Raw genomic sequence first — 57,671 nt, forward strand, 5'->3', positions numbered from 1 at the left:
CGAACACATACTCAACACACGAGGGAGAAAATCTCTGGGCTATCGCTCCCCCAATGAGGTATTTTTAACACACTTACAGGCGGCATAAGCCCCCTGGGTTTTGTTGCGTTTCGAGTGGGAATGGGGCCCCGGCTCCGATGGCGTGCTGGCGGTGATTGAGTTAGAGCCGAATGCGGATGTTGATGCTTTGCCAGATGGGATATTTGCCCAGGTGGCGGTGTATTCCGACCACTTTACCCATGTTTCCGTAATGCGTAAGGTGCTGCTGCGCATGACAAGCTGGATGCACTATCTCTATCTTGATCATTGATCGTAACAACGCGGCCGGATGAATGGATAGCGATAGTCCAATTTATGACGCTGATCTGGCGCATCATCTCGTAGAAAGACGATGGGCTTTGGGGAAGTCATTGTATCGACAAAGGCGTAAACTGATTTCCGGTAGACAAACGTGTATTTTTTGCCCCTGGGAGGCCTGATGCTTGATTCCTTTTACTGGATTAATGAACCTGAACAATGGCAGTGCGATCACGGTAAGTTAAGCGTTGTCACAAATGACAAAACCGACTTCTGGCAAAAAACCTGGTACGGGTTTGAGCGTTTTTCAGGGCACATCTTCGCCACCGACGTCAGTGAAGATTTCACTTTTCAGGTAAAGGTCTGCGCGGACTTCACCACGCTGTATGACCAGGCCGGGATCATGTTCATGACCGATGACCAGCACTGGCTTAAAGCCGGTATTGAGTTTAACGACGGTGCCCCCGCAATAGGCAGTGTGCTGACGCTGGAGAACTCAGACTGGGCAACCGGCACCTTTGCGGGGGATCCACGTGAGTTCTGGCTTCGCTTGACCCGCAAAGGCAACAGCCTGCGATTACAGTACTCAATGGAGGGTCATCACTGGCCGCTGCTACGCTTATGTTACTTTCCGCAAGGCGCAGCGAAAATCGGTGTGATGTGCTGCACGCCTGAACGTCGTGGGTTATCGGTGGATTTCCTGAATATCACGCTGACTCCACCGGTGGATAAAGCCTTGCATGACCTAAGCTAATCGTTCGAGTCTATGCGATTCAGTATGCTGGATCGCCTTCACTGCCCGCGCGACAACATTAACGATGATGTATCAAGGATCACACTTTTCAGTGCCAGCTTATTCCCATACATATAATGTGTGTTACTATTCCCGCCGTAAAACCCTTTCAACTCATACCGAGGCTTTGATGCTGGAGAATGTAATCATCCGATAATCAGCTGCCCGACCTTTCCAGGCCGGACTGATTATCAATGCGCCGAAATCGAATGCGGACACCGCTGGGTGTTTGCACGTTTTGCACATGATGATTAACAGGTTTTTCAGCATGAATTTATCCCGTCAGGAACAACGTACCTTACACGTTCTCGCCAAAGGTGGACGTATTGCGCACGTCCGAGATGCCTCCGGCCGCGTCACTTCCGTTGAATGTTACAGCCGCGAAGGGCTGTTGCTCAGCGACTGCACGCTAGCCGTATTCAAAAAACTCAAAACCAAAAAGCTGATCAAGTCCGTCAATGGTCAGCCATATCGCATCAATACCAGCGGGCTGAACAATGTTCGCGCCCAGTTGGACAACCGCTAAGGAGAGTGTCATGGATATCCCACGTATTTTCACTATCAGCGAAAGTGCTCACCGCATCCATAATCCGTTCACACCCGAGAAGTACGCGACTCTCGGCGCGGTGTTACGTATGGAACCAGGTACGCGAGTGCTCGACCTCGGCAGCGGTTCGGGGGAGATGCTCTGCCCCTGGGCACGCGATTACAACATCACCGGTACGGGTATCGACATGAGCCCGTTATTCAGTGCACAAGCCAGGCTGCGAGCAGAGGAGCTCGGTGTAGCCGAACGCGTTGAGTTTATCCATAACGACGCTGCCGGTTACGTAGCCGATCAAAAATGTGAAGTAGCGGCCTGCGTCGGTGCTACCTGGATAGCCGGAGGTGTCGCCGGGACTATCGAACTGCTGAGTAAAAGCCTCAAGCCTGGCGGGATCATCCTTATCGGTGAACCTTATTGGCGTCTGTTGCCACCGACGGAAGAGATCGCCAAAGAGTGTGGCGCTACTGCCCTTGCCGACTTTCTCCCCCTGGCAGAGCTTGTCACCTCTTTTGACACGCTCGGTTACGACGTCGTAGAAATGGTGTTGGCAGATCAGGAAGGTTGGGACAGGTACGTAGCGGCCATGTGGCTGACGATGCGCCGATGGTTGGAGGCAAACCCCGATGATGAGCTCGCAGAGGAAGTTCGGACGCAGTTGACGAGCGCGCCTAAACGCCACGTGGCGTACACGCGTGAATACCTTGGCTGGGGAGTTTTTGCGTTGATGGCTCGATGATCAAAAGCTGCGAGTGAGCCAATAGCCAGAAACAATAAGGGCGCAGTATCTACACACTGCGCCCTTTAGCATCATTTAAACCTGAACCTAGCTGCGCACCAAATCGTCGCCGTAGCCAATCCACTTATAGGTGGTCAGCGCATCCAGCCCCATCGGGCCGCGGGCGTGCAGTTTCTGGGTACTGACCGCAACTTCTGCGCCCAAACCAAACTGGCCGCCGTCGGTAAAGCGGGTGCTGGCGTTGACGTATACCGCAGAAGAATCCACCGCACGGACAAAATACTCGGCGTTGCTCAGCGAGCGCGTCAAAATGGCATCGGAATGGCTGGTGCCGTGGGTGCGAATATGATCGATGGCCTGATCGATATCATCCACCAGCGTCACGTTCAAATCCAACGATAGCCATTCGTCATCGTAATCTTCTGTGGCCACTGCAACCACCTTCGCTGGCCCTTCCTGCAACAACGACATGGCGTTATCGCTGGCGTGCAACGTTACCCCAACGGCGGCCATACGCGCGCTCAACGCAGGCAGGAAACTGTTAGCGATAGTCCGATTAACCAGCAGGGTTTCGACCGAGTTACAGGCGCTTGGCCGCTGTATCTTGGCGTTTTCGATGACCGTCAGCGCCTTGTCGTAGTCTACGCTGTCGTCTACATAGATATGGCACACGCCGATACCGCCGGTGATCACCGGAATGGTCGATTGCTCGCGGCACAGCTTATGCAGCCCGGCACCGCCGCGTGGGATCAGCATGTCTACATAGCGATCCATTCGCAGCAGTTCATTCACCAGTTCACGATCCGGGCTTTCGATCGCCTGCACCGCCGCCGCTGGCAGGCCGCACTGTTCCAGCGCCTGCTGGATCACTTTCACCGTCGCCTGATTGGTGTGGTGAGTTTCTTTACCGCCGCGCAAGATCACCGCATTACCGGTTTTCAAGCACAGGCTGGCGACGTCAATGGTGACGTTGGGGCGCGCTTCATAGATCACGCCAATCACCCCGAGCGGCACACGACGGCGCTCCAGCTTCAGGCCGCTGTCCAGCAGATTGCCGTCCAGCACATGGCCAACCGGATCGCTCAGGCGGCAGACCTGGCGCACATCGTTGGCGATCGCCGCCAGACGCGCTGGAGTCAACAACAGACGATCCAACAGGGCTTCAGTCATCCCGGTGGCACGCGCCTGCGCCATATCCTGCTCATTCGCCTGTAGAATTTCCTCGCTGCGGGCTTCCAACATGTCGGCCATCACCGCCAACACCTGGTTCTTTTTCGCCGTGCTCAGTACCGCCAACTGCCAGGAAGCCTGTTTGGCGGCTTTCCCCATCTGCTCGAGCATGTTCACTCCTTAACTTACGATCATATCGTCGCGATGCACGGCCACCGGGCCATATTCATAGCCCAGGATCTCGCTGATTTGCTGCGAGTGGTGCCCGGCAATCATGCGCATGGCATCGCTGTTATAACGGCTGACGCCATGAGCCAGATCGCGCCCCGCCAGATTGCGGATGCGGATCACCTCACCACGTGAGAAATCACCTTTAACATCGCGGATACCCTTCGGCAGCAGTGAACTGCCACGGGCCATCATGGCTTCTACCGCCCCATCGTCAACGGTGATCTCGCCCGCAGGCGGCGCACCGAAGATCCAGCGTTTGCGGTTCTCCAATGGGGTTTCCAGCGCATGGAAGCGTGTGCCCACCGGGTTGCCTTCAATCACATCTGCCACTACGCCCGGCTTGCTGCCAGCAGCGATAATCACATCAATGCCAGCACGGCAGGCCACATCGGCGGCCTGTAGCTTGGTACCCATGCCGCCGGTACCCAAACCGGAAACGCTGTCGCCCGCAATGGCTCTCAGCGCATCGTCAACGCCATGCACTTCACGGATCAACTCGGCTTGCGGGTTATTACGCGGGTCAGCGGTATATAAGCCCTGCTGATCGGTCAGCAGCAGCAGTTTATCCGCCCCGGCCAAAATGGCAGCCAGTGCAGACAGGTTATCGTTGTCGCCGACTTTGATTTCTGCGGTGGCAACCGCGTCGTTCTCATTAATCACCGGGACAATGCGGTTGTCCAGCAGCGCGGTCATGGTGTCACGCGCGTTGAGGAAGCGCTCGCGGTCTTCCAGATCGGCACGTGTCAGCAGCATCTGCCCGATATGAATGCCATAGATCGAGAAAAGTTGTTCCCACAGCTGGATCAGCCGGCTTTGCCCCACCGCCGCCAGCAACTGCTTGGAAGCGATGGTAGCGGGCAATTCGGGGTAGCCCAGGTGTTCACGCCCGGCAGCAATCGCCCCGGAAGTAACAATAACAATGCGGTGGCCCGCTGCATGTTGCTGGGCGCATTGGCGCACCAGTTCGACAATATGGGCACGGTTCAGACGCAGCGAACCGCCGGTCAACACGCTGGTACCCAATTTCACAACCAATGTCTGGCTGCCGTTCATAATAGTTCTGCCGTTGGAGTTAAAAGGAATGCAAAGGACGTTGTAACAGGAGAGACGCGTTATGCCAACAGGCACAACGCGATTTCGGCGTAAATTTGCGGGGGAATTGATTTAGGCGGAGAGTTTTATCGGCTGTTCAATGAAATCATCGGCGGGTTCAAGCTTCAGCTCCATGGTGGCAAGCAGTTCACCCAGGCGACGATGGAACACGCGCAGCGTGGTTTCCAGCTTCTCTTTCACTTCAGCGTCTTTAATCTTTTCCTCGTTCCAACGCCCTTCCTTGTCAAACAGACCAAAGTGGTAGCTATAGGTGAAACGGGAATTATCGGCCTGCAGTTCGATCCACCAGCCCCAGAACTCGCGTTTTTCCGGTACTGGCTTGACGTTGACGCAGACCGCCAGGCAGTCAAAGAAAAAGCGGTCGTTCTCACATTGCCCTTCGCGCAGGTACGGCCCCAGGCTGGCAAAGCGTTTCATTAGTCGGCTTTTAGGGTGGCCACTCGGTAGCGTCATTTTTCAACCTCCACAATGTAGTCCACCCTTTTTAACAAACTGTTAAAAATTAGCAACTAGTTAGCGCATTTTATCTCTTAGCCAATCACAAATTTGCAGTAAGGATTGATGGAAACTCTGATAAACCGGCGTACGCGGGATGGCGATCAGTTTGCCGCTCAGCGAAGAAGACGCGATCAGCTGCGACTCTTCTTTGGGGCTAAGCGGATCCTCATCCCAATAGGCGGCCAGCATCGGCGTTGGGCAGCGGCGGCCCAACAGCCCCTGGGTTTTCAGGGAATAACGGTTCAACTCGGTTTTCAGCACGCTGTCAGAAGCGTTGGCCATACCCATGCGGCTAGCCAGCACGTCCATATACATATCCGGCACGTGGTCCTGGCATTTCAACTCACAGAGCAGGCTATGCACCACCGGCCCAACGCAGGCCACACCGCGCAAACGCTGCGACTCCAGATAGGCCAGGCGTACCGCCACGTTGGCACCAAAGCGGAAGCCGAAGGCGCTGACACGCGTATGGTCAACCCAAGGCACGGAAGGCAGTTGAGCCAACACCTGCTGATGCAGGAAGCTGGAGTCTTGCGTCAGCTTCCACTTATAGGATGAACCGATGGACGGCATATCGATAGTCAGCATCGCAATGCCGTGCGGCGCCAGATAATCACGGAACAGGCGGTGGTAATCGGTCTGCAAGGTATCCAGGCTACCGCACATCAGTACCGTTGGATACGGCGCCTGGCCGTTATCTGGCATATGCAGGAAGCCGGTGATGGAACTGCCGCCCTCAATGGCGAACTCCAGCTCTTTTAGCTGGTACGGCAGCAGCAATGCGGCTTCTTCATAGGCGCGATTGGAGAGCACCTCTGCCTGTTCGGCCAGCTCATCCCCTTTCAGATGCGGATAACCGGCAATGCTGTAGAGATTGGCGGCATTGAGCCAATACTGCCCGCCGACCAGCGGATCTTGTTGCTCTAATGCCCGCTGCTGCCACAGCATCCCCTGGCGCACCCATTCGTAGATCCAGTTGCCGTTTCGGTAACCGACCACGGTATCCAGCAGGTGATCGTCGCTATGCTCTGCGTTAGAGGCCGCAATGCGCGCCAACACTTCGCTGATCTCCAACGGATCGGTGCCGCGCCAGGTCCACAGCAGATGGTTGAGCATGCGATACCAGTTGCCGTCGGTGTCCCCCTCCAAGGCGGAGTGCATATCAGCACCTACCGCATGATGGGCACGGGTGACTAACGTCGAGGTTTCGACATGTTTAAATGAAGGTTTGAACAGTACTTCGGAAAGGTTGGCCTGTGCCATGGTAACAACAGCCTCCTGAGACTTACATCAAGGCTTGAATAGCCGGGATATCTAGGTGCTAGTGTACCTAACTCTGGAGGTAGAAGGCGGGGAATTTACCGAATTTGACGAAACCGCTGGATAAACAACAACGCCCGGTATTGCCGGGCGTTTGAAGCAGAAGCTGATTAACGGCCGCCGATTGGTGGCACGAAGGTCACCGCCATATCCCAAGGCTGCTCGATCCAGGTGTCCTGCGGGATATCAACCACGTAATCGTCAACCAGCGGGCGGCCAGCAGGCTTGGCGAAGATGGTCACGAAATGGGCTTTCGGGTACATGTCGCGGATCGCTTTGGCGGTGCCGCCGGTATCCACTAAATCGTCAACTACGATAAAGCCTTCACCATCGCCCTCGGCGCGCTTGAGCACCTTCATTTCGCGTTGGTTGTCATGGTCATAGCTGGAGATGCAGACGGTATCCACATAACGGATGCTCAACTCACGTGCCAGCAGTGAAGCAGGCACCAGGCCGCCACGGCTTACGGCAATGATGCCTTTCCATTGATCGGCAGGCAGCAGGCGGTGAGCCAGTTTGCGCGCTTGCATTTGCAACATATCCCAGGTAACAACGTATTTTTCGCTCATAGAATGGTGTCCCAGCCAGCAATGATGTGGCTTACTCAGTAGTTCAGGGGGAAAAAAGGTTGCGCGAGATTATAGAGACTGCGCGCCACGAATACCAGTTGAACCGAGGCGTTGATGCGTTTTTCCTGTGAATATCTTTGTGTCGAGCCGCCTGGCTTATCTGCGCAACCGCCCATAAAACGGGGAGTCCAAGCCGATAAACAGCGTTATACGGGGCGCGCACAGCCGCGAATAAAATGATATTCTCAGGCTCACGTGCCTGAAGCACAGATAGCTACTCACCCTAACCGCACAGCATTCACTCCTTGCTGAAAATGCTGTCACAGGAGACTTATAGTGTCTGAATTGTCTCAACTTTCGCCACAGCCGCTGTGGGATATTTTTGCCAAGATTTGCTCAATCCCACACCCTTCTTACCATGAAGAAGCGCTAGCGCAGCACATCCTCGACTGGGCCAAAGAAAAGAACCTGCATGCCGAGCGCGACCAGGTCGGCAATATTCTGCTGCGCAAGCCTGCCACCAAAGGCATGGAAAACCGCAAGCCGGTAGCGCTGCAAGCGCATCTGGATATGGTGCCGCAGAAGAACAACGATACGGTTCACGATTTCACCAAAGACCCGATCCAGCCTTATATCGACGGCGAATGGATCAAGGCTCGTGGTACCACGCTGGGTGCCGATAACGGCATCGGTATGGCGTCTGCGCTGGCGGTGCTGGCCGATGACAGCGTAGAGCATGGCCCACTGGAAGTCCTGCTGACCATGACGGAAGAAGCCGGTATGGACGGTGCCTTTGGCCTGCAGCCAAACTGGTTACAAGCCGACATCCTGATCAACACCGACTCCGAAGAAGAAGGCGAAATCTACATGGGCTGCGCCGGGGGGATTGATTTCATCACCACCCTGCCGCTGCAACGTGAAGCACTGCCAGCCGGTTACCAAACGCTGAAGCTGACCCTGAAAGGGTTGAAAGGCGGCCACTCCGGTGCCGATATCCATCACGGTCTGGGCAACGCCAACAAGCTGCTGGCCCGTTTCCTGTTTGCCCATACGCCTGAGCTGAACCTGCGTCTGCTGGAGCTGAACGGCGGTACGCTGCGTAATGCCATCCCACGTGAAGCCTCTGCCGTAGTAGCCGTTCCGGCTGCCAAAGCGGATGCGCTGAAAGCCCTGAGCCAGCAATTCCTGGCTACGCTGCAAAACGAACTGTCTGCCAAAGAGAAGAATATTACCGTTCTGCTCGAGCCAGCCACCACCGCTTTGCAGGCACTCACCACAGACTGTCAGAGCCGCTTGGTGGCACTGCTCAACGGCACCCCTAACGGCGTGATCCGCATGAGCGACGAAGTGAAAGGCGTGGTAGAAACTTCGCTGAACGTTGGCGTGGTGACCACCAGCGAGCATGAAGCCGAAATCATTTGCCTGATCCGCTCCCTGATCGACAGCGGTAAAGACTATGTGGTGGATATGCTGACCGCCTTGGGCCAACTGGCCAACGCCAAAGTGGCCCCGAAAGGCGGCTATCCGGGCTGGCAGCCAGATGCCAAATCTCCGGTGATGCAACTGGTACGCGAAACCTACCAGAAGCTGTTCAACAAGACGCCAAACATCATGGTGATCCACGCCGGGCTGGAGTGTGGTTTGTTCAAGAAGCCTTACCCACAGATGGATATGGTGTCGATTGGGCCGACCATCACCGGGCCGCACTCGCCGGATGAGCAGGTGCATATCGCCAGCGTTGGCCAATACTGGACGCTGCTGACCGCCTTGCTGAAAGCGATTCCTGAGCGCGGATAAGATATTGGGCCCAGTTTAACGCTGGGCCCAATAACTCAGTTGAAAAAACTATCGGCCCTACCTGTCAGGATTGCGTTTCCTTGTTAGCCAGATTGCCGCTAATTTCATTCATCTGCGACTGTATCAGCGCTGCGCTAACCGGTGGCAGCAGGAAAGCAAACAGGATTATCAGCCAGGTCTTATACCTTGCTTGTTGCCCATGGCTTTCAATTATCGCCCGAAGAGTATCGTTTAGCGTGGAGAAAATTGCTGGCGTGACAATAGGCACAACAAAAGCCGACCACCCAGCCCCTCTAGGGGTTAGTAGTGTCGCAGATTGGCTATAGTTTCTGATTTCCGCATGTATTTTTACCAACCAATAAATATTGTAAAACGGCACAAAATACAGCAGGAAGGTAATTCCAGGTTCGCGGTATGTCGGCGCAAGAGGAGCAGCCTGCCGTACCGGTGGCGCCACATTAAATAACTGTGGTTTCATCGGCATCAACAACAATGTGCCAATAATCGCCGGTGTCGCTAATACTGCAAAAAAGTATGTTGGATTGCCAAGCAACAGATCCATATCAAAAACCCATCCTGCCAGAGGCGCAATGGATAAATTATTCAACAACTTCAATGTTGCCATCAACCCAAATGCCAAGACATAAGTTTCTGTACTGCCGACTGCACCAGCAATAAATGCAGGGATGATCAGTATGATAGCCCCTATCCCCAGCCCTATCAGCATCTCTCCGGCCATCAGCGCAACAACGTTTTCCACATTGAAACAGAATAATGCTATACCCAGTAAATAGAAGGCACTAAACAGGTACAGTAAATAGTAGCTTTTCATCCGGCTGGCTATCCAGGCCAGAATCACACCAAATAAAAAACCGGCCTGTTGGAATGAAAATGCGACGCCAATCGTTGAATAGGACAAACCTGAACTTTGCTTCATATAAAGCGCCGAATATATGCTCAAGATATATTGACTCGAAGCAATAAAAACAAAATAAAAAACCAGCCCCCAAAATCGATAGCTACTGTGTAAATCGGCCCACGTCCATTTTGTTGCGGACGCCTGGTGATTCTTTTCCATTGTTCCTGCTTCCCTGTAAGGATATAACCCAAAAAAATAAGCGTTGATTGTACCTAGGCTAGTGCTTTAAACATACTCGTTTTTTACCTCACCACGTCAGTACCAACTGCCGCTCCAACTGAGGATCGAGCAGCGTTACGTGTAGGCCAACCAGGCGCACACCTCGCCCTTCCCGCCGCTCCTGCCATGCCTGGCGGGCCACGTTAAGCAAATCCTCAATATTGAGCACCGGCCAAACGTGCTCCTGGGTGGTTTGCTGGAAATCCTGGAACTTCAGCTTCACTCCCTGGCGGGCGATATGCAGATCTGGTTTGACCTTGCGCAGCCGCATTTCCAGCTCGGGGTAGAGCTTTTCAACGATCAACGCCTCGCAATCTTCCCACTCATGAATATCGGCCACCAACGTTCGCTCAACCCCTACCGATTTGCGTAAACGATCGGGAGACACCTCACGCTCATCGATACCCTGGCAGCGTTCCCACAGCACCCGGCCAAACTTGCCGAAGCGCTTTAACAAATCGGCCAGATTATAGTTCTGCACATCGGCGCAGGTGATTAGCCCCACCTCTTCCAACCGTTTGGCGGTGACCTTGCCCACGCCGGGGATTTTACTTAGCGGCAGCTGCTGCAAGAAAGCGGGTACCTGCGCCGGTGTGATGACATATTGGCCGTTTGGCTTGTTCAACTCGGAGGCTATCTTGGCGAGGAATTTGATCGGGGCAATGCCTGCCGAGGCGGTCAGGTTCAATTCAGCAGCAATTTCCTGGCGGATCTGTTGGGCAATCAGGGTGGCGGAGCCGTTGCATTGGGTGCTGTTGGTCACGTCCAGATAGGCTTCATCCAGAGAGAGCGGTTCTATCAGCGGGGTATAGCGGGCAAAGATTTCACGGATATGCAGCGAGGCTTCTTTATAGGCCGCCATGCGGCCCGGTAATAGCGTCAAGTGCGGGCACAGCTTGAGCGCCGTGGCGGTGGGCATAGCGCTATGCACGCCATAACGGCGCGCCGGGTAGTTGGCGGTGCTGATCACACCACGCCGATCGGCGCTGGCACCGATAGCCAGCGGGATATCGCGCAGGCTGGGGTTGTCGCGCATTTCTACCGCTGCGAAGAAGCAGTCCATATCGACATGAATGATTTTACGCATCGCGCCTCCAATAACACTGTATAAGTATACAGTCAATTATTAAAAGCTCAATATGGAGAGTGTAGACTAGTGACGCCCCTCACCCTAACCCTCTCCCACAGGGAGAGGGGACTGAACGTGCCACAAATTAGTTCCGGCACCTGACCGCAACTCCGGACTAGCCACCCTCTCCCCAAACAAGTGTTCATGAGGTACTCGGTATGCACATTGGGAGAGGGGACCGAACGTGCCACAAATTAGCTCCCGCACCTGACCGCAACTCCGCACTAGCCCCCTCTCCCCAAACAAGTGTTCATGAGGTACTCGGTATGTACATTGGGAGAGGGGACTGAACGTGCCACAAATTAGCTCCCGCACCTGACCGCAACTCCGCACTAGCCCCCCTCCCCCCAAACAAGTGTTCATGAGGTACTCGGTATGTACATTGGGAGAGGGTTGGGGTGAGGGGCTGTGCAGCGCCCCTACATGGAAAACCAGTGTGGCTAGAGAATTCGGTGTTTTTCCAGCATCTCGCGGCGTTGCGCTTCCTTCGCCATACGCTTTTTGCGCGCATCGCAAGGCTCCGGGCAGTCGCAGACCTTCTCCACCCCCAGCGCGGTAATGCCGCCACAGCTGCCCTGCAAGGTTTTGCGCTTGAACACATAGCCCAACGACATTCCGCCAACTACCAGCAGAAACAGCACAAAGGATGCAGCGAACATCGTCAACATAACGTCTACCCTTTCTTCAGATAGGGTTTGAACGCGTCGGAATAGCGCTCCTCAAACCCCTTGGCGGTTTTCACGATCATAAACACCGGGATCCCCAGCAGGTTGGCCAGTGCCATACCCCGCTCCGGCCCCATCACGTTTAACCCGGTAGAAAGCCCGTCCGCCGTCATACACAGCGGGCTGATCACCGTGATCGACACTAAGTTGTGGCGGATCGGTTTACCGGTGAGCGGGTCGATAGTATGAGAATAGCGCACTCCGTCCTGCTCGAAGTAGTTTCGGTAATCCCCGGAGGTCGCCATCGCCATCTCACCCGGTTCGATCACCAGTTGCGCCTGCTGCTCCCCCCCGGCGGTTGGCCGTTCGATAGCAATGCGCCAAGGCTTCTTCTCGCCGTTATGGCCACGGGTACGGACTTCCCCGCCAATATCAACCATGTAGTTTTTGACGTGCTGCGATTGCAGGTACTGGGCAATCACATCAACGCCGTAGCCTTTGGCAATGGAAGAGAGGTCGACATACAGTTCAGGAATGCGCTTGACCAGCGCATTACCTTCCACCGCCAGCTTGTCGATCCCCGTCCAGTTGCGGCGCTGTTCCAACTCGGTGGCGCTCGGCACTTTATCCGACCGCCCTTCCGGGCCAAAACCCCACAGGTTCACCAGCGGCCCGACTGTCACGTCCAGCGCGCCGTCGGTCACACGGTTGATGCGCAGCGCTTCCAGCACCACTTCCGTGGTGGCAGCAGAAACCGGGAAAGGCTTGTCTACTTCCCGGCTGGCGTTAAAGCGGCTCAGCTCGGAATCAGGTTGATAGGTCGACATCTGATCGTTAACCTGCACCAGCCGTTTGTCGATCTCCGCTTGCAGCGTTGCCACCGGGGGCGTTCCGTCCCCAGGGAGATAACTGATCGAGTACGACGTCCCCATGGTTTTGCCACGCAGGTTTTCCTGCTGCGGTTTACAACCGGTCAGCAATACTGCGGTGGCCAGGGCAACCACCATCATCCAAGCCTTCATTCCATCGCCGCCTACAGCTCGCATTTAACCACCAAAGTCATCGAGCATGATGTTTTCATCTTCCACGCCCAAGTCCTTCAGCATCTTGATCACCGCCGCGTTCATCATCGGCGGCCCACACATATAGAATTCACAATCTTCCGGCGCTGGATGGTTACGCAGATAATTTTCCAGCAGGACATTATGAATAAAGCCGGTGTAGCCCGTCCAGTTATCCTCTGGCTGTGGATCGGAGAGCGCCACATGCCAGGTGAAGTTTTCATTCTCTTCTTGCAGGTGGTTGAAGTCGTCCTCATAGAACATCTCACGCAAGGAACGCGCACCGTACCAGAAGGTGATCTTGCGCTTCGACTTCAGGCGCTTCAACTGATCGAAGATGTGTGAACGCATCGGCGCCATACCGGCCCCGCCGCCGATAAAGACCATCTCGGCGTCGGTGTCTTTGGCAAAGAACTCGCCAAACGGCCCGGAGATGGTCACTTTATCCCCCGCCTTCAGCGACCAGATATAGGAAGACATAATGCCCGGCGGCACGTCCGGGTTGCTCGGCGGTGGCGTAGCGATACGCACGTTGAGCATGATGATGCCTTTCTCATCGGGATAGTTGGCCATTGAATAGGCGCGCACCGTCGGCTCTTTGACTACCGAACGGTAACGGAACAGATTGAATTTATCCCAGTCGCCACGGTATTCCTGCGGCACGTCGAAATCGGCATAGCTGACTTCATGCTCGGGCGCTTCGATCTGGATAAAGCCGCCAGCGCGGAAAGGTACATCTTCCCCATCCGGAATGCGCAGTTTCAGCTCTTTGATAAAGGTGGCTTTGTTATCGTTGGAGATCACCTCGCAGTCCCATTTCTTCACGCCGAAGATCTCTTCCGGCAGCTCGATTTTCAGGTTCTGCTTCACGTTAACCTGGCACGCCAGGCGGCAGCCCTCTTTGGCTTCACGCTTGCTGATATGGGAAAGTTCGGTTGGCAGAATATCGCCGCCGCCCTCTTTGATCACCACCCGGCACTGGCCGCAGGAGCCGCCGCCGCCACAGGCCGAGGAAACAAAAATCCCCTGGCTGGACAGCATGTTCAGCAGCTTGTACCCCGCTGGGGCGGTAAAACTCTTGTCTTGATCGCCGTTAACCTCAACGGCAATGTCACCGGTGTTCACCAACTTGGATTTGGCAAACAGGATCAGTAACGCCAGCACCATCACGATGCAGGTAAACATCACCACGCCTAAAATAATTTCCATAAATGCTTCCTGCCTTTACAACTGGACGCCGGAGAACGACATAAAGCCCAATGCCATCAATCCGGTGGTAATAAAGGTAATGCCCAGGCCACGCAACCCGGCTGGCACATCGGCATACTTCAGTTTTTCACGGATCCCCGCCATGGCAACAATCGCCAACATCCAGCCAGTGCCGGAGCCAAAGCCGTACACCACGGATTCCATAAAGTTGTAATCACGCTGGACCATGAACGACACGCCGCCGAAAATGGCACAGTTCACCGTGATCAACGGCAGGAAGATCCCCAAGGCGTTGTAGAGCGCCGGGAAGAAGCGATCGAGGATCATCTCCAGGATCTGCACCAGCGCCGCAATCACGCCGATAAAGGTAATGAAGTTGAGGAAGCTCAGATCGACGCCTTCCACCAGCGCCCCATCACGCAGGATCAGGTTATAAACCAGGTTGTTGACGGGTACCGAGATGCCAAGGACCAGCGTCACGGCAATCCCCAAGCCAAACGAGGTGGAGACCTTCTTCGACACCGCCAGGAAGGTACACATCCCCAGGAAGAACGCCAGCGCCATGTTCTCAACGAACACCGCACGCACAAACAGGCTGATATAGTGAGCCATCGGCGGTTACTCCTTTTCTATCTGCGCTGGCTTGAGGGAACGCAGTCCCCAAATCAGCAGCCCGATGATAAAGAACGCACTCGGCGCCAGCAGGAACAGGCCGTTGGGCTGATACCAGCCGCCGTTCTGCACCGTTTCCAGCACCGTAATGCCAAACAGCTTGCCCGAGCCCACCAGCTCACGCAGGAAGCCCACCAGGATCAGGATCACGCCGTAGCCCAGCCCGTTGCCGATACCGTCCATAAAGCTCTCAATCGGTGGCGACTTCATGGCGTACGCCTCGGCGCGGCCCATCACGATACAGTTGGTGATGATCAGCCCGACGAACACCGAAAGCTGTTTGGAGATTTCAAACGCATAGGCACGCAGCAACTGATCGACCACGATCACCAGCGAGGCGATGATCGTCATCTGCACGATGATGCGCACGCTGTTGGGGATATGGTGGCGGATCAGCGAAATAAAGAAGCTGGAAAACGCGGTGACCAGGGTGACCGCAATCGTCATCACCACCGCCGTTTCCAGCTTGGTGGTCACCGCCAGCGCCGAACAGACGCCAAGCACCTGCAGCGCGATCGGGTTATTGTCAAACAGCGGCCCCAGCAGGACCCGTTTAACCTCTTTGGAATCAGCCATTTTTCAGCGCTCCTTCACGAACTTTCCGCAGGAATGGGCCAAAGCCGTGCTCGCCCAACCAGAAATCAAACGTATGCTGTACGCCGTTAGCGGTCAGCGTCGCGCCGGACAGGCCATCCACACCGTGGATATCCCCTTGCCGCGCTCCGCCCTTCACAATGCGGATTGCCGGGTTGCCGTTGTCATCAAACAGCTGCTTGCCAATCCACTGTGCACGCCAGTTGGCGTTCTGGATCTCGCCGCCCAGCCCCGGGGTTTCACCATGCTGATAGAAACTCAGCCCGCGCACCGTATTGCCATCAGCATCCAGCGCGACAAAGGCGTACATCATCGACCATAGGCCAGTGCCGTAAACCGGCAACACAATCTTGTCCACCGCTCCGCTTTCGTCGCGCACCAGGTAGATTTCCGCCTGATTGCTACGGCGGCGGATACCGGCCAGATCCTGCTCGGCGGTCAACGCCCGGCTCTTGGCATCGCTGCGTAGCGCGGCGGCCAGATCGAAGGTGCCCGCATCGCCAGGCACAAACTCTCCGCTGTCCAGATCCAGCAAACGCGGTTCGATGCGCTTGCTAAAGGTGGCTTTTACCTGTTCGCCAGTCATCCCCGGTTGCAGTAAACCGGCTACGTCCAGGATATTGCGCTGCTTATCCAGCAACCGCTGTTCCTGCTGTCTGGATTGCAACCCAACGGCGGAACCCGCGACCACCACAGAACACACCAGACACAGCAGCAGCACTACCAGCAGCGTTTTGCCAATGCTGTCATTTTTAGATTCATTCGCCACGTGCTTTTCTCCGCTTGATGTTAGCCTGCACCACCAGGTAATCGAACAGCGGTGCGAACAGGTTGGCGAACAGGATCGCCAGCATCATGCCTTCCGGATAGGCCGGGTTGACCACCCGTATCAGCACGCACATCACGCCGATCAGGATGCCGTACCACCACTTCCCTTTGTTGGTAAACGAGGCGGAAACCGGGTCGGTAGCCATAAACACCATACCGAAGGCAAAACCGCCCAGTACCAGATGCCAGTACCAAGGCATGGCAAACATCGGGTTGGTGGTTGAGCCAATGGCATTGAACAGATACGCCGTGGCGATCATGCCAATCATCACGCCAGCCACGATGCGCCAGGAAGCGACACGGCCAAACAGGATAATCGCCCCGCCGATCAGGATCATCAGGGTTGAGACTTCCCCGATCGAACCAGGGATGTTACCGATAAAGGCGTCCATCCAACTGATGGATTGTCCGGTGGTGACGTTGGTCAGGCTGTGAGCTCCGCCAGCGCTCCATTGCGCCAACGGTGTCGCACCGGAAAAGCCGTCTGCCGCGGTCCACACCAGATCGCCAGAAATCTGCGCCGGATAGGCAAAGAACAGGAAGGCACGCCCCGCTAAAGCCGGGTTGAGGAAGTTACGCCCGGTGCCGCCGAAGATCTCCTTGGCGACTACCACACCAAAGCTGATGCCCAGCGCGGCCTGCCATAACGGCAGGGTTGGCGGCACAATCAGGGCAAACAGAATGGAGGTGACGAAGAAGCCTTCGTTGATCTCATGTTTGCGTACCATCGCAAACACCACTTCCCAGAAGCCGCCCACCAGGAATACCACGGCGTAGATTGGCACGAAGTAGGTCGCACCGAGCACCATCTTGCTGATCCAGCCCGCATCCGCGCCGAGCGTTGCCCCAAGCATCTGTGCCAACCGGTAATGCCAGTCCCCCGCCAGCACCTGTTGCAGCTGATCGCCACTGTACAGATGGTGCAATGCAGGAATGGTCTGCTGGCCCACGTTATACATGCCCCAGAACATGGCCGGGAACACCGCCAGCCACACCAGGATCATCATGCGTTTCAGATCGATGGCATCACGTACGTGCGAAGCCCCGCGCGTTACCGTGCCGGGGGTGTAGAACACCGTAGCCGTTGCTTCAAACAGCGGGTACCACTTTTCCAGCTTGCCGCCCGGCGTGAAGTGATGCTCAATCTTGTCAAAAAAATTCTTCAGGCCCATCGGTTATCCTTCCTGCTCAATCTTGGTCAGCACTTCGCGCAGCACCGGGCCATATTCATACTTGCCGGGGCAAACGAAGGTACACAACGCCAGATCTTCTTCATCCAGCTCCAGACAGCCCAGCGCCTGGGCACCGTCCGTATCGCCCGCCAGCAGATCGCGCAGCAGATGCGTCGGCAGAATATCCAGCGGCATCACCCGCTCATAATTGCCGATCGGCACCATCGAACGCTCACCGCCGTTGGTGGTGGTCGAGAAAGCGAACAGCTTGTGCTTGAGGAAATGGCCCAGCGTGGTACGAGTGATGGAGAACTTGTCCGATGCCGGAGCAATCCAGCCGAACAGCTCTTTCTCCCGGCCTTCCAGCAACACCGAAACCTGGTTGTGGAAACGGCCAAGCCAGGCACTCGGGCCGCTGGCATGGAAGCCGCTCAGCACCGAGCCGGAAATCACCCGGTTCTCACCGGCCTTCAGGCGGCCCGCCGTCAGTTGATCCAGGCTAGCCCCTAAACGGGTGCGCAGCAGCACCGGCTGTTCCACCTGTGGCCCCGCCAAGGCGACCACGCGCTGGGTATCCAGCTTGCCGGTAGTAAACAGGGTGCCGATGGCGATCACGTCCTGATAACCGATATGCCAAACGGTTTTCTTCAGGCTGACCGGCTCCAGGAAGTGAATATGCGTGCCCACCAACCCCGCAGGGTGCGGGCCAGCAAACTCGTTGTAATCAATCTGCGCGCCGGCAGCCGTATCCAGCCGAGTACCCGCTGCGTGGCAGACGTGCACCTTGCCGTCTGTCAGGCGTGCCAATACCGTCAGCCCGGCATTGAATGCCGCCAATTGCTCGTTGATGATCACCAACGGATCCGCTGCCAGCGGCTGAGTATCGATAGCGCTGACGAAAATAGCGCGCGGTGAAGTGCCAGGCCGGGGGGTTCTGCTAAATGGGCGAGTACGCAGTGCGGTCCACAGGCCACTGGCGATCAGATCGCTTTCAACCTGTTGGCGCTCCAGCATCGGCAAATCGGCCTGCTGATAATAGGCCAGTTCCACCTGCTCTTCGCCGCCGTTGTCGATGTCAATCACCACCGATTGCAGCATGCGGCGTTCGCCGCGATTGATAGCGGCGATCTGCCCGCTGGCCGGTGCCGTGAAGAAAACCCCAGGGATCTTCTTATCTTCAAACAGCGCCTGGCCTTTTTTAACACGATCGCCAACCTGTACCAACATGGAGGGGCGCATACCAACATATTCCTGGCCGAGCAGCGCCACTTGCGTGACCGCTGGGCCATCCTGGATCGCCTGCGAAGGGGCCCCAGCTATTGGCAGATCTAACCCTTTTTTTATTTTGATCATAGGATTTTTACGATGTTTTGAATTTTTACACGCCCAACCAACCCAGAGGCAGGCACAAAGCATGCAGGATGATGAGGTGACCCAAGCCCCCTCCGGATGAACACGATGACCTCATGCCCAACTTGAAATATTCACACTGACCGCCGACATCAAGGTCAATGATTAAGCCAATACTGCAAAATGTTAAAACATTGCTATCAACGATGGTGGAATTGTTGCTATTTCACACAATATCCCCGTACTGATCACCGATTAATAACGCTGCAGCATGGGTAAGATATTAACATTTTCGACGGAATTTTTCCGTGCTATCTAGTGACCTGAGTCGAGGAAATGCAATTAAACAGCTGTTATACCTTGACACTACTCGTTAAAAACGTGGGTTCATTTCACTTTTACCGAAGATTGTAGTTTTTTTATACACTTCGCATATTGCTAAAAAACAACACGCTGGTAATCTGACGGGGTTAAATACGACATATCGTCAGTGGCATGCTGGCTACGTTCTCTACACCAGCAAATAAATATAAGCAGGATAAATTAAGAATGAGCAAAATCGCGCTGTTGTTTGCGATGCTATTTTGTACGCCGCTGATCACGGCGTGCAGCGCCAGTGAGCCAGCCCCGGCTCCCCAGTCCCCTTTGGTTGCACAGCAGTTATTAGGTTCACCGGTCTATATCCAGATATTCAAAGAAGAACGCAAGCTGGAGTTGTACGCCAAGATGGGTAACGAATTCCGTCTGGTGAATAGCTTTCCTATCTGTAACTTCTCCGGAGGGCTTGGTCCGAAGCGCCGTGAAGGGGATTTTAAAAGCCCCGAAGGCTTTTATAGCGTCGACACCCGCCATCTGAAACCAGACAGCAAATATTATCGCGCCATCAATATCGGTTTCCCGAATGATTACGATAAAGCGCAGGGATATTCCGGTGCCTATCTGATGATCCACGGGGAATGCAAATCGATTGGTTGCTACGCGATGACCAACACCTATATGGACGATATCTATCGTTACGTTGAGGCGGCGTTTGCCCATGGGCAAAGCCGGGTGGACATCAGCATTTATCCGTTCCGCATGACCGAACAGAATCTGCAACGCCACCGTTCTTCTACCTACATCAGCTTCTGGCGTCAGTTGAAACCGGGTTATGACTACTTCGTCAAAAACCGTCAGCCGCCGCTGGTTAGCGTAGCCAACGGCCAATATGTGTTGGCACAGCCGGTGATTGGCAGCGGTCAGCCAACGCAGTACGCCTCAACGATTGAGACCAGCAACAACCCGTTCGCCCGCAGCCAGCCGCTCACCGTAGTGAAATAACGCAAACTCGCCTGGTGCAATCTTGTGCCAGGTTTCATTGCCCGTCAGCGGTTGAGTCGCAATGACCGTGACCACGTCATCCGGCGTGGTCTGCCGCTGAAAATCAATCTCTACGTCCTGATCGAGCAAGGTGGCTTTGCCAAACGGTGCTCGCCGGGTGATCCAGTAAAGGTTGGTGGAGCAATAGGCCATCACAAAGCGCCCATCTGACAACAGCATATTAAATACCCCTTTCTCTCTGAGCCGGTCGGCCAATAACGCGATATAGCGAAATACGGCTGGCCAGTTGCTGGGAGTGCGTGGGTATTTCAGTGCCAGCTGGTGTAACAGCCAGCAGAAGGCATATTCACTGTCGGTCTGCCCTACCGGGCGGAAGTTGCCGGTCGCCAGTTGGCGATAGCCTTTCAGTTGCCCATTGTGAGCGTAAGTCCAGTTGCGGCCCCACAGCTCACGGGTAAAGGGATGGGTATTTTCCAGCGCCACTTCACCGCGATTAGCCTGGCGGATGTGGGAGACCACGGCACAGGACTTGATCGGGTATTCCTGCACCAGGCGGGCAATAGGTGAATTAAAGCTGGGTTGGGGATCCTTGAATGTGCGACAACCGTTGCCTTCATAGAAGGTAATGCCCCAGCCATCTTTATGTGGCCCGGTTCGGCCACCGCGCTGTACCAGCCCGGTAAAGCTAAAGCAGATGTCGGTTGGTACGTTGGCGCTCATCCCGAGCAGTTCACACATCGATTGCCACCCCTTGAGGACTACTGACATTGGTATAAGGGCGCAGCTTTAAGCCACGCCCTAGATTTAATGCTGATCTCGCTATTAAGCCTTAACCATCTCTTTTTCGATCAACAGGATCAAGATGTGGATCGCTTTGATATGGATTTCCTGGATACGGTCGGCGTAGCCAAAGTGCGGTACGCGGATTTCCACGTCGGCGCTACCGGCCATTTTGCCACCGTCTTTGCCGGTCAGGGTGATCACTTTCATCCCCTTGGCACGGGCTGCTTCAATGGCTTTGATGATGTTGCCAGAGTTGCCGGAGGTGGAGATCCCCAACAGCACGTCGCCTTCGCGGCCTACGGATTCCACATAGCGGGAAAACACGTATTCATAGCCAAAATCATTGCTGACGCAGGACAGGTGGCTAACGTCAGAAATCGCGATGGCCGGATAGCCCGGGCGATTCTCACGGTAGCGGCCAGTCAGCTCTTCTGCGAAGTGCATCGCATCACAATGCGAGCCACCGTTACCGCAGGAAATCACTTTCCCGCCGGCTTTAAAGGAGTCCGCCAGCAGCACTGCCGCGCGTTGGATAGTATCAATGTTGGCGTCATCGCTGAGGAATTTCGCCAGAGTATCAGCCGCTTCATTCAGTTCACTGCGAATTAAATCGTGGTACATAGAGATCGCCTCAAGTTGTGCGGTGGCATCGTCAATCTTTCGTCTTGCAGTGTAACGGATTGCAGAAAAACCTAGAAGCGTTGCGAAGCAAACAGCGCTAGTGTGAACCGACCCGGCGATTTTTTGACAATTGATGCTGTCAGTTTGTGACTTAAGTTGTAATTAAAGTGTAAATACATTGATAAAAAAATGGGTATGGACTAAAACCATTAGATATACACAACAGGTCAGACCTCTTACTACTTCGGAGCTTCTTATGATGGTTCTTAGTATCGTTGTTCTACTCGCGCTCATTGGTGTGGTGTTTTATCACCGAGTGAACCTGGCTCTCAGCAGTCTGCTGCTGTTGGCCTTTACTGCGGCCATGGGCGCTATCGGCCTCTGGACCTACTGGATGCTGGTACCGCTGGCAATCGTGCTGCTGCCGCTGAACATCGTTTCGCTGCGCCGCTCGCTGCTTTCTGCCCCTGCACTGCGCGCTTTCCGCAAAGTGATGCCGCCAATGTCCACCACGGAAAAAGAAGCCATCGACGCCGGGACCACCTGGTGGGAAGGCGATCTGTTCCGCGGCCAACCGGATTGGAACAAGCTGCACAACTATCCGCAGCCTAAGCTGACGGAAGAAGAGCAAGCCTTTATCGACGGCCCGGTAGAAGAAGCCTGCCGCATGGCCAATGACTTCGAGATCACCCACGAACTGGCCGATCTGCCGCCGGAGCTGTGGGCCTATCTGAAAGAGCACCGCTTCTTTGCGATGATCATCAAGAAAGAGTACGGCGGGCTGGAATTCTCCCCTTATGCTCAGGCCCGCGTCCTGCAAAAACTGGCGGGTGTCTCAGGTATTCTGGCGATCACCGTCGGCGTGCCTAACTCCCTCGGCCCAGGCGAACTGCTGCAACATTACGGCACTGAAGAACAGAAAGATCACTATCTGCCAGGCCTGGCGCGCGGCGACGAAATTCCTTGTTTCGCCCTGACCAGCCCAGAAGCAGGTTCCGACGCTGGGGCCATCCCGGACGTAGGCACCGTGTGCATGGGCGAATGGCAAGGCAAGCAGGTGCTGGGCATGCGCCTGACCTGGAACAAGCGCTACATTACCCTGGCGCCGATTGCCACCGTACTGGGGCTGGCCTTCAAGCTGCATGACCCAAGCCGCCTGCTGAGCGATAACGAATCCCCCGGGATCACCTGTGCGTTGATCCCAACCAACACCCCAGGGGTAGAGATCGGTAACCGTCACTTCCCGCTCAACGTGCCGTTCCAGAATGGCCCAACCCGCGGCAACGACGTGTTCGTGCCGATCGATTACATCATTGGCGGGCCAAAAATGGCCGGTCAAGGCTGGCGGATGCTGGTTGAATGCCTGTCGGTTGGCCGTGGTATCACACTGCCGTCCAACTCCACCGGCAGCCTGAAATCGGTGGCTTTGGCGACCGGTGCTTACGCCCATATTCGCCGCCAGTTCAAAATCTCTATCGGTAAGATGGAAGGGATTGAAGAACCACTGGCACGTATTGCCGGTAACACCTACGTAATGGATGCAGCCGCCTCGCTGATCACCTATGCGTTGATGCAGGGCGAAAAACCTGCGGTGCTGTCTGCCATCGTGAAATACCATTGTACCCACCGTGGCCAGCAGGCCATCATTGATGCGATGGATATCACCGGCGGTAAAGGCATCATGCTGGGCGAAGCCAACTTCCTGGCCCGTGCCTACCAGGGCGCGCCAATCGCCATCACGGTAGAAGGTGCCAATATCCTGACCCGTACCATGATGATCTTCGGCCAGGGCGCGATCCGCTGCCATCCTTATGTACTGACCGAAATGGCCGCCGCCCAGAACAACGATCTGCACAGCTTCGACCAGGCGCTGTTTGGCCACCTCGGCCACGTCGGCAGCAGCAAAATGCGCAGCCTGTGGCTTGGCCTGACCAATGGCCGCACCAGCAGCACGCCAACCAAAGATGCTACACGCCGCTACTATCAGCAGCTCAACCGTCTGAGCGCCAACCTGGCGTTGCTGTCTGACGTTTCCATGGGCGTGCTGGGCGGTAGCCTGAAGCGCCGCGAGCGTATCTCTGCCCGTCTGGGTGACGTGCTGAGCCAGATGTACCTGGCCTCGGCCACGCTGAAACGTTTTGAAGATGAAGGGCGTCAGAAAGAAGATCTGCCATTGGTTCACTGGGGCGTGCAAGACAGCCTGAACCAGGCAGAGCAAGCGCTGGACGATTTGCTGCGCAACTTCCCTAACCGCTTTATCGCCGGGGTGATGCGCCTGGTGGTGTTCCCATTCGGTCGCGTGCATACCGCACCTTCGGATAAGCTGGACCATCAGTTGGCGAAGATTATCCAACAGCCTTCTGCCACCCGTAGCCGCCTTGGCCGTGGCCAATACCTGACGCCAAGCGAGCATAACCCGGTTGGCCTGCTGGAAGCCGCGCTGCTGGACGTGATAGCCGCAGAACCTATCCACCAGCGCCTGTGCAAGCAAGCGGGTAAGAACCTGCCGTTCACCCGTCTGGATCGTCTGGCACAGCGTGCACTGGATGAAGGCAAAATCAGCGCCGACGAAGCCAAGATCCTGGTGAAAGCGGAAGAGAGCCGTCTGCGTTCAATCAACGTTGATGACTTTGCGCCAGACGCGCTGGCGGCGCAGCAGCCGGTAAAGCCCGTAAAGCTGGAAAAACGCCAGAAGCAGACTGAAGCTGCATAACGTTCAGCGGCCGTAAATGCCAAAGGGGCGATACCGTTAAGGATCGTCCCTTTTTCATTGCAGATTCAGATTGGCTCAGCCATGTTGGCGGATACGGGCCAGCAAGGCATCGATGTGTTCTATGTGCGGCGCGTTGACGATCAGCGCGCGGCCCAGATTGAGGGCGTTGCGCTGACATTCGGCACGCATTTCCACATCGGTGATACTGTCCAGATCGGCCACGTGCGCCAGCCCGATAGTACGGCGTATCAGCTCCGTACCGCAGTAGCCCACCGCATCCGTCCATACCTGTTGCAGGAACTGCTCGGCATAGCCCGGCAGCGCCAGCGTTGCATCACGACTATGTTGGTGACACAGCGCCAGAAAGCGATCGGCAAAGATCAGCCACAGCTCACGCACATCCTGCAACCGCTGCTCACGCCCAGCCGCCGCATCACGCGGGCCAAACAGCCCAGGTAACCCGCAATAGTTCAGCAGCAGGTTGCCTAATGCAGTGCCAATATCAAAGCCGATCGGCCCGTAGAAGCCGAACTCGGCGTCGATCGCCTTCAGCTTGCCTTCCGCGACAAAGATCGAACCACTGTGAATATCACCGTGCAGCAGCGCTTCGGCCTTGCTCAGGAAACGATGTTTCAGCCCGGCCACCGCCAACTTCAGCGCCGCGTCATTGCGTAGCGCCTGCACCTGCGGCAACAGCGCCTCGTCAAACTGATTACGCTCATGATCCTGGTAAGGATCGCTGAAAAACAGATCTTCGGTGATCTGGCACAGCTCCGGGTTGGTGAAACGGCTGACTTCGGCCTTTTTCAGCTGTGCGGTCTGGTAAAAATCAGAGGTGTGGAACAGCGTTTGCGCCAGGTATTCCGCCAGTTGCCCGGCAGCCAGCGGATAGTAACGCCCCTTCACCAGTTCGCTGCGCCAGATGTGATGGTCAGAGAGATCTTCTTGCACCATCACCGCCAGCTCAGGATCGTGATGCAGCACCTGCACCGTGTGGCGCGGGCACAGCGCCCAGTGGATCAGCAGCGTTTCCGCTTCGATACGCGCCCGATCCAGCGTCAACGGCCAGGATTCCCCCACGCAACGCACGTACGGCAGCGCCTGTTTGACAATCACCCGGCTGACGCCGTCAGCATCACGGATTTTAAACACCAGGTTCAGATTGCCATCGCCGATCTCGTCGGCGCTCACCAGCGCCTGTGGATCGGCCAGTTGACCATATTGGCGCGCGTATTCAACGGCATCGGCAGCAGTAAACGTACGATATTGTGACATCCCCCAACCCCTCTGTTCTTTCCCATAGCGATGATTTTTTTATTTTTAGCCGCAAAAGCGTTTGGACGTCTATACATCCGGATGTCATGTTGGCAGAATGGGTTCACAGATGCAATAAGAAACACACAAGGATTTAACCACTGATGCAAGTACTTAACACCACCAGCCTGAGCCTGCAAGACAACCGCCTCCAGATCCTCGACCAGCAAGCTTTGCCGCAGGAAACGTGCTGGCTGCCCTGCGACAGCGTGGACGAATTGGTTGGGCATATCCGCGCCCTGCGGGTGCGTGGCGCACCGTTGATCGGGCTGTCTGCCAGCCTGCTGCTCGCCCTGTTGGCCGAGCGTGGCCTGTCGCAGGCAGAGTTGGAGCAGGCATTACAGACGCTACGCGCCTCACGCCCGACCGCGGTGAACCTGATGAACAATCTGGATCGTATGAAGCAGGCTTTGGCACAACCAGATTGGGTGAGCGCGATGGCCGAAGAGGCGCTACGCCTGGTAGAGGAAGATCGGACCCTGTGCGATCGCATCGCCGATAACGGGGCCGAGTGGGTGAAACCGGGCAGTCGCCTGCTCACCCATTGCAACACCGGGGGACTGGCGACGGCGGGCGTGGGCACGGCGATTGGCGTTCTATTGCGAGCGCATCAGCAAGGCAAGATCGCCCAGGTTTGGGTCGATGAAACTCGTCCGTTGCTGCAAGGGGGCCGCCTTACCGCCTGGGAACTGGGTGAGCTGGGCATTCCTTACCGCTTGATCTGCGATTCCATGGCCGCCAGCCTGATGGCTACGGGCCAGGTCGATGCCGTCTGGGTAGGCGCAGACCGCATTGCGGCCAACGGTGACGTGGCCAATAAAATCGGCACTTACAGCCTGGCGGTGCTGGCCCATTACCACCGTATTCCGTTTTACGTAGCCGCCCCACACACCACGCACGATCCTCATTGCCCGAACGGTGCGGCCATTCCTATCGAACAGCGCGCGGCAGAGGAAGTGACGGGGGTCAGCGGTAGCTTTGGTTCCTGCCAGTGGGCACCGCTCAATGCGCCAACCTATAACCCGGCATTCGATGTCACTCCAGCAGCATTAATCAGCGGCTGGGTGTTGGATAGCGGCGTCATTACGCCAGAGCAGGTTGCCGACGGCATTTTCCAGCGCGCATTGGCATAACCTTTTGCCCCTCAATCTAGCTTTGGATATGCCTCGGCAATCTGGTCGCCGGTGAAATGGGCCACCCAACCTTCCGGATTATCAAATACGCGGATGGCGGTGAAGTTGGGGGCCGAGCCCATATCAAACCAGTGGCGAGTATTGGCTGGCACCGAGATCAGATCGTTTTTCTCGCACAGGATTTGGAAGATTTTGCCTTCGAGATGCAGGCAAAACAGCCCCGCCCCTTCAACAAAGAAGCGCACTTCATCCTCGCCATGAGTATGCTCGGCCAGGAATTTTTCCCGCAGCACTTCACGCTGGGCGTTGTCCGGACGCATGCTGATCACATCCCAGCTCTGGTAGCCCTTTTCCGCCACCAGCCGGTCGATCTCATGCTGATAGGCGGCAATCACCGCTTCTGGCTGTGGGCTCTCGCCCAACTCACGATCGGCCTGCCAACGCTCAAAACGTACGCCAATCTGCGCCAACTGCTGCTGAATAGCCTGTGCATCCTGACTCTGCCATAACGGCTGCTGCGGCTCTTTATCGCTAAAAATGGTCAATCCACTCATTAGACAAACTCCCCTAACTCGATGTGATCAAAACGGTTAACCTGCCGGTGCTGGCTTTGTGGATCGGCAGCGTCACGGATCAGTTGGCAGGTATGCCAACCTGCCAGCCGCGCCGCGTCCAGTTCCTGATGGATATCGGACAGGAACAACAGTTCAGTTGGCTCCAGGCCAATAGCCTTAGCGATATTCTGATACGACTGGTTTTCACGCTTGGCCCCCACGTGCGTATCAAAGTAACCGCTGAACAGCGGTTGCAGATCGCCCGCATCGCTGTAACCAAACAGCAGCTTTTGCGCTTCAACCGAGCCGGAGGAATAGACGAACAGTTTCAATCCTTGCTGCTGCCAAGCGGCCAGCTGTTCGGCCACCTCCGGGTAGAGATGCCCCTGAAAATCGCCGTTCAGGTAACCGCTGCGCCAGATAATGCCCTGCAAGGCCTTCAGCGCGGTCGATTTGCGATCTTCGTCCATAAAGCGATAAAGGGTGGTAATAAGCCGCTCATTATCGGCGTCCGGCTGCGCAATCTCTGCACGCAATGCCGCCAGCGGAGCCGCAACTTCGGCGTCGCTGGCATGGCTGCGGATAAACTCCCCCAGCCGCTCACGGGCATAGGGGAACAGCACCTGATGCACAAAGCGGATATCGCTGGTGGTGCCTTCAATATCGGTGACGATGGCGCGGATCATTTAGCCTCCAGTAAACGGCGTTGCAGTTCGCACTGGAACAGGAATTCCAGCCCTTCAAGGTGGCGGCGCGCTTCCTCCACCTGTTTGCCCCAGCAATACAAGCCGTGGCCGCGCACCAGAAAACCGTACTGCAAGGGCGTTACCTCGGCATATGCGGCAACACGCGCAGCCAGCGCCGGAATATCCTGGTCGTTATCAAAAATGGGGATGCTGACGCTGTCGAGATGGCTCTTCTGCCCGCTAAGGGATTTCTGCATTTCATACCCTTGCAGCACCAGCGCTTCACTTTTCTCCACACGGGAAAGCACGGTGGCATTGACCGAATGGGTATGCAGGATGGCACCGACGGTGGGATAAAGGCGGTAGATCAACGTGTGGAGGCCGGTTTCCGCCGAAGGCGTACGGCCGCTGGGGACATGGTTGTTTGCCGTTTCCACCAGCAATAAATCCTGTTCGCTCAGGCTGCCCTTGTCTTTGCCGGACTCGGTTACCAGGCAATGTTGGGTATCAAGGCGCAGCGACATATTGCCGCCGGTTGCCGGGCACCAGCCTTTCTCACCGATCCAGTGGCAGGCGGCCAATAGGGCAGATAATTGCGGGTTTTCTGTCATTCCGTCTTGTTTCCTGATGGCTACGGACGTCTAAACGTCTTGATTGCTAAACATTAACATCGTGCTATATTATTCGCAACATAAGCGCCAGGAGAAAGAGCCTGAATGAGTACCGCACCTGTCCCAGCCAGCAAGTTACCCGACCTCGGCACCACCATCTTTACCCAGATGAGCGCTCTGGCGCAGCAGCATCAGGCGATTAACCTGTCGCAGGGCTTCCCGGATTTTGATGGCCCGGAGTATTTAAAACAGCGCCTGAGCTGGCACGTCAGCCAGGGGGCAAACCAATACGCACCGATGACGGGCGCAGCGCCGCTGCGTGAGGCCATTGCGGAAAAAACCGCTCAGCTCTACGGCTGGCAACCCGATGCCAATAGTGAAGTGACCGTCACTGCGGGTGCAACCGAAGCGTTGTTCGCTGCAATCAGCGCCCTGGTACGCTCCGGCGATGAAGTGATTTGCTTCGACCCAAGCTACGACAGCTATGCCCCGGCGGTACAGCTTTCCGGCGGCGTTCTGCAACGCATTGCCCTGCAACCGCCAGCCTTCAAGGTCGATTGGCAACGGTTTGCCGAACAGCTTTCACCGCGCACGCGGCTGGTGATCCTCAACACTCCGCAGAACCCCTCCGCCACGGCCTGGTCGGCAGAGGATATGCAGCAGCTATGGGCCGCCATCGCCGATCGTGAAATCTATATCCTCAGCGATGAGGTTTACGAACATATCTGTTTTGCCAAAGGGGGGCACGCCAGCGTGCTGGCCCATCCGCAACTGCGTCAGCGGGCGATCGCCGTTTCCTCGTTTGGCAAAACCTTCCATATGACCGGCTGGAAAGTGGGTTATTGCGTGGCCCCGGCAGCGTTAAGTGCCGAGGTGCGCAAGGTTCACCAGTATCTGACGTTCTCGATCAACACCCCTGCCCAGTTAGCCTTGGCCGATATGCTGCGCAATGAGCCAGAACACTGGCAGCAGCTACCCGCGTTCTACCGAGCCAAACGCGATCGTTTTGTGCAGGCGTTAGCTAACAGCAGGCTGGAAATTCTGCCCTGTGAAGGCACTTACTTCTTGCTGGCCGATTACAGCGCCATTTCCGATCTGGATGACGTCGCCTTCTGCCATTGGCTGACCGAGCACGCAGGCGTGGCGGCGATCCCGCTGTCCGTTTTCTGTGCAGATCCTTTCCCCCATAAACTGATCCGGCTGTGCTTCGCGAAGCAAGATGCTACGCTGGATGCCGCTGCGGAGCGCCTATGTCGACTCTAAAAATCACCCTGTTGCAGCAACCGCTGGTCTGGCGCCAAGGTGAGGCCAATCTGCGCCATTTCGATGCCTTGTTGCCCTCAATGACCGGCCGCGATCTGATTGTACTGCCGGAAATGTTTACTACCGGCTTTGCGATGGATGCCGGGGAAAGCGCATTGCCTGAACAACAGGTGATTGACTGGTTACACACTTGGGCGGTGAAAACCAACGCCTTGGTGGGTGGCAGCGTAGCGTTGAAAACGGCCGAAGGGGCGGTTAACCGTTTCCTGCTGGTGGAGCCCGGCGGCAAGGTGCATGGCTATGATAAACGCCATCTGTTCCGCATGGCTGGTGAACACCAACACTATCAGGCAGGGAAACAGCGCATCATTTTCGAATGGCGCGGCTGGCGTATCCTGCCGCAGATCTGCTATGACCTGCGCTTCCCGGTATGGTCACGCTATCAGCAAGATTACGATCTGGCCCTGTACGTGGCCAACTGGCCTGCGGCGCGCAGTATGCACTGGCAAACGCTGCTGGCAGCACGGGCGATTGAAAACCAGATTTACGTGGCCGGGTGCAACCGAGTGGGCGAGGACGGTAACGGCCTGAATTATAGCGGTGACAGCCTGATTATCAGCCCGCAAGGGGAACGGTTGGCCAGCGCAGAACCAGGCCAGGCGGCGAGGCTGGATGCCGAGCTTTCGCTGGAAACGCTACAAACCTACCGCAACGCGTTCCCTGCCTGGCGTGATGCGGATGGCTTCCAACTGCATGACTGAGTAGGGGATATCGCGGGCCAATTCGCCACGATTTGGCAATAAGCCTGAACTGCCTGCGCTACGTCGCAGGGGGTTACAGCCTCATCAGGATGATGGCTGATCCCCCCAGCACAACGGACAAACAGCATCCCCACCGGCCAACGGGCGGCGACAGCAATGGCATCATGCCCCGCACCGCTAGGCAACATCGGGCTGCTCCCTTGTACCTGCACTACCGCGTCATACCAACGCTGCTGCAACTGAGGGTCACAAGCGGTAGCCGGTATACGGTAGAACTCCTCGCTGTCGAAGCCGACTCCGCGACGCGCGCCAATGTTCTGCGCATGTGCCAGTAATTCGGCCAGCAACGCGTCTAGCGGCACATCCTGCGGGCCACGAACGTCGAGGGATAACCTGACCTGCCCAGGGATCACATTAACTGCTCCCGGAAAGCTTTCGATCTGACCGACCGTGGCAACCACATGCGGATCGTATTCCATGGTGTGCCGCTCAACCGTGACCATCCATTCAGCGGCGGCAGCCAGCGCATCCTGACGCTGCCCCATCGGCACGGTCCCTGCATGACCAGAATGTCCGGTAAAGGTACAGTTGAGGCGGCGCGCACCGTTAATCGCCGTGACCACTCCCAGAGCCTGACCGGCGGCCTCAAGACAAGGCCCTTGCTCAATATGCAGTTCGAGATAGGCACAGATCGAGTCTTGTGCACGCTCGGCAGAACCCACAGCCGCAGGATCAAGGCCCACCTCACGCATAGCCTCGGCCACGCTGATGCCCTCAGCATCGGTACATGCCAGCCAATCCTCTGCCCACTGACCGGTGATCCCTTTACTGCCGAGCAAGGTAATGCCAAAACGGGTGCCCTCCTCGTCGGCAAAACCGATCACCTCGATCGCCTGCGGCAAACGCCGATTACGGCTATGCAACAAGGCGACAACCTCGAGCGCGGTCAAAACCCCCAGCATGCCATCGTAGCGCCCCGCGTTGCGCACCGTATCCAGATGAGAGCCCAGCAGCAGCGCCGGTGCGGCCGGTTGCCGCCCTTCGTAACGTCCGCAGATATTGCCCACGCCGTCTTGCCAGACCTCCATCCCCAGCTCACGCATCCAATTCCCAACCAGCTGGTTGGCGCGTAAATGTTCTGGGGAGAGATAAACCCGCGTCAGTTGGCCTGGCGTGCTGCTGATGGCCGCCAATTCGTCGCAGCGAGCCATCACTCTGGCCGCGGCTCGTTCCGCTTCCAGAGGGGTCAGCAGCATTGCCATCAGTTCTGCTCGGCCTGGTAAATGTTCCATGCTGCCTGCATAGCTTCACCCTGCGGGCTAACAAAACCGAGACGGTGCAGTACCGCTTCCAGCGCGGCCAACGTTTGCAACACACAGTCTTTCCGCGCGTTATGCCCCATGGTGCCAATCCGCCAGATCTTGCCCTGCAACGGGCCAAACGAGGTGCCGATTTCGATGGCGAAGTCATTGAGCATCATCTGGCGTACCTGCTCGCCATGGATGCCCTGCGGGATCACCACGCCCAGCACGTTGTTCATCTTGTTAGCGATATCGCCAAAGACCTCCAGCCCCATTCCCTGGATCCCGGCCAACATCGCCGCGCCATTCAATTTATGGCGGGCAATAGCGTTATCTAGCCCTTCCTCCAGGATCACCCGTGCACATTCACGTGCAGCAAACAGCATGCTGGTGGCTTCCGTATGGTGATTCAGGCGCTCCGGCCCCCAATAATCCATGATCATGCCGAGATCGAAATAGTTGGAGTAGATCATCTCGTCGTCCCCGTCTGCATGATCGACGGTACGGATCCCTTCTTCAACGCACTTACGGCGGCGCACGATCTCTTCAAACTGCGGGCTAAGGGTGATTGGAGAACTGCCGGAAGGGCCACCGAGGCATTTTTGCAGCCCTGCTGACACCGCATCCAAACCCCAGGCATCGGTTTCCAACTCGTTACCGGCGAACGAGGCGGTAGCATCGGTATAGAACAGGACGCCGTGGCGGCGGCAGATATCCCCCAATTCTGCCAGCGGTTGCAGCATGGTGGTGGAGGTATCTCCTTGCACCGTCAGCAATAGGCGTGGCCGTACTTTTTTGATCGCATCCTCGATCCGATCGGCACTGAATACTTCACCCCAAGGCGCTTCGATGGTGTGTACTTCGGCACGGCAGCGGCGGGCGATTTCACACAGCAAATGGCCAAAACGGCCAAATACCGGCACCAGCACTTTATCGCCAGGCCGAATGGCAGAGACCAACATCGCCTCGATACCGGCACGCGAAGTCCCGTCTATCAGCATCGTCCAGCGGTTCTGCGTGCGGAACAGGGCGCGATACAGCTCCATCACCTGATTCATATAGCCGGTCATGGTCGGATCGTATTGGCCAATCAACTGGCTGGACATGGCACGCAGCACACGCGGATCGGCATTGATCGGCCCTGGGCCCATCAGTAGGCGGTGCGGTGGATTGATTTGATCGAATTGGTTGATAGCTAGCATGTTCATTCCTTGTCAACTTAATAACTTAGCCTGGAGATTGCTACGTCTGCGACCGGCCGGTTTTTTGTTATTGCTAGATTATCGCCAAGCGAGAAAGGATGAAACAAAAGATTCTTAAATTATTTATCTGCAACTAAAGAATCAACAGACGCAGCATGCAGCGCCCGTTTAGCCGCGTGAAAACCAACGCTTCAGCGCTGCTCCAACTCCTCCAGATCGCTGAACAGATTGGCGACCTGATGAATACGCTGCCGCCCTTGCGACAACCTGTCATGCAGCAACGCATTGCTCAGCAGGCTCGCCAGGCTCATGGCGCTGGAGTAACTGTCAAACGCCGAGACGCTATCGAGCGGCGTCATCAAATGCCAGCTAGCCAACGGGATCAGCGCCTGGGCCTGTGGTTCGCAGATCAATAACGTTGGCACCTGCTTGATCTGCAACTGTTGCAATATCTCTCGCGCCAGGCGTGGACGGCGGCGAAACGCGACTACCACCACCATATCCTGTGGCCCCAGATCCACCAGATCTTCGGCCAAGGTCTGGCCCGGCTGCGGTATTAACAAAACCTGCTCACGTACCTGCATCAGTTGCTGGCGCAAATGCATCGCGACGGGATAACTGTTGCGCATCCCCAACAGCAGCAGCCGCCGGGATTGCCCCATGGCCGCGATCACCGCGCCAAACTGTGCCGCATCAATCTGCTGCACCCAGTGCGTCAGATTGGCCATTTCCTGCTGGTAATGGCGAGCCAGCAAGGTATTGCCCTGCACCGCGTCACGGTTCTCGGTCAATGGCATACCGCTTTGGCGCAGGGTGCGCAGCTCGTCACGCATTGCGCGATAGCTGGCATAGCCCAGGCGTTTGAACAAACGGCTGACCGTGGCCTTGGACACCCCGCTCAGGCGCGCCAACTCGGTGCTGTTATAGCTAATCAGGTCGTCAAAGTGATCGAAGATAAAGTCGGCCACCCGCTGCTCTTGAGGGGCCAATTGCGGATATTCGCTGCGCAAGCGCTCATCAATCTGTTTCATTGCCATGTTCCGCTGTAACTTTTGTTTCAGCGGAACATAGCACAGCAGCCAAAGCGGCTGCCAGCGTTGAAATTTGGATAGTCATGCATGCTCAAAAACTAGACAATGGAGTATAAAAGAATTTATAGTAGCCAAAGGTATTACCTTTCACGACTGAGGACGACTTATGGCTACCGCGACGTCAATTAAAATCGATGAAGAACTTAAGCTACGTGTGCAGCAAATTGCCCTAGCACGCCAGCGTACAGCTCATTGGATTATGCGTGAAGCGATCCGGGAATATGTCGAGCGTGAAGAAAAACGCGAAGCGCTACGCAATGATGCATTGCGAGCATGGGAAACCTATCAAGCTGATGGTAAACATCTAACCCAGGAAGAAGCCGATAACTGGCTGGCTAATCTGGAAAAAGGCGATGATACGGAGATCCCGGAGTGTCACAATTAAAATGGTCACCAGCGGCATTAGCTGATGTGCAACGGCTATACCTTTTTTTGGCAGAAAAGGATAGCGACACGGCAAAGCGCGCTATCAGCAAGATCCGCCGTAGCGTAAAAATTCTGGCTCTACAACCACAGGTAGGTCGTCCGGTGGAGGAGATGCCTCACCAATACCGCGAATGGCCTATTGAATTTGGCAGCAGCGGCTACGTGGTACTGTATCACTTTGATGGCACAGTCGCCGTGCTCTTGGCGGTGCGCCATCAGCTTGAAGCGGATTACTAGCACCAGTACGCCATAAAGTTCACCGTGGAACGGTCCAGATCGCGTTCGCCAATCAGGTATCGTCGCAACGTTTTCACCACCGAAGACTCCGCAGCCACCCAGGCGTAAAAGGTCTTAGCCCCTTCGGCACGCTCCCACAGCAAATCCCCGCCGAGGCTGTTTTCAGCCAGAGACTGCGCTTCAGCCCGTGCCGAGGCAGGGATGTTAACTCGCTGACGCACCGCCTCCACCAGCAGCGTGCCATGCAGTTGCTGATGCCCAACGTCCCGTGGCAGCCAGTAAACCTCGGCAAACGGGAAGTGCGCCATATCGAGGCAGTCCCCCGCTACCGGCACTTCGAAGAAAGCCTGCACACGCGGCGGGTTAACCTGCTGCGCCAACTGCTCGAGGATACCCATCGCCGCCGGCAGTGCCGTTTCATCGGCGATCAGCAGCGCCTGCCGGGTTTGCGCCGGAGGGGCCCACTCATAGCCGCCGCTGTCCTCAGCAAAATCGGCATTCGGCGCTACAGCCTGCAGTTTATCTCCCGCAACGGCATGCGTTGCCCAGGCAGAGGCCGGGCCATTAATGCCATGGAGCACGAACTCCACGTCCATTTCATTCTCAGCAGCACGCAATGCCCGCAACGTGTAGGTACGCATCACGGGCCGTTGCTCCTTCGGTATCGCCATGTAGTTACGGTACCAATCGTCGCTATTCGCCAACGGCTGGATCGGCCCTTCCACTACCGGGAACAACAGCTTGATCCGCTGATCCGGGGCTTCCAACTTCATGCGCTGGACCTCTGGGCCGGTAAACACGCAGCGCAGCAGCGAGGGGGAAACGTTTTCCTTGTGCTTCAAGGTAAGATCAAAGATGCGATAGCTTGCGGACATATCACTCACTCTCCCGTGCAATGTCTGCCATTCGATGCTGGCACCATAGCCAGCTGCTAATGCCGCCCAACAGGACGGCGGCTACCAGTGCCGCCGCCACCAACTGCGACTCACCGTAAAATTTACTCACCACCGGCACCATCAGCGCGCTCGCGCCGTAGCCCAGCGTATGGCTGGTGGCGATCGCTCCCGCCCCTTTGCCGGTAGATAACTTATCGTTCAGCATCAGTTGATAGCCCGGCGTCGCCATCGCGGCCCCAAACGAAGCCAGCGCACAGCCAAGATAAAACAGCGCCAGCGGAGCGGTACACATCAGCCCCAAGCCAGCGATCATCAACCAAGCGGCAACCATCAGTAGCTGCGGCGGAGTAAGGCGCTGCGGTCGCACCACCAAAAACTGCGCCAACAACGTGCAACCTGCCGCCACGCTGAGCAATACCGCCACATGGTGGCTGACGGTCGTCGCCGAATGACTGAACAGCTGCTGCAAATGCGGAGCCAAGCCCAACTGCATCAGGCTGACACAGCCCGCCAGCAGCAACGCACACAATAAATAGGGCATCATCGTCAGCCGCAGGCGGTTTTGCTGATGTGCCACAGCAGGCAGCGGAGGATCGTTATGCTGGCGGCAGATCACCAACAGCGCGATCAACGGCGCAATCGCCATCAACCACAGCGGAGCCATCGGGTGCAAAGACAGCGCCAGGGCCGCACACAGCGGGCCAAGCAACCGGCCACAGCTCAGGCCGGAACTGATAGTGGCCAACGCCGCCATACGTTGTTCATACCCAGCGCGTTGCAGCGCCCAAGTCTGGCTGGCGGGCACCATGCCCGATACCGTCAGGCCGTAGATAATGCGCGCCACAATCAAGCCACCCAGCCCCGCCATTTCAGGCAGCCAGCCAGCAGCCAGCCCCCACACGGCCAAGGCCAATAACACAAAGCTGAGCAGGTAACCCGCCAGGGCCATAAGCACCACGTATTTACAGCCGCGAATTTCTGCCTGTCGCCCCCACCAGGGAGAGCCGACCAGAAATAACATCGATCCCAGCGTCAGCAAGCCAGCCCACACCGACAGCGAGAGCTGGGTCAGGCTGACCAACACGGGTAAGGCGACCAGCAAGCCATTTTGCCCAATGCCCAATAGCCCGGCACAAAACGCCAGCGGCCAGTTTGAAGGAGAATCATTACCAATTGCAACGATTTTTGAACCCGAAAATAAGCGCATTAAGTAAAATAACCGTTAAAAAAATGATGTTTTTATGTGTAATTAATCAAAAAATTGTATCATGCGGTGATTGATAATAATAAGAACTATTGATATAAGAATCATTCTCAATCGCTCCAGAGTGACAAGGGTCATGACCATCCAGTTAGCAAGCGCAGCAACCGATGTGGCAGCGCAATGTTTCCTCAACGCACTAATGCGTGAAACCCGGGACTGGCACATCGTTCCGGCAACCGATAGCCAACAACCTCAGCTACATCTCCCACTTTCGGATAGCCAGTTCATTCGCATTCCATTACGGCACATCTCGCCAACCCAACATCATCAATATCAGTTCCCCGCCAGCCTGAATGGCAACGGTGAAGCGCTGAGTTTTGAGCGGTTGGTTACGTTGTTGCTGGCCAAACCGGCGATAAAAGGCCATCTGGGTGAGGAGGTTTTGGCACGCTTTCGCCAGCGAGTGCTGGAAAGTCATGACAATACCCAACAGGCGATCGCCATCCGGCTGGACTGGCCAAAGCTACGTGACCAGCCGCTGAACTTTGCCTAGGCAGAACAGGGGTTATTAGCTGGCCATGCCTTCCACCCGGCTCCGAAATCCCATGAGCCCTTCGATCAGCAGCAGGCACAGCGCTATCTGCCAGATTTCGCAGGCAGCTTCCCCCTACGCTGGTTTGCGGTAGATAAACACCACCTGTGTGGTGACAGCCTGGATCTAACGTTACAGCAGCGCCTGCAGCGCTTTGCCGCAGAAAGCGCGCCGCAGTTGTTAGGCCATTTTACCGATGACGTCTGGCTGCTGCCGATGCATCCGTGGCAGGCCGATTATCTGCTGGCACAAAGCTGGTGCCGCGAGTTGGTCGAACAGCACAAGCTGAGCGATCTGGGTGAGGCCGGTGAGCGTTGGCTGCCAACCAGCTCTTCACGTTCGCTGTATCACGCGGGCAGCCGCGACATGATCAAGTTTTCCCTTAGCGTACGGTTAACCAACTCGGTGCGTACCCTGTCGGTCAAAGAAGTGAAGCGTGGCATGCGTCTGGCACGCCTGGCACAGACCTCCCGCTGGCAGGTGTTGCAAGCTCGTTACCCAACGATGCGTGTGATGCAGGAAGATGGCTGGGCCGGGTTACGTTCCGCAGACGGCACGATCCAGGAAGAGAGCCTGATGGCGCTGCGCGATAACCTGCTGTTCGGCCAGGCACAGAACCAGACCAACGTGTTGGTTACCCTGACACAGGCAGCGCCAGACGGTGGCGATAGCCTATTAGCTGCGGCAGTGCGCCGCCTGGCTGCCCGCCTGAACTTACCGTTGCAGCAGGCCGCCCATTGCTGGCTGGATGCTTACTGCCAGCAGGTGCTGCTACCGCTGTTCAGCGCCGAAGCCGACTACGGCCTGGTGTTGCTGGCCCATCAGCAAAACATTCTGGTGGAAATGCAGCAAGACTTGCCGGTGGGCATGCTGTACCGCGATTGTCAGGGCAGCGGCTTTACCCGCGATGCCACGCCTTGGTTGGATGAAATCGGCGAAGCCGAAGCGGAGAACCGCTTTAGCGAGCAGCAGCTGTTGCGCTACTTCCCTTACTACCTGCTGGTGAATTCTACGTTGGCCGTGACCGCCGCAATGGCGGCAGCAGGATTCGACAGTGAAGAGAGCCTGATGAGACGAGTACGGGATGCGTTAACCACGCTGCGTAACACGGCGAAAAATACCCGCTGCCTGGACTATGTGCTCGACAGCCAACATTGGAACTGCAAGGGCAACTTCTTCTGCTATCTGCACGATCACAATGAGAACACCATTGTCGATCCGGCGGTGATCTACTTTGATTTCACCAATCCGCTGCGCGTGGAGGCCGCCCAATGATGCCCGTTGCCAAGATTGTTCACGCCACCAGCGGATTCCGCTGCGAACTGCTGGGGAAAAACCTGTCCCTTAGCCTGGGATTGGACGGCAGCGCTGCGTTGCATTATCCAGGCTCACTACCGGCAGGCTGGTTGATCCAGGCATTGGATCAGTTGCTGATCGCGGCTCCACAGCTGAGCGGCATTGCCCTGCCCTATGCCGAATGGCGCGAGGAACCACAGGCTCTGGCACTGTTCGCCCAGGCCTGCGGTGATTACCTGGCCCGTGAAACCTTCTATCAGTTGCCGCTGTGGCTGATCGCTGAACGCCAAACCGCTGGCGGCCAGATGCAATACGACGCCGAGCGCGAGCTGTGGTTCCCGCAGCGCCCTGCCAGACCCAGCGGTGAGGTTTATCGCCGCTACGATCCACAAATCAAACGCAGCTTGAGTTTCCGTTTGCCAGAGGTGGAGCGCGACGCCGAGCAGTTCACCCGTTGGATGAACTCCCCCCGCGTTGACGCCTTCTGGGAAATGAGCGGTCCGCTCGAGGTTCAGGCCGCCTATTTACAGCGCCAGCTAGATTCCAGCTATTGCTACCCGCTGCTGGGCTGCTTTGACGACCAGCCGTTTGGCTATTTCGAAGTTTACTGGGCACCCGAAGATCGCATTGGCCGCCACTATCGCTGGCAGCCGTTCGATCGCGGCCTGCACATGCTGGTCGGTGAAGAGGACTGGCGTGGCGCGCAGTACATCCGCAGCTGGCTACGTGGCCTGACCCACTATTTATACCTGGATGAACCCCGCACCACTCGCGTCGTGGCCGAGCCACGCGCAGACAATCAGCGGCTGTTCCGCCATCTGCCCACCGCTGGCTACCACACGCTGAAAGAGTTTGATTTCCCGCACAAACGTTCACGGCTGATCGTGAACCAGCGTGATGACTTCTTCCGCGAGGGACAGCTATGAGCCGCCACGATTACGCCGATTGGCAACGCGTTAACCTGCAAATGACCGCAAAAATCCTGGCGGAACTGGAGTACGAGCGCACCTTGCAGGCCGAGGAACACGGCGGCCAATGGCAAATAGCCCTCGGTGACGCGACTTACAGCTTTAACGCCAAACGCGGGATCTGGGGTTGGTTGCACATCGACACCAACAGCCTGAGCTGCGATCGCCTGCCGCTGGCCGCCGATCAAACGCTGCGGCAACTGGCGCAGGTGCTGAAGATGGGCGACGCGCAGATCGCCGAACATTTGGAAGATTTGTATGCCACGCTACGCGGTGACATGCAGTTACTCACCGCTCGCCACGGGATGAGCGCCAACGATCTGATTGCGCTGGATGCCGACGCGCTGCAATGCCTGCTGGCAGGCCACCCGAAGTTCGTCTTCAACAAGGGGCGCCGTGGCTGGGGGCTGACGGCGCTGCAACAATATGCGCCAGAATATCAGGGCCAGTTCCAGCTGCACTGGGTGGCCGCCAAACGCAGCAGCTTTGTCTGGTGCATTGACGAGGACTTCCCGCTAGAAAACTTGCTCAACAGCGCGATGGACAGCGGGGAACGCCAACGCTTTGACCGCCGTTGGCACGACCTGAAGTTGGACAACGACTGGCTGCCGGTGCCGCTGCACCCATGGCAATGGCAGCAAAAAATTGCGCTGCATTTCCTGCCACAACTGGCCAGCGGTGAACTGGTTGAGCTGGGCGAGTTTGGCGATCGCTATCTGGCTCAGCAGTCCCTGCGCACTTTGACCAATACCAGCCGCCGGGTGCCCTTCGATATCAAGCTGCCGCTGACCATTTACAACACCTCCTGCTATCGCGGCATTCCGGGCAAGTACATCAGCGCCGGGCCTGCGGCTTCACGCTGGTTACAGCAGATTTTCGCCGGTGACAGCACCTTGCAGGCCAGCGGCGCCCAGATCCTGGGTGAACCGGCGGCCGGCTATCTGGCCCACCCAACCTACGGGGCGCTGCCCAAGGCCCCGTACCGTTATCAGGAAATGCTCGGGGTGATCTGGCGTGAAAATCCGTCCTGTTATCTGCAACCGGGCGAACAGGCGATCCTGATGGCAACGCTGATGGAAACCGACAATCAGGGTGAACCACTGATCGCCGCCTACATCGCCCGTTCTGGCCTGAGCGCAGAGGCGTGGCTAGCGCAGATGTTCCAGGCGGTAGTGCTGCCGATGTACCACCTGATGTGCTGCTACGGGGTGGCGCTGATCGCCCACGGCCAGAACATCACATTAGTGATGAAAGACCATGTGCCGCAACGCGTGCTGCTAAAAGATTTCCAGGGCGATATGCGCCTGGTAGATCAGGACTTCCCACAGGCCTCTTCACTGCCGCAGGTGGTAAAAGACGTCACGGTGCGCCTGCCTGCCGACTATCTGATCCATGACCTGCAAACCGGGCACTTCGTCACCGTGCTGCGTTTCATTTCGCCGCTGATGAGCGGCTGCGGCATAAGCGAACCGCGTTTCTATCAAGTGCTGGCACAGGTGCTGGAGCGCTATATGGCGCAGCATCCGCAGCTGGCCGACCGCTTTGCCCTGTTCGACCTTTTCAAACCACAGATTATTCGCGTGGTACTCAACCCGGTGAAACTCACCTATTCAGAGCAGGATGGCGGCAGCCGCATGTTGCCGAACTATCTGCAAGATCTGGATAACCCTCTTTATTTGGTCTCCAAGGAGTTTGCCCAATGAATCAGCCTCTGGATTTCATCGGCATCGGCGTCGGCCCATTCAATCTGAGCATTGCCGCACTTGGCAGTGAGGTTACCGGCTTTAACAGCAAGTTTTTCGAACGCAAACCGCACTTCTCCTGGCACCCGGGCATGATGGTGCCGGACTGCCATATGCAGACCAGTTTCCTCAAGGATCTGGTCAGCGCGGTTTCGCCGACTAACCCGTACAGCTTTCTCAACTACCTGGTGAAAAGGAAGAAGTTCTACCGTTTCCTGACCACCGAGCAGCGCACGGTCTCCCGCGAAGAGTTCGCCGACTATCTCGATTGGGCGGCTAACGGGCTGGAGACGCTCGAGTTCAGCCAAGATATCCGCAGCGTGGATTTTGACGACCAGCAACGCCAATTTGTTGTCACCACCCAGCGTGATGTCTACCGGGCTCGCCATATCTGCTTGGGGATAGGCAAACGCCCCAAGCTGCCGGACTGCGTCAGCGAGCAGAACGATCGCTGCTTCCATGCCAGCGAAATGAGCCTGCGTAACCCGGATCTTACCGGCAAACGCGTCACCGTTATCGGCGGCGGCCAAAGCGGTGCCGATCTGTTTTTGAATATTTTCCGCGCCGAGTGGGGCCAGCCCAAGCAGTTGAACTGGATCTCGCGCCGCAACAATTACAACGCGCTGGATGAGGCCGCCTTCGCCAATGAATACTTCACGCCAGAATATGTAGAAAGCTTCTACACCCTGAGCGACAGCGCCAAACAGCGCATGCTGACCGAGCAGAAAATGACGTCGGACGGCATCACCAGCGGATCGCTGCTGGCGATTTACCGGGCGATGTATCACCGCTTTGAAGTGTTACGTGAAAAGCCTTGGGCCCACCTGCTGCCTAGCCGTTCATTGGCCGCGATGCACGCATCCGGCAATGGCTATCAGCTGGTCACCCATCACCATCTCGATCAGGGCAAGGAAACCTTCGACTGCGACGTGGTGATCTTCGCCACCGGTTATCAGCAAGACCGCCCGGCGTTTCTCGCACCGCTAGCCAATCGCCTGTTGACCACGGCGAACGATGAGTATCGCATCACGCCGGATTTCACCCTGGAATGGCAGGGTCCGAGCGAAAACTGTCTGTTTGCCGTCAACGCCGGCATGCACAGTCATGGCATTGCCGAACCCCAGCTCAGCCTGATGGCCTGGCGTTCGGCCCGTATTCTCAACCGGGCATTAGGACGCGACCAGTTCGACTTAACGTCCACCCCGGCTGTGATCCAATGGCGTAGCCAGCAGGCAGCGGTCACCGCCCAAACTGCACACGACGCCATCTTTAACTTTAACTAACCATGGAAACGTTTGAACAACAATGAAACGCAGACACCTCTGGGTACTAAACCCTTGCCTGTTGGCCATGCTCGCACCAACAGCCTGGGCAGAAGAACAAAAAAATGATGACCAACTGGTGGTTTCCGCCAGCCGCTCTCACCGCAGCGTAGCGGAAATGGCCCAGACCACCTGGGTGATCGAAGGCCAGGAAATTGAGCAGCAGGTGCAGGGCGGTAAAGAGATCAAGGATGTGCTATCGCAGCTGATCCCGGGCATGGACGTCAGCAGCCAGGGCCGTACCAACTACGGCATGAACCTGCGTGGCCGCTCGATGATGGTGATGATCGACGGCGTGCGCCTGAACTCATCGCGCAGCGACAGCCGCCAGCTAGATTCAATCGATCCGTTCAACATCGCCCATATTGAGGTGATTTCCGGGGCTACCTCGCTGTACGGCGGCGGCAGCACCGGTGGCCTGGTCAACATTGTGACCAAGAAGGGCCAGGAAGAAAAACAGGTTGAGCTGCAGCTTGGCGGTAAAACCGGCTTTAACAGCAGCAGCGATCACGATGAAAACGTGGCGGCAGCGGTCAGCGGCGGCACCGATAAGGCTTTCGGGCGCCTGTCGGTTTCCTATCAGCGTTACGGCGGCTGGTATGACGGCAAAGGCGACGAGGTGCTGATCGACAACACCCAAACCGGCCTGCAATATTCCGATCGTATTGACCTGATGGGCACCGGCACCATCAACATCGACGATCACCAGCAGTTGCAGCTGACCACGCAATATTTCAACAGTGAGTCAGACGGTAAGCACGGCCTGTATCTGGGGCAAAACTTCTCGGCGGTGACCGGCAAGGGGCAAGCCTACAACAGCGGCAATCTGGATTCGGATCGCATTCCAGGCACCGAGCGCCATCTGATCAACCTGCAATACTCCAACACCGATTTCTGGGGCCAGGATCTGGTGGCGCAGGTGTATTATCGTGATGAATCGCTGACCTTCTATCCGTTCCCGACCCTGAGTGGCGGCAAGGTAACCAGCATCGGCGCTTCGCAACAGAAAACCGACTTCTACGGCGGCAAGCTGACCCTGAACAGCAAACCGATCGATAGCCTGACGCTGACCTACGGCTTTGATGCCGACCATGAAAGCTTCAATGCCAACCAGCAGTTCTTCAATCTGGTGCAGGCCCAGCAGTCTGGCGGTATGACGCTGCAAAATGCCTACAACGTCGGCCGCTATCCGAGCTATACCACTACCAATCTGGCACCGTTCATGCAGGCCAGCTACGACATCGATCCGATGTTTACCCTGAGCGGCGGCGTGCGCTACCAGTACACCGAAAACAAGGTGGATGATTTTGTTGGCTACGCACAGCAACAAGGGATCGCCAACGGCCTGGCGACCTCTGCCGATGCCGTGCCGGGCGGTAAAACCGACTACAATAACGCGCTGTTCAACGCCGGTTTGCTGGCCCATCTGACAGAACGCCAGCAGACCTGGTTCAACTTCTCACAAGGGTTTGAGATCCCGGATCTGGCCAAGTATTACGGCTCCGGCACCTATAAGCTGGTGAATGGCCACTATCAGCTGCAAAAAAGTGTCAACGTCAATGACTCCAAGCTGGACGGCATCAAGGTTGACTCCTACGAGCTGGGCTGGCGCTACAATGGCGACAATCTGCGTACCCAGATTGCGGCCTACTATTCCCTGTCAGACAAGACCATCACCATCAACAAAACCGACATGACCATCAACATGAACGCTGACAAACGTCGGATTTATGGCATGGAAGGCGCGGTGGACTACTTCTTCGACGACAGCGAATGGAGCACCGGTGCCACCTTCAACCTGATCAAGTCCGAAACCAAGACCGATGGCAAATGGGAGAAGTTGACCGTCGACACCGCCAGCCCGTCGAAAGCAACCGCCTACGTCAACTGGGCACCGGGTGACTGGACGGTGCGCGTGCAGTCGCAGCAGACCTTCGACGTTTCCGACAGCCAGGGCCGCAAGCTCGACGGCTATAACACCATTGACGTCCTCAGCAGCTATGCCCTGCCGGTCGGCAAGGTCAGCTTCAGCGTAGAGAACCTGTTGGACAAAGACTACACCACCGTGTGGGGCCAACGTGCGCCAATCCTGTATAGCCCAACCTACGGCGCGCCGGAGTTGTACAGCTATAAAGGCCGTGGCCGTACCTTTGGTTTGAACTACTCAGTGCTGTTCTAAGACCTCTCCGATATCACCAGGCCGAATTCCTCTATTCGGCCTGCTTCTCATCCGTACAAAGGCTGCAAGCCCCTTCAATACTAAAATCATAAATAAAAAAACATAGATATGTTCAACTTCTATACACACCTGTTATTATTGCGATTTATCCTACTTGCGAATGGCAAGAATAAAATATAAGATAAAAAGTCATTAGGATTCCTCCGAATACAAGATCCGTCAGTTTCGCAGACTATTTCAACTTGACTTCACTCCGCGGCTTTTAAAAGAAAAAACAAAAACAATAGGCAACAATGCCACCAAAACAGCATATTATGCTTATGCATTAAATTCCCTACAGTAATAACATTAAACATCAAAAAACAACCAATAAACAGACAAAAACAAACGAAAATATCAAAAAACATCCAATAAAAAGATTTAAATTCTTTTTATTTCGGTTATTTTTTTATTCTTATGAATTGACATTAAGTCTTCAGGCAATAATATATAAAGCCAATGTGTGGAAATGACAGTTCCAATTAACGAAGTCAGAGCCAGACAGTTTTAGCAGCGGATGCGGCGGAGTTGATAATGGATGATACGATTCAAATTAAATATGTAGCAACCCCTATCACCAAGACGGGTGAGAGTGGGTTATTGCTTTTTGGTTACATCATCAATGATGAGTATCAGGTAGATATCAAATCGGGTTCCGTAATCAAACTCTATAACACGATAGAGTACCACCAGCATGGTGACGACCGATTTACCAACTATCTAAAACTGCGTGAAACAATGCTGCGCTTACTGATATATCTATTGGCACACGCCAACTGTGGCTATGTTTCCAACCAGGAGTTACTGGTACAGGTTTGGGAGAATTATAACCTCTCCTCCTCAACCACCAGATTGACCCAAGTTATTTCCGAGCTTAAGGCGAGGTTAAGTAAAATTGGTATCGCCGATGACTTTATTAAAAGCTCGCGAGGAAAAGGATATACCTTACGTGGGGCATCTGTAACTCCGCTGTATATAAAAAATATGATTTGATTGTTTATCACCGCCAAAAAAGGGAACAGTATTTTCACTGCCATAGTGAAATGACGGCTCTGTTGTTACTCCATGTAACGTTCAGAGTATTTTAAGGATAATTAACAAGGATCATATGCAATGAAAAAAACCACATTAGTAGTGGCTCTCTCACTGGCTATCGGCGGCTTTGCCGCAGTTCCGGCTTCTGCCGCCATCACCGTAGCGGGTGGTAATATCAATTTCACCGGTGAAGTCACTGACGCAACCTGCCTGATCAACGACCAGACGCCAAATGGTGCTGTCGATCTGAACGTGCCTTTGGAAACGGTCAGTGCCAGTGAATTAAGCTTTGCCGGTGCCACAGCCAAGCCTGCGCCGTTTACCATCAGACTGGGTGGCCCTTCTGATTTAAACTGCACCGACGGCAAGATTGCTTCAGTGTATTTTGAGCCAACCAGCCCGGCTATCGATAATGCGACTGGTTGGTTGAAAAACACTTCAGCAACCGATCCTGCAACCAATGTTCAGATACAAATCCTGAACGGCGAAACCAACAGCCCGATCAACCTGGTATCCGGCAATAATAACCATGCGCCGAAAACCATCGTCAATCAAACTGCCGAATATACCTACTTTGGCCAGTATGTTGCTGTGGGTGGCGCGGCAGGCCCAGGCCAAGTTGCCTCTACGGTTAAATACAGCATCGTTTATCAATAAAACCTGATTGAATAGGTTATGGCTCTGTTACCACAGGGCCATATTTGCCACGTCTATACTGACGAGATTGTTATGCGCTTGATTAAAAAATATTGGCTACTGCTATCGCTGTTAAGCGGATTTTTTTCCTCCTCCTTGCATGCCGGTATCGTCATATCTGGTACGCGCGTGATCTACCCAAGTGATGCCAAAGAAGTCACCCTGAAGCTGGAAAATAAAAGCCGTTTTCCGCTATTGGTTCAATCCTGGATAGATGCAGGCGATGCGAATTCAGCCCCTGAGGACAGCGATGTTCCTTTTATAATCATGCCACCGGTTTCACGAGTTGAGCCCGCCAAGACGCAAACCTTACGTATTACCTCAACGCCGTTGGTAAGCCACGCCACCGACCGCGAGACGCTATATTGGATCAACGTACTTGAAGTCCCTCCCCAGTCGAAAGGGGATCAGAATTACCTCTCCATCGCCTATCGCAACCGCCTGAAGGTATTTTACCGCCCTTCCACGTTGCCAGGGCTGTCACTGGAAACCATGGATAAGGTGAGTTGGCAACGGCAAGGGGAAAAATTGCTCGCTAAAAACCCCACGCCATACCATATCAGCTATGCCTCCGTGCAATTATCTGGCTATGGCATCGCCTCGGTAGCCGGCACTGATGGCGGCATGATCGCCCCCTTCTCTGAGCAAACCTTTCAACTAAAACGCGATAACAAGGTTATTGCGGCGCCACCAAATAGCGTAATCACCAAGGCGATTAATGACTATGGGGCTTTTATTGAAAAAACATACCCGTTAGGCCGCTGACATCACCCTTTTTCAGAAGTATTGGCTTATCTGAGTCATCAAGGATGCTATGACTAGGTGTAAACCGACAATAAAAACCGTGCTGAAGTGGTTTCTTTCATGTGCCATGGTTTCAGCCACTTCCAGCTATGCGGCAGACACGCCGGAAGAAGTGACATTCGACCCCAGTTTTTTCCCTGGCGGTAAGGTCGGAACATTCGATCCGGCCCAATTCAGCCGCAGTAACGTCGTTGTTCCTGGTATCTACACCGTGGCGATCGAGCTTAATGGCCAGCGGATCGGCAATGAAAAAATCCAGTTTAAGGCCCAGCCGGGCAATAACCTGCAAACCCTTCCCTGCTATCCGGGCAGTTTCTTCTCGTTGCTCAATTTGAGCGCAGAGAAACTGTTGGCTCAGATCCCTGCCGTGCAATTGGCGCCACTAGTGCAAGAGGGCTATTGCGGTTCACTCAGTGAACTCCTGCCCGGGGCCACCGTTAGCTTTGATATCGGCGAGCAAAAGCTGACGCTGACGATACCGCAGTTGCTACTCAACAGGACTCCGCGTGGCTATGTCAATCCCGAGCTGTGGGAGGATGGCCTAACCACCTTGATAGTGAACTACAACGCCAACGTTTATCAGTCAAGACAGCGGGAAAACAGCAACACCTACGGCTATCTCGGGCTGCGTAACGGTCTGAACGTCGGCCCTTGGCGCGTGCGAAATAACGGCAGCGTCAATTGGTCATCGGGAAAGAGTGGCGGGGATTACAAAAGCACATCTTCCTATATCAGCCGCGATGTTACCGCGCTGCAATCTCAATTGATCCTGGGTGACGCCTTTACCAGTGGCGAACTGTTTGACGGCGTACGTTTCCGCGGGGTCAGACTTTATTCTGATGACCGCATGCTACCTGACGCTCTACGTGGCTACGCCCCCGTAGTACGTGGCATAGCCAATACCAACGCCAGAGTGATCATTACTCAGAATGGTTACACGCTCTATACCACTACGGTATCTCCAGGGCCTTTCGAGATCAACGATCTCTACCCCACCAGCTATGGTGGGGAATTGACCGTACAAGTAGAAGAGGCCAATGGCCAAGTGAGATCCTTCACGGTTCCCTATGCTTCAGTGACTCAAATGTTGCGGCCAGGGATAAGCCGCTACGAAGTGGCTGCAGGTAAAGTGAATAGTGATGGGTTGGCAAACAAGCCTGAATTTGGCAGCCTGACCTACCAGTTGGGCCTGAGTAATTTCATTACCGGCTACACCGGCGCCACCGCCAGCAAAGGGTACCTCTCGGCCTTATTGGGTGGCGCTATGAACACGTTTATCGGCGCACTCTCATTCGATGTCACCCAGGCGAAAACCCGGTTGCCCGGCCAGCACCCACGTTCAGGGCAAAGCTATCGTATCGGCTTCAGCCAGATGTATCCAGAAACACAAACCAGCTTCTCAGTGGCCGCTTATCGTTACTCAACCGACGGTTTCCTGAGCTTGAATGACGCTGTGCAGCTGCGCGATCTGGCCCTGCGTAATGGAAATGTCGATGCCTATGGACGTCAACGCAGCCTGTTTACGCTTTCGGTCAACCAGCAACTGGGAGAAGGCTGGGGAAGCCTATATGCCACCGGCAATCATACCTCTTACTGGAACCAGAGTCGTTCGCAACAGAGCCTACAGCTAGGCTATAGCAATTTCTGGCACAATCTCAGCTATACCCTCTCGGTCAACCGAACGCTAAGCGGGCAACTCACAGGAAATACAGAAGAGAGAACGCCGGATCGGCGGGAAACCCAATACGCGTTGACGCTCTCGTTACCGCTAGGCTCGAACCTCCATGCGCCAACGCTCAATGCTACCGGCACTACCGACGATAAGGGGAACACTGGCCTGATTGGCCTGTCAGGCAATATGGGTGAACAGAATCAGTTTAACTATGTCGTCAGCACCAGCCGTAATACCGAAGGCAATAGCAACTTTTTCAACGGTGGCATTGGCTACCGCTCATCCCTTGCCCATATGGGCGCAAACTATAGCTATGGGCAGGGAAACCGGCAGGTTTCAGCAAGCATGGATGGTGCCCTGGTGGCCCACCGTGGCGGTATCACTTTAGGGCAATCACTTGGCGAAACAGGCGGTCTGGTGCGGGCGCCTGGTGCTGAAGGCGCTCTCGTTACCAGCGCTCCGGGCGTTCAGATCGACCGTTTTGGCTATGCCATCGTCCCTTACCTGCGGCCCTATTATCTCAATCAGGTCGATATCGATCCCAAGGGCAGTTCACAGGACGTAGAGTTGCTGTCTACCCGCAATACCACGGCCCCCCGCGCCGGTGCCGTGGTCCTGCTTGATTATGAAACCAAACGCGGCAAGGTGACCTACATCAGAGCCAAGCGACCGGACGGTAGCCCACTGCCCTTCGCTGCCAACGTCTATGATGCGCAGAACAACGCCGTGGGGGTTGTCGGCCAGGCCAGCCTGGTGGTGGCTCGCGATCTCGACCTGAAAGGCGTGTTGCAAGTGAGATGGGGGGATAGTCAGGCAGAGCATTGCAGCATCCACTATTCGCTGCAGCCAAGCACCGCTGAAGACAGCAGACAGTTGATCCAAGGAGTCTGCCAATGACAAACGGCCCACACGAATTGAGAAACAACATGAAAAGAATATTCGCCTCAGCAATAGCGATATCACTGATGCTCTGCGGCGGCCTGTATGCGCAGAATGCGCTCGCAGCAAGTGCGGGTTGTGATTGGGATAGTTCCTCTGCTGTCAAAGCTCCCCTTGATACCCGGTTGACCATCGGCGGCTATGTTACCGTGGGGGAGGATCTTCCCATCGGCAGTGTCATCTATTCTCAACGTATCCAGACCAATGGCAGCGGTGCCAGTCTGCTGTGCCGCGCAGGGGTTTATGACCTGGTTAACACCGTCATCAGTGCCCCCCATGGCCAATCCAGTTACCGTGACGCGACGTTTCCCACCGTGTTCAATACCAATATTTCTGGCGTCGGGGTAGCCCTGTGGCAAGGTACCCCCGATGGTAACAACGGCGCCCATCTACAGCTCCCTGGTAGGCTTACTGCCTTCTTTTCACCCAGCAGCGACAGCGTTTTCAACTTTACCGGTCAGGACGATGCCGCAGTCAGTTTTAATATTGCAATGATTAAAATCGCCGCCAACATCGGCAGCGGGACTATTAGCAGTAGCGATCTCCCCAGGTTCAAAACCTCATTCGACGGCAATGGTGAGAGCTTTGTCTATCAACAAGCGAGGATAGTGGGCAACCTGACGGCAATCCCGGCAACCTGCAACGTTGGCAACAATTATTACCTGCCGCTCGGGGAGCACTATCCTGATGAGTTCAACGGTATCGGCAGCACGGCAGGCAGCGCCGAGACTCAGATTGTGCTATCGGGTTGCCCCGCTTTCTATGGTTCAACCTCTTACGGCGTGTTCAAGCCCAATGTTATCAGCCTCAAGCTGACGCCGCGCAACGGATTTATTGATGCCGAACGCGGGATCTCGAAACTGAACACCACCGCCGGTGACGCAGCCTCAGGGGTAGGTGTCCAACTGAGCTTGAGGCAGGAAAATGGCAACTACCAATGGGCCAAATTCAACCAGAGCATCAATCTGGCAAATTACATTACCTTCCTTGAGGACCGCGGCAGCGATTACAGCCTGGGCGTCAAGGCGACTTATGTTCAAACCTCAACCCCCATCCGGGCGGGCAGGGCTGATGCCCAAATAGAGTTTATGATCACTTACCAATAACCGGGAGTGGAGAATGAAGATAACGAATACGCAGAGAATACTGTCTCTGCTGGTGCTGATTTGCTGCGGCAACTGCGTTGAAGCCGCCTCTACTGGCATACTGAACGTTACTGGCTCCATCAAGCTCGCGACCTGTTATTTTGACAGCGTCGAGGGGCAAGAACACAAGGACTACGACTGGATGATGCCGCAGGTCTCGGCGGGGAGCCTACGCGCAGCCGGTATGACTTATGGCCGTTCGCTAGGCAGTATCCATATCGGCGGGGTGCATTGTACCAATGGCTACACGCCCTATATTACGCTGGGAAATGGGCCGACGGTCAGTTCGGATACCGGCAATCTGGTCAATACGCTGAACGGCGAGGCCGAAAACGTCGAAATCAGGCTACTGATGAATGACAAGCCGCTGGATTTACGCACTGCCCCACGCGTTGGCTGTGCCGTTATTACCGATAACCGCAGCCAATGTGATATCGGCTATGAGTATTATGCAACCGGGCGCGCAACCCCCGGAAAAGTGAAGAGTGGGGTACTGTTTAATATCAGCTATGACTGATTTCTTCAGTGCACCAAGCAAATTGATGCCTGCGCTTGTCTGTTAGCAGGCATCCCCCCGTCTACGGCATATTTCGTCCAGAGTAAATCTCCTGCATCTCTTTACACAACAGCTTGCTGATCTCCAGTTGTCGGGCCTCGCTGAGGGTGTGCAACCTGGTACTGAACAGGTAATCATGCAAATCGAACACTTTTAGCAACATCTTGGTATGGAAGATATTTTCCTGATAAACGTTCACATCCACCAGCTGGTATAGCGACTTTATCTCTGGCGCAATGAAGTTTTGGATCGAATTGATCTCATGATCGATGTAATGTTTCACCCCATACACATCCCGGGTAAAACCTCTGACCCGGTAATCGATCGTCACAATATCTGACTCCAACTGCTGGATCAGGTAGTTGAGGGCTTTCAGCGGCGAAATCACCCCACAGGTCGAGACGTCGATATCGGCACGAAAGGTGCAAACCCCACACCCAGGGTGACTTTCCGGGTAGGTATGAACACAGATATGGCTTTTGTCCAAATGCGCCACGACGGACTCTGGCTGGGGAAGCTTGACGCCATTTGGCTTGACCGGCTCCTCACTGGCGAGAATAGTCACGCTGGCACCTTGCGGCTCATAGTCCTGGCGGGCAACGCTCAGCACGTTGGCCCCAATCAGCGAACAGGTTTCCACCAGGATCTCGGTCAGACGGCTGGCATTATATTGCTCGTCTATATAAGCGATATAGCCGTCGCGCTCGGCTACCGTCTCGGCGTAACAAATATCGTAGATACAAAAACTCAGACTCTTGGTCAGATTATTGAATCCATGCAGCTTGAGCCTTGGCAATTGACTTCACCTCCCTTATCCCTTCACCTGCGGCCACTACCACAATGGCATACGGGCAACACATTCCGGCAGCCCGGCCTTAATCATGGTTTCATCATTTTTGACGGTGATAAACAGGCACTGCTTATCCTCACCAAACGCCAGGCTGTTGGGATGCGGAGCCATAGGTATGGTCTGCAGCAGGCAATAGCGGGCTGTATCAAATACCGTTAGCGTGCCTTCGCCAATATCCACGCGAATTCCTTTGCGATTGGCGACGTACAGCCTTTGCCGCTCGCTATCCCATGCCAGGCCGATAGGCACTTCATCCGTTGCCATACATGCGATAACGTCGCCATTGTCGGCGTTCAGAACGAAGACCTGATGACCCGCGCTACGGGCAACATATTCACGTTCCAGATGATTGTTACGCCAATCGCTGCGGTCAATGCCCTGATCGACACCGAAGATCCGGTTTTGCTGTGGGTCATAGACCATATTAAGCAGTTGATCGACTTCGATCTCCCATTGGGAAACAACCGCCAAGCTGTCTGGGTCCACCACAAACAGCTGGCCTTGCATGTTAGAAACGAAGACGCGGCGCCCCATTTCATCCAGCGTGATGCCCACCACGTTATAGCCGAAACCGTGAATAATCTTCTCCAGCTGACGCTTGCGGGTATCCACCACAAACAGCACGCTATCGATACCCAGCCCCAGCCCTGGCAAGAACAGGCGCTCACTACGTGGATCGAAAACCAGCTCCCGCAGCTTCCATGGGAAGCCTTCACTCACGCCAAAGCGCGCCAATTCCCGTAATAAAAAAGCCTGACGCTCGCCGACAATCCCCTCCCGTTGATACAGCTGATGGAAAGCAATCTCCTGCATCAACGCAATGGTGGCGATCGACCGATTGGTGGCAATATCCACTACGGCGACGGTGCCGTTAAACCCCTGTGAGAGGTAAAGATGCCCGCGGCGATCGTCCAGCGCCACGCCAAACCCTTTGACCTGTAACGGGATCTCCTTCTCAACGGCCAGGGTTTGCGGATTTATCCGCAGTACACGGGATTGCCGCTCATCCTCCCAATCGGGAGAGCTGACAAACAAAGCCTGCTGTGAGGCGCTATAAACCAGCTCTACCAGGGTTTTGGCCGGATAGATGCGCTGAATATCGTCCAACGGTTCCTGCTTCATAATCCCCCCCTGTTATGGCGTAGCGCATCAAGCCGTAGCGCCGGTTGACCGACGGAATCGGCCATAGCGGCAAACACCTGACGTGTCGTTTGGACGATCTGCTGGACCTGATCGCATGAATAGCGGTCAGAGCGGTAGCTCAACATGACGCGCACAGAAGGCTCGCCGTCGATTTGCTCTTCCATCACCTCAAACTGCAACCCCAGCACCGATTCTGATTTCTCAGGATCGATCTGGCGAAAGCGGATCTGCTGGCCCGCGCCCAAGCTAAACGCTCCGTTAAGCTTATTTTTGGCATGAAGCTGAATGAAGACCTCAAACATATGGCTACCGTGCGGCGCCCGATCGCCAAACAGCCCTTCTTCGACCAGATCGATCGGGATGTCGCTGAAAGGCAGTGAATCATTTATCTGCCGCTTTACGTCATCGATCAGCGCGTTCAGCGTGATGCCGTCGGCAAAACCGATCCGATGGGCGACGACGGTGGTGAAGTAACCGATGGTATCGAAAAATTGCGCGTCGTTACGGCCAGATGCCGAGGTGCCAATGACCAGATCTTTCGCACCACCCAGCAGATGGAGCGCCGCAGCAATTCCGCTGTATACCACGTTAAACAGTGAGGCGCCCTGCTGTTTCGCCAGGCGGTAAAGCCCGGTGGAGACAGCGTGCTCCAACTTGAACTCAACCCAGTTGCCGGAGTGAGAAGCCGCATCGGCCTGTTGCGCTTCGCTGGCGAAAATCGACGCCCCAGACGGCGCATGGTGCAAACGTTCCAGCCAGAACTGCAGATGTCGATCGTTGACCCCGGCCTGTTGCTGTTGGATTGCGAACGCGTGGAACGGTGCCGGTGTCTGCGGCCACTCCGGTGCCGATCCGGCGGAACGGCTTGCCATCGCCAGAGCCAATTCATCCATCAGGATATTCACCGACCATTCGTCCAACACAATATGGTGGAACAAGAGCGAAACCACCTGTTGACCATTTTCCTCATCCCGCAGGAACGTGATTCGTACCGGTAACTCATCGTCGAGCTCAAAGTGGTGGCTGGCTGCGCGCTGTAGCGCCTGATCCAGCGGCACATCCTGAGACTGCGAATGCCAAAACCATTCGTACTGAGAGAGCATCTCCGGCGGAACGATCTGCTGAAAAACCTCGCCGGAAATGTCGACAAACAGGGTGCGCAAAGCCGGATGACGCAGCAAAATATCCTGGAAGGTCTGGAAGAAAAGCCCTTCATCAATCGGGTCGAGAAAGCGCAGCGCAAAGGGAATATTGAAAGCCTCGCCGCAGCCTAACGCCTGATAGATTTTCCACAATGACCGTTGTGCCAGCGATAACGGAGCCTGCGGGCTTAGCGAGGCCAAATTCTCCGCTTGCCTACCCGGTGAAGCGGCCACGTTATTAGCGATATAGGCATAGCGCGCCAGTTGAGCCGCGCTGGGATAGCTGAAGAGATCGTTGATATTGATTTCAAGATGCTGCTGGCTCTTCAAGCAGCCAATAATTCGCGTGGCAATCAGCGAGTGCCCGCCGAAATCGAAGAAATCATCATGTTCCCCCATCGTGGGCACGGCGAGCGCCTCGCGGAAGGCTTGCAGGATATGTTGCCGTATTGCCGCATCAGATCCCTGCGTGACAGGGGAATCCACCTCCCCCGCCAAGACCTCCACCGAGGTCTGCCGAGCGGAACAATCTGGCAGCGGCAAGAGCTCCATAATGAATGGCTCAGAGGAGTGCGGGGGAACCTGTTGCTGATACAGTGCACTGACCTTTTGCGGTATATCCTGCCAATCCAGTGATGCTGACAGAATGTGATGCACCACCATCCCCAGCATGCCGCCCCTGTCGCCGGAAAACAGCATAAAGCGCAGCGGCGGAGCCTGCTCCAGGTCAAAAGGTATCGCTTTGGCGCTTAACAGGGCGTCAATAGCTTCCTGGGGATGGCGGATCGTCTGGAGGGTCACCGCAGGCGGTGAACATGGATTGTTGCTGCGCATCAGCCCGTTCTCACCATAAACGTAACGGACGTTGATACCTGGCAACTGCCGTTGGGCTTGTTCCAGTGCGTTGACCAAGCGGCCATAATCCACTGCACCGGTTAACTGCCAGGCCCACACCTGTTGGCCTTCCCCATGTAGCTGTTGCTGGTGTTCGAACCAGGCCTGCTGCTCAAACTCGCTGGCAGCATCTTCTTCAGCGCTGAACTCGCTAAAACTAGTGTTCACATTTTCCTCCCAGACAAAAAACTGCTGCACCTTTGATTGGCGATAGATGACCTTAGAAATCCAGTTGGACGACGGCGCCAACCAGGCGTGGCCGCTGAATAACCGCGGTAGAAACGTCGTTATTCATCACCATGACGCGTTTATCAGAATCAAACAGGTTTTGTGCAAACACGCTGACGCGCCCCTGCTTGAAGGTGTAAGCCAACTGCATATTGGCAATCACTCTGGAAGGGATTTTCCCGCGTGGATCGTTGTCGTACTGGGAATAATAGGTATCGGAAAGCGTCACATTACCGCTTAACTCCAACCCCGGCATAAGATTATATTTCGCCCCCAAATTGGCGGTAACTGCTGGCGCGCGCGGTAATTCATGACCATCGATTCTGCTGTCGGAGAATTTCTTGATTTTGGTTTTTAATAACCCTACTGAGCTATTCAGCTCAAAATTCCCCGTCGGTTTCCAGATAGCCCCAAGTTCAGCGCCATAGGTTTCGACCTTATCTGCATTGCGGATCATCATTGAGTTCATAGTGGAATCCAGATAATACGGCAGCTGCATGTCTTTATAGTCGTTATAAAACAGGTTGGTGATCACCTCGAGATTAAGATCTTCAATGCCATGGCGGCTATACAGCTCATAGTTCCAGACATATTCAGGATCGTAGGTATAGTTGATCAAGGGGGCGGAAAACGTCATCCCAGCGCCACCGCCGTTATAGCCGCGAGCCACCTTGGCACCAAAGGTTTGCCGCGATGAAGGCTTCCACGCAACATCCAGCTTGGGCAGGAACACATCCCAGGTTTCATCAAAATCGACCTTACGCGCCTTGCCACCCTTACGTTGACGGTGCTCTCTTTCCACCCGGCTGGCAGCGGTAATATCGATGTGTGGCAACACGGCCCAGGTCACTTCGCCAAAGGCGGCGTAGGTATCCGTTTTATCCTTGAATGGGCTACCGCCAGGGAAAAGATTCACAAACTCATCCTGCGTCGCATGAAAGTAACGCGCACCAACCAGGCCACGCCAACGATCGTTTGGTGTGCCGAAAAGCACCAGCGGTTCCATTTGGAACTCTTTACCTTCAATGTCGGCCCACGGCAGCGCTTCTGCGGTACGGCGATGGTTACTGAAATCGGTATAAATAAACTTGTTCTGGACGCTTAACTGCTCCGACGGCTCCCAGGCAATATCCCAAATGCCACTGGTGGATTGGGTCTCAACGACTGGGCGACGCCGGTCAAAACGGGAACTGGCGTGGTTGGCCGGGCTTAGCGCTTCATTCTGCGGTGCCTGACTTTCATAGTGATTTATCGACAGTTTAGTGGTGAGATCGCGTAGCCCGGCCGGGTTAAACAACAGCTTCCCACGGATGTTGGTCACTTCGATTTCGCGCGGGTTACCCACCGGCTCGTAGGAAATCAGATCGACAAAACTCTCCCGCCGCTGGCGGTCGGCACTCAGGCGAAACGCCAATTGGTCCTCA

General features: G+C 55.5%; 51 protein-coding genes and 2 pseudogenes (1 of these 53 running past the window's edge). 23 read left to right on the plus strand and 30 right to left on the minus strand.

The features are described 5' to 3' along the window. Nucleotides 1–127 precede the first annotated feature (127 nt). The 4 genes and pseudogenes from ACMV5H_RS18965 to ACMV5H_RS18980 all read left to right on the plus strand — a co-directional run. Nucleotides 128–310 (plus strand): annotated as a pseudogene (locus ACMV5H_RS18965) (hypothetical protein); the annotation flags it as partial. 168 nt (nucleotides 311–478) lie between these two features. Next, nucleotides 479–1,051 (plus strand): DUF1349 domain-containing protein, encoded by a 573-nt coding sequence (locus ACMV5H_RS18970; RefSeq protein ID WP_094983028.1) that lies wholly within the window; start codon nucleotides 479–481, stop codon nucleotides 1,049–1,051. Between the two features lie 307 nt (nucleotides 1,052–1,358). Next, complete coding sequence (locus tag ACMV5H_RS18975) at nucleotides 1,359–1,616, plus strand: YjhX family toxin (protein WP_021805582.1); 258 nt, start codon at nucleotides 1,359–1,361, stop codon at nucleotides 1,614–1,616. 10 nt (nucleotides 1,617–1,626) lie between these two features. Beyond that, nucleotides 1,627–2,373 (plus strand): SAM-dependent methyltransferase, encoded by a 747-nt coding sequence (locus ACMV5H_RS18980; RefSeq protein ID WP_414822289.1) that lies wholly within the window; start codon nucleotides 1,627–1,629, stop codon nucleotides 2,371–2,373. Nucleotides 2,374–2,460: 87 nt separating this feature from the next. Here the strand turns inward: ACMV5H_RS18980 and proA are convergent, their stop codons facing one another. The 5 genes from proA to gpt all read right to left on the minus strand — a co-directional run bounded on the left by proA (nucleotide 2,461) and on the right by gpt (nucleotide 7,274). Next, nucleotides 2,461–3,714 (minus strand): glutamate-5-semialdehyde dehydrogenase, encoded by a 1,254-nt coding sequence (proA, locus tag ACMV5H_RS18985; protein ID WP_179253320.1) that lies wholly within the window; start codon nucleotides 3,712–3,714, stop codon nucleotides 2,461–2,463. A gap of 9 nt (nucleotides 3,715–3,723) precedes the next feature. Beyond that, nucleotides 3,724–4,827: a glutamate 5-kinase gene (proB, locus tag ACMV5H_RS18990; RefSeq protein ID WP_021805585.1), complete on the minus strand. Its 1,104-nt coding sequence runs from the start codon at nucleotides 4,825–4,827 to the stop codon at nucleotides 3,724–3,726. A gap of 111 nt (nucleotides 4,828–4,938) precedes the next feature. Beyond that, on the minus strand, nucleotides 4,939–5,340 hold the full coding sequence (crl, locus tag ACMV5H_RS18995) for a sigma factor-binding protein Crl (protein WP_021805586.1): 402 nt from the start codon (nucleotides 5,338–5,340) through the stop codon (nucleotides 4,939–4,941). Nucleotides 5,341–5,400: 60 nt separating this feature from the next. Further along, the gene (gene frsA, locus ACMV5H_RS19000; protein ID WP_021805587.1) at nucleotides 5,401–6,648 is read right to left on the minus strand and encodes an esterase FrsA; all 1,248 of its coding nucleotides are present in this window, start codon (nucleotides 6,646–6,648) and stop codon (nucleotides 5,401–5,403) included. A gap of 167 nt (nucleotides 6,649–6,815) precedes the next feature. Continuing rightward, entirely contained in the window at nucleotides 6,816–7,274 is a 459-nt protein-coding gene (gene gpt / locus ACMV5H_RS19005; RefSeq protein ID WP_021805588.1) for a xanthine phosphoribosyltransferase, read from the minus strand. Between the two features lie 336 nt (nucleotides 7,275–7,610). Between gpt and pepD the strand changes: the two genes are divergently transcribed. Then, entirely contained in the window at nucleotides 7,611–9,071 is a 1,461-nt protein-coding gene (pepD, locus tag ACMV5H_RS19010) for a beta-Ala-His dipeptidase (RefSeq protein WP_021805589.1), read from the plus strand. Nucleotides 9,072–9,135: 64 nt separating this feature from the next. Here the strand turns inward: pepD and ACMV5H_RS19015 are convergent, their stop codons facing one another. The 10 genes from ACMV5H_RS19015 to ACMV5H_RS19060 form a co-directional block, all read right to left on the minus strand. After that, a complete protein-coding gene (locus ACMV5H_RS19015) occupies nucleotides 9,136–10,149 on the minus strand; it encodes an MFS transporter (protein ID WP_115158568.1) in 1,014 nt (337 codons plus the stop codon). Nucleotides 10,150–10,237: 88 nt separating this feature from the next. Then, nucleotides 10,238–11,296 carry a DNA polymerase IV gene (gene dinB / locus ACMV5H_RS19020; protein WP_021805591.1) on the minus strand — a complete coding sequence of 353 codons (1,059 nt, stop codon included), beginning with the start codon at nucleotides 11,294–11,296 and terminating at the stop codon, nucleotides 10,238–10,240. 482 nt (nucleotides 11,297–11,778) lie between these two features. Continuing rightward, nucleotides 11,779–12,006: a (Na+)-NQR maturation NqrM gene (gene nqrM, locus ACMV5H_RS19025; RefSeq protein ID WP_021805592.1), complete on the minus strand. Its 228-nt coding sequence runs from the start codon at nucleotides 12,004–12,006 to the stop codon at nucleotides 11,779–11,781. Between the two features lie 5 nt (nucleotides 12,007–12,011). Continuing rightward, entirely contained in the window at nucleotides 12,012–13,025 is a 1,014-nt protein-coding gene (locus tag ACMV5H_RS19030; protein ID WP_371822112.1) for an FAD:protein FMN transferase, read from the minus strand. 24 nt (nucleotides 13,026–13,049) lie between these two features. Beyond that, nucleotides 13,050–14,273 carry an NADH:ubiquinone reductase (Na(+)-transporting) subunit F gene (nqrF, locus tag ACMV5H_RS19035; protein ID WP_414822290.1) on the minus strand — a complete coding sequence of 408 codons (1,224 nt, stop codon included), beginning with the start codon at nucleotides 14,271–14,273 and terminating at the stop codon, nucleotides 13,050–13,052. Nucleotides 14,274–14,288: 15 nt separating this feature from the next. Beyond that, nucleotides 14,289–14,885 carry an NADH:ubiquinone reductase (Na(+)-transporting) subunit E gene (gene nqrE, locus ACMV5H_RS19040; RefSeq protein ID WP_021181925.1) on the minus strand — a complete coding sequence of 199 codons (597 nt, stop codon included), beginning with the start codon at nucleotides 14,883–14,885 and terminating at the stop codon, nucleotides 14,289–14,291. A 6-nt stretch (nucleotides 14,886–14,891) separates the two neighbouring features. Further along, nucleotides 14,892–15,521: an NADH:ubiquinone reductase (Na(+)-transporting) subunit D gene (locus ACMV5H_RS19045; protein WP_021181926.1), complete on the minus strand. Its 630-nt coding sequence runs from the start codon at nucleotides 15,519–15,521 to the stop codon at nucleotides 14,892–14,894. Beyond that, nucleotides 15,514–16,308 carry a Na(+)-translocating NADH-quinone reductase subunit C gene (locus tag ACMV5H_RS19050; protein WP_115158566.1) on the minus strand — a complete coding sequence of 265 codons (795 nt, stop codon included), beginning with the start codon at nucleotides 16,306–16,308 and terminating at the stop codon, nucleotides 15,514–15,516. Before ACMV5H_RS19050 ends, ACMV5H_RS19045 begins: the two co-directional genes overlap by 8 nt. After that, the gene (locus tag ACMV5H_RS19055; protein WP_021181928.1) at nucleotides 16,298–17,539 is read right to left on the minus strand and encodes an NADH:ubiquinone reductase (Na(+)-transporting) subunit B; all 1,242 of its coding nucleotides are present in this window, start codon (nucleotides 17,537–17,539) and stop codon (nucleotides 16,298–16,300) included. The genes ACMV5H_RS19050 and ACMV5H_RS19055 overlap by 11 nt, the downstream gene beginning before the upstream one ends. A 3-nt stretch (nucleotides 17,540–17,542) precedes the next feature. Beyond that, complete coding sequence (locus ACMV5H_RS19060; RefSeq protein WP_414822291.1) at nucleotides 17,543–18,892, minus strand: Na(+)-translocating NADH-quinone reductase subunit A; 1,350 nt, start codon at nucleotides 18,890–18,892, stop codon at nucleotides 17,543–17,545. Nucleotides 18,893–19,438: 546 nt separating this feature from the next. Here ACMV5H_RS19060 and dpaA point away from each other — a divergent pair. Beyond that, complete coding sequence (gene dpaA / locus ACMV5H_RS19065) at nucleotides 19,439–20,209, plus strand: peptidoglycan meso-diaminopimelic acid protein amidase (protein WP_021805598.1); 771 nt, start codon at nucleotides 19,439–19,441, stop codon at nucleotides 20,207–20,209. Here dpaA and ACMV5H_RS19070 read toward each other — a convergent pair. Beyond that, nucleotides 20,147–20,947, minus strand: a complete 801-nt coding sequence (locus ACMV5H_RS19070; protein ID WP_024483642.1) for a class II glutamine amidotransferase — start codon at nucleotides 20,945–20,947, stop codon at nucleotides 20,147–20,149. The two genes, dpaA and ACMV5H_RS19070, sit on opposite strands and share 63 nt — an antisense overlap. Before the next feature lie 84 nt (nucleotides 20,948–21,031). Then, nucleotides 21,032–21,613 (minus strand): D-sedoheptulose 7-phosphate isomerase, encoded by a 582-nt coding sequence (gene lpcA, locus ACMV5H_RS19075; RefSeq protein WP_021181931.1) that lies wholly within the window; start codon nucleotides 21,611–21,613, stop codon nucleotides 21,032–21,034. Between the two features lie 256 nt (nucleotides 21,614–21,869). On the opposite strand from lpcA, the gene fadE reads away from it, so the two are divergent. Beyond that, on the plus strand, nucleotides 21,870–24,326 hold the full coding sequence (fadE, locus tag ACMV5H_RS19080) for an acyl-CoA dehydrogenase FadE (protein WP_037375284.1): 2,457 nt from the start codon (nucleotides 21,870–21,872) through the stop codon (nucleotides 24,324–24,326). Between the two features lie 75 nt (nucleotides 24,327–24,401). Here fadE and mtnK read toward each other — a convergent pair whose 3' ends face one another. Continuing rightward, nucleotides 24,402–25,601 carry an S-methyl-5-thioribose kinase gene (mtnK, locus tag ACMV5H_RS19085; protein WP_115158564.1) on the minus strand — a complete coding sequence of 400 codons (1,200 nt, stop codon included), beginning with the start codon at nucleotides 25,599–25,601 and terminating at the stop codon, nucleotides 24,402–24,404. A 143-nt stretch (nucleotides 25,602–25,744) separates the two neighbouring features. Here mtnK and mtnA point away from each other — a divergent pair, with 143 nt between their 5' ends. Continuing rightward, nucleotides 25,745–26,773: an S-methyl-5-thioribose-1-phosphate isomerase gene (gene mtnA / locus ACMV5H_RS19090; RefSeq protein ID WP_414822292.1), complete on the plus strand. Its 1,029-nt coding sequence runs from the start codon at nucleotides 25,745–25,747 to the stop codon at nucleotides 26,771–26,773. 11 nt (nucleotides 26,774–26,784) lie between these two features. Here mtnA and ACMV5H_RS19095 read toward each other — a convergent pair whose 3' ends face one another. From ACMV5H_RS19095 to ACMV5H_RS19105, 3 genes are read right to left on the minus strand one after another with little or no spacing between them, the layout of a single operon-like run. After that, complete coding sequence (locus ACMV5H_RS19095; protein WP_021805602.1) at nucleotides 26,785–27,327, minus strand: 1,2-dihydroxy-3-keto-5-methylthiopentene dioxygenase; 543 nt, start codon at nucleotides 27,325–27,327, stop codon at nucleotides 26,785–26,787. Beyond that, nucleotides 27,327–28,013: an acireductone synthase gene (mtnC, locus tag ACMV5H_RS19100; RefSeq protein WP_115158562.1), complete on the minus strand. Its 687-nt coding sequence runs from the start codon at nucleotides 28,011–28,013 to the stop codon at nucleotides 27,327–27,329. The genes ACMV5H_RS19095 and mtnC overlap by 1 nt, the downstream gene beginning before the upstream one ends. After that, on the minus strand, nucleotides 28,010–28,624 hold the full coding sequence (locus tag ACMV5H_RS19105) for a methylthioribulose 1-phosphate dehydratase (RefSeq protein ID WP_021805604.1): 615 nt from the start codon (nucleotides 28,622–28,624) through the stop codon (nucleotides 28,010–28,012). The genes mtnC and ACMV5H_RS19105 overlap by 4 nt, the downstream gene beginning before the upstream one ends. Before the next feature lie 105 nt (nucleotides 28,625–28,729). On the opposite strand from ACMV5H_RS19105, the gene ACMV5H_RS19110 reads away from it, so the two are divergent. Further along, a complete protein-coding gene (locus ACMV5H_RS19110) occupies nucleotides 28,730–29,887 on the plus strand; it encodes a pyridoxal phosphate-dependent aminotransferase (protein WP_115158561.1) in 1,158 nt (385 codons plus the stop codon). Further along, nucleotides 29,875–30,648 (plus strand): amidohydrolase, encoded by a 774-nt coding sequence (locus ACMV5H_RS19115; protein WP_115158560.1) that lies wholly within the window; start codon nucleotides 29,875–29,877, stop codon nucleotides 30,646–30,648. Before ACMV5H_RS19110 ends, ACMV5H_RS19115 begins: the two co-directional genes overlap by 13 nt. On the opposite strand, the gene hpxK is transcribed toward ACMV5H_RS19115, so the two are convergent. The 3 genes from hpxK to ACMV5H_RS19130 all read right to left on the minus strand — a co-directional run bounded on the left by hpxK (nucleotide 30,591) and on the right by ACMV5H_RS19130 (nucleotide 34,182). Next, entirely contained in the window at nucleotides 30,591–31,910 is a 1,320-nt protein-coding gene (gene hpxK / locus ACMV5H_RS19120) for an allantoate amidohydrolase (RefSeq protein ID WP_115158559.1), read from the minus strand. The genes ACMV5H_RS19115 and hpxK overlap by 58 nt on opposite strands. Continuing rightward, complete coding sequence (locus tag ACMV5H_RS19125; RefSeq protein ID WP_414822293.1) at nucleotides 31,910–33,151, minus strand: pyridoxal-phosphate-dependent aminotransferase family protein; 1,242 nt, start codon at nucleotides 33,149–33,151, stop codon at nucleotides 31,910–31,912. The genes hpxK and ACMV5H_RS19125 overlap by 1 nt, the downstream gene beginning before the upstream one ends. 191 nt (nucleotides 33,152–33,342) lie before the next feature. Beyond that, a complete protein-coding gene (locus tag ACMV5H_RS19130) occupies nucleotides 33,343–34,182 on the minus strand; it encodes a MurR/RpiR family transcriptional regulator (RefSeq protein ID WP_021181942.1) in 840 nt (279 codons plus the stop codon). A 166-nt stretch (nucleotides 34,183–34,348) separates the two neighbouring features. Here ACMV5H_RS19130 and ACMV5H_RS19135 point away from each other — a divergent pair, with 166 nt between their 5' ends. Both ACMV5H_RS19135 and ACMV5H_RS19140 read left to right on the plus strand, forming a co-directional pair. Next, nucleotides 34,349–34,627: a CopG family ribbon-helix-helix protein gene (locus ACMV5H_RS19135; RefSeq protein WP_021181943.1), complete on the plus strand. Its 279-nt coding sequence runs from the start codon at nucleotides 34,349–34,351 to the stop codon at nucleotides 34,625–34,627. Next, a complete protein-coding gene (locus ACMV5H_RS19140; RefSeq protein ID WP_115158557.1) occupies nucleotides 34,615–34,905 on the plus strand; it encodes a type II toxin-antitoxin system RelE/ParE family toxin in 291 nt (96 codons plus the stop codon). Before ACMV5H_RS19135 ends, ACMV5H_RS19140 begins: the two co-directional genes overlap by 13 nt. On the opposite strand, the gene ACMV5H_RS19145 is transcribed toward ACMV5H_RS19140, so the two are convergent. Both ACMV5H_RS19145 and ACMV5H_RS19150 read right to left on the minus strand, forming a co-directional pair. Beyond that, nucleotides 34,902–35,780, minus strand: coding sequence for a siderophore-interacting protein (locus ACMV5H_RS19145; protein WP_115158556.1), 879 nt, complete (start codon nucleotides 35,778–35,780; stop codon nucleotides 34,902–34,904). The two genes, ACMV5H_RS19140 and ACMV5H_RS19145, sit on opposite strands and share 4 nt — an antisense overlap. 1 nt (nucleotide 35,781) lies before the next feature. Next, nucleotides 35,782–37,008: an MFS transporter gene (locus tag ACMV5H_RS19150; RefSeq protein WP_115158555.1), complete on the minus strand. Its 1,227-nt coding sequence runs from the start codon at nucleotides 37,006–37,008 to the stop codon at nucleotides 35,782–35,784. 133 nt (nucleotides 37,009–37,141) lie between these two features. On the opposite strand from ACMV5H_RS19150, the pseudogene ACMV5H_RS19155 reads away from it, so the two are divergent. The 11 genes and pseudogenes from ACMV5H_RS19155 (at nucleotide 37,142) to ACMV5H_RS19205 (ending at nucleotide 51,951) form a co-directional block, all read left to right on the plus strand. After that, nucleotides 37,142–38,872 (plus strand): annotated as a pseudogene (locus tag ACMV5H_RS19155) (IucA/IucC family protein). After that, the gene (locus tag ACMV5H_RS19160) at nucleotides 38,869–39,819 is read left to right on the plus strand and encodes a GNAT family N-acetyltransferase (RefSeq protein WP_179253331.1); all 951 of its coding nucleotides are present in this window, start codon (nucleotides 38,869–38,871) and stop codon (nucleotides 39,817–39,819) included. The pseudogene ACMV5H_RS19155 and the gene ACMV5H_RS19160 overlap by 4 nt, the downstream one beginning before the upstream one ends. Next, complete coding sequence (iucC, locus tag ACMV5H_RS19165; protein WP_115158552.1) at nucleotides 39,816–41,564, plus strand: IucA/IucC family protein; 1,749 nt, start codon at nucleotides 39,816–39,818, stop codon at nucleotides 41,562–41,564. Before ACMV5H_RS19160 ends, iucC begins: the two co-directional genes overlap by 4 nt. Continuing rightward, on the plus strand, nucleotides 41,561–42,886 hold the full coding sequence (locus ACMV5H_RS19170) for a lysine N(6)-hydroxylase/L-ornithine N(5)-oxygenase family protein (protein ID WP_209523802.1): 1,326 nt from the start codon (nucleotides 41,561–41,563) through the stop codon (nucleotides 42,884–42,886). The genes iucC and ACMV5H_RS19170 overlap by 4 nt, the downstream gene beginning before the upstream one ends. 22 nt (nucleotides 42,887–42,908) lie before the next feature. Next, nucleotides 42,909–45,104 (plus strand): TonB-dependent siderophore receptor, encoded by a 2,196-nt coding sequence (locus tag ACMV5H_RS19175; protein WP_115158550.1) that lies wholly within the window; start codon nucleotides 42,909–42,911, stop codon nucleotides 45,102–45,104. Nucleotides 45,105–45,677: 573 nt separating this feature from the next. Next, complete coding sequence (locus tag ACMV5H_RS19180) at nucleotides 45,678–46,136, plus strand: winged helix-turn-helix domain-containing protein (protein WP_115158549.1); 459 nt, start codon at nucleotides 45,678–45,680, stop codon at nucleotides 46,134–46,136. Between the two features lie 120 nt (nucleotides 46,137–46,256). Continuing rightward, nucleotides 46,257–46,835 carry a fimbrial protein gene (locus ACMV5H_RS19185; protein WP_115158548.1) on the plus strand — a complete coding sequence of 193 codons (579 nt, stop codon included), beginning with the start codon at nucleotides 46,257–46,259 and terminating at the stop codon, nucleotides 46,833–46,835. Nucleotides 46,836–46,853: 18 nt separating this feature from the next. Continuing rightward, nucleotides 46,854–47,639, plus strand: a complete 786-nt coding sequence (locus ACMV5H_RS19190; protein ID WP_094983012.1) for a molecular chaperone — start codon at nucleotides 46,854–46,856, stop codon at nucleotides 47,637–47,639. 49 nt (nucleotides 47,640–47,688) lie between these two features. After that, on the plus strand, nucleotides 47,689–50,247 hold the full coding sequence (locus ACMV5H_RS19195; protein WP_115158547.1) for a fimbria/pilus outer membrane usher protein: 2,559 nt from the start codon (nucleotides 47,689–47,691) through the stop codon (nucleotides 50,245–50,247). A gap of 29 nt (nucleotides 50,248–50,276) precedes the next feature. After that, on the plus strand, nucleotides 50,277–51,395 hold the full coding sequence (locus ACMV5H_RS19200; protein ID WP_414822294.1) for a fimbrial protein: 1,119 nt from the start codon (nucleotides 50,277–50,279) through the stop codon (nucleotides 51,393–51,395). Between the two features lie 13 nt (nucleotides 51,396–51,408). Beyond that, on the plus strand, nucleotides 51,409–51,951 hold the full coding sequence (locus tag ACMV5H_RS19205) for a fimbrial protein (RefSeq protein ID WP_115158545.1): 543 nt from the start codon (nucleotides 51,409–51,411) through the stop codon (nucleotides 51,949–51,951). 61 nt (nucleotides 51,952–52,012) lie between these two features. On the opposite strand, the gene speD is transcribed toward ACMV5H_RS19205, so the two are convergent. The 4 genes in view from speD to ACMV5H_RS19225 are tightly spaced (at most 52 nt apart) and all read right to left on the minus strand, a layout consistent with a single transcriptional unit that may run on beyond the window. Continuing rightward, nucleotides 52,013–52,786 (minus strand): adenosylmethionine decarboxylase, encoded by a 774-nt coding sequence (gene speD, locus ACMV5H_RS19210; protein WP_414822295.1) that lies wholly within the window; start codon nucleotides 52,784–52,786, stop codon nucleotides 52,013–52,015. A gap of 36 nt (nucleotides 52,787–52,822) precedes the next feature. Then, entirely contained in the window at nucleotides 52,823–53,962 is a 1,140-nt protein-coding gene (locus tag ACMV5H_RS19215; protein ID WP_115158543.1) for a YncE family protein, read from the minus strand. Continuing rightward, complete coding sequence (locus ACMV5H_RS19220) at nucleotides 53,959–56,187, minus strand: condensation domain-containing protein (protein ID WP_414822296.1); 2,229 nt, start codon at nucleotides 56,185–56,187, stop codon at nucleotides 53,959–53,961. Before ACMV5H_RS19220 ends, ACMV5H_RS19215 begins: the two co-directional genes overlap by 4 nt. Before the next feature lie 52 nt (nucleotides 56,188–56,239). Further along, nucleotides 56,240–57,671 carry the 3' portion of a TonB-dependent receptor gene (locus ACMV5H_RS19225; RefSeq protein WP_371822177.1) on the minus strand. The gene runs 590 nt beyond the window's last position, so 1,432 of the gene's 2,022 nt are visible here — the last part of the coding sequence; its start codon lies beyond the right edge, outside the window; the stop codon is at nucleotides 56,240–56,242.

Source organism: Serratia sp. N21D137 (assembly GCF_047530005.1).
In the GTDB taxonomy this organism is placed as follows: domain Bacteria; phylum Pseudomonadota; class Gammaproteobacteria; order Enterobacterales; family Enterobacteriaceae; genus Chania; species Chania fonticola_B.

Excerpts from the sequence above, each read along its gene's own strand:
- gpt (WP_021805588.1), bottom strand. The coding sequence starts at position 7,274 with ATGAGCGAAAAATACGTTGTTACCTGGGATATGTTGCAAATGCAAGCG.
- ACMV5H_RS19015 (WP_115158568.1), bottom strand. The coding sequence starts at position 10,149 with ATGGAAAAGAATCACCAGGCGTCCGCAACAAAATGGACGTGGGCCGAT.
- proB (WP_021805585.1), bottom strand. The coding sequence starts at position 4,827 with ATGAACGGCAGCCAGACATTGGTTGTGAAATTGGGTACCAGCGTGTTG.
- dinB (WP_021805591.1), bottom strand. The coding sequence starts at position 11,296 with ATGCGTAAAATCATTCATGTCGATATGGACTGCTTCTTCGCAGCGGTA.
- ACMV5H_RS19185 (WP_115158548.1), top strand. The coding sequence starts at position 46,257 with ATGAAAAAAACCACATTAGTAGTGGCTCTCTCACTGGCTATCGGCGGC.
- ACMV5H_RS19190 (WP_094983012.1), top strand. The coding sequence starts at position 46,854 with ATGGCTCTGTTACCACAGGGCCATATTTGCCACGTCTATACTGACGAG.
- ACMV5H_RS19125 (WP_414822293.1), bottom strand. The coding sequence starts at position 33,151 with ATGCTAGCTATCAACCAATTCGATCAAATCAATCCACCGCACCGCCTA.
- ACMV5H_RS19030 (WP_371822112.1), bottom strand. The coding sequence starts at position 13,025 with ATGAAGGCTTGGATGATGGTGGTTGCCCTGGCCACCGCAGTATTGCTG.
- ACMV5H_RS19180 (WP_115158549.1), top strand. The coding sequence starts at position 45,678 with ATGGATGATACGATTCAAATTAAATATGTAGCAACCCCTATCACCAAG.
- ACMV5H_RS19145 (WP_115158556.1), bottom strand. The coding sequence starts at position 35,780 with ATGTCCGCAAGCTATCGCATCTTTGATCTTACCTTGAAGCACAAGGAA.
- ACMV5H_RS19055 (WP_021181928.1), bottom strand. The coding sequence starts at position 17,539 with ATGGGCCTGAAGAATTTTTTTGACAAGATTGAGCATCACTTCACGCCG.
- ACMV5H_RS18975 (WP_021805582.1), top strand. The coding sequence starts at position 1,359 with ATGAATTTATCCCGTCAGGAACAACGTACCTTACACGTTCTCGCCAAA.
- mtnK (WP_115158564.1), bottom strand. The coding sequence starts at position 25,601 with ATGTCACAATATCGTACGTTTACTGCTGCCGATGCCGTTGAATACGCG.
- dpaA (WP_021805598.1), top strand. The coding sequence starts at position 19,439 with ATGAGCAAAATCGCGCTGTTGTTTGCGATGCTATTTTGTACGCCGCTG.
- nqrE (WP_021181925.1), bottom strand. The coding sequence starts at position 14,885 with ATGGCTCACTATATCAGCCTGTTTGTGCGTGCGGTGTTCGTTGAGAAC.
- ACMV5H_RS19160 (WP_179253331.1), top strand. The coding sequence starts at position 38,869 with ATGATGCCCGTTGCCAAGATTGTTCACGCCACCAGCGGATTCCGCTGC.
- ACMV5H_RS18970 (WP_094983028.1), top strand. The coding sequence starts at position 479 with ATGCTTGATTCCTTTTACTGGATTAATGAACCTGAACAATGGCAGTGC.
- ACMV5H_RS19215 (WP_115158543.1), bottom strand. The coding sequence starts at position 53,962 with ATGAAGCAGGAACCGTTGGACGATATTCAGCGCATCTATCCGGCCAAA.
- ACMV5H_RS19070 (WP_024483642.1), bottom strand. The coding sequence starts at position 20,947 with ATGTGTGAACTGCTCGGGATGAGCGCCAACGTACCAACCGACATCTGC.
- frsA (WP_021805587.1), bottom strand. The coding sequence starts at position 6,648 with ATGGCACAGGCCAACCTTTCCGAAGTACTGTTCAAACCTTCATTTAAA.
- mtnC (WP_115158562.1), bottom strand. The coding sequence starts at position 28,013 with ATGATCCGCGCCATCGTCACCGATATTGAAGGCACCACCAGCGATATC.
- ACMV5H_RS19175 (WP_115158550.1), top strand. The coding sequence starts at position 42,909 with ATGAAACGCAGACACCTCTGGGTACTAAACCCTTGCCTGTTGGCCATG.
- nqrM (WP_021805592.1), bottom strand. The coding sequence starts at position 12,006 with ATGTTGACGATGTTCGCTGCATCCTTTGTGCTGTTTCTGCTGGTAGTT.
- nqrF (WP_414822290.1), bottom strand. The coding sequence starts at position 14,273 with ATGGAAATTATTTTAGGCGTGGTGATGTTTACCTGCATCGTGATGGTG.
- crl (WP_021805586.1), bottom strand. The coding sequence starts at position 5,340 with ATGACGCTACCGAGTGGCCACCCTAAAAGCCGACTAATGAAACGCTTT.
- ACMV5H_RS19200 (WP_414822294.1), top strand. The coding sequence starts at position 50,277 with ATGAAAAGAATATTCGCCTCAGCAATAGCGATATCACTGATGCTCTGC.
- ACMV5H_RS19060 (WP_414822291.1), bottom strand. The coding sequence starts at position 18,892 with ATGATCAAAATAAAAAAAGGGTTAGATCTGCCAATAGCTGGGGCCCCT.
- ACMV5H_RS19195 (WP_115158547.1), top strand. The coding sequence starts at position 47,689 with ATGACTAGGTGTAAACCGACAATAAAAACCGTGCTGAAGTGGTTTCTT.
- ACMV5H_RS19115 (WP_115158560.1), top strand. The coding sequence starts at position 29,875 with ATGTCGACTCTAAAAATCACCCTGTTGCAGCAACCGCTGGTCTGGCGC.
- ACMV5H_RS19205 (WP_115158545.1), top strand. The coding sequence starts at position 51,409 with ATGAAGATAACGAATACGCAGAGAATACTGTCTCTGCTGGTGCTGATT.
- iucC (WP_115158552.1), top strand. The coding sequence starts at position 39,816 with ATGAGCCGCCACGATTACGCCGATTGGCAACGCGTTAACCTGCAAATG.
- mtnA (WP_414822292.1), top strand. The coding sequence starts at position 25,745 with ATGCAAGTACTTAACACCACCAGCCTGAGCCTGCAAGACAACCGCCTC.
- ACMV5H_RS19045 (WP_021181926.1), bottom strand. The coding sequence starts at position 15,521 with ATGGCTGATTCCAAAGAGGTTAAACGGGTCCTGCTGGGGCCGCTGTTT.
- ACMV5H_RS19150 (WP_115158555.1), bottom strand. The coding sequence starts at position 37,008 with ATGCGCTTATTTTCGGGTTCAAAAATCGTTGCAATTGGTAATGATTCT.
- lpcA (WP_021181931.1), bottom strand. The coding sequence starts at position 21,613 with ATGTACCACGATTTAATTCGCAGTGAACTGAATGAAGCGGCTGATACT.
- ACMV5H_RS19105 (WP_021805604.1), bottom strand. The coding sequence starts at position 28,624 with ATGACAGAAAACCCGCAATTATCTGCCCTATTGGCCGCCTGCCACTGG.
- ACMV5H_RS18980 (WP_414822289.1), top strand. The coding sequence starts at position 1,627 with ATGGATATCCCACGTATTTTCACTATCAGCGAAAGTGCTCACCGCATC.
- ACMV5H_RS19135 (WP_021181943.1), top strand. The coding sequence starts at position 34,349 with ATGGCTACCGCGACGTCAATTAAAATCGATGAAGAACTTAAGCTACGT.
- ACMV5H_RS19095 (WP_021805602.1), bottom strand. The coding sequence starts at position 27,327 with ATGAGTGGATTGACCATTTTTAGCGATAAAGAGCCGCAGCAGCCGTTA.
- hpxK (WP_115158559.1), bottom strand. The coding sequence starts at position 31,910 with ATGGCAATGCTGCTGACCCCTCTGGAAGCGGAACGAGCCGCGGCCAGA.
- ACMV5H_RS19170 (WP_209523802.1), top strand. The coding sequence starts at position 41,561 with ATGAATCAGCCTCTGGATTTCATCGGCATCGGCGTCGGCCCATTCAAT.
- proA (WP_179253320.1), bottom strand. The coding sequence starts at position 3,714 with ATGCTCGAGCAGATGGGGAAAGCCGCCAAACAGGCTTCCTGGCAGTTG.
- fadE (WP_037375284.1), top strand. The coding sequence starts at position 21,870 with ATGATGGTTCTTAGTATCGTTGTTCTACTCGCGCTCATTGGTGTGGTG.
- ACMV5H_RS19130 (WP_021181942.1), bottom strand. The coding sequence starts at position 34,182 with ATGAAACAGATTGATGAGCGCTTGCGCAGCGAATATCCGCAATTGGCC.
- ACMV5H_RS19110 (WP_115158561.1), top strand. The coding sequence starts at position 28,730 with ATGAGTACCGCACCTGTCCCAGCCAGCAAGTTACCCGACCTCGGCACC.